The sequence below is a fragment of the uncultured Methylobacterium sp. genome (genome assembly GCF_964244095.1).
Classification (GTDB): domain Bacteria; phylum Pseudomonadota; class Alphaproteobacteria; order Rhizobiales; family Beijerinckiaceae; genus Methylobacterium.
In genome coordinates this window covers 1-53,554 of record NZ_CAXTHR010000007.1, presented here as the reverse complement: position 1 = coordinate 53,554, position 53,554 = coordinate 1, and the positions used below count along the sequence as shown (strand labels likewise).

Genomic DNA, 53,554 nt, shown 5'->3' with positions numbered 1-53,554 from the left:
ATCACGAGCACCCCGTCGTCTGGCCGCAGTCGTCGCAGACCGTGCACGACCCGTTGCGCTTCACGCGGAAGCCGCCGCACGTCGCGTTCTGACAGCACTCGCCGGTGTAGCCCTGCGCGCGGGCGGCGCCTGTCAGAGAGACGCGGTCGGTTGGCGACGGGGCGCGCGCCGCAGCGTTCGGGGCCGGCGTCAGCGCATCCACGCCGCGGTTGAGCACGATGTGCGCGATGGCGGCCCGCTGGCGCTCGGTGAACGCCGTATCCGGGATCACCGTGGCAGTGGTGCCTTCAAGAGCGACGATGGCGAAAGGGGATGTGAGGTCGGCCATCGTCACGCCGCCTCGCTGTTCGGGATGTCGCCGGAAAAGGTGTCGGCGTCGCGCGCGTCGGCGTCGTCGAGCAGCCGGTCGAGGTCGGCGCGGATCTCGCTAAGCGCATCGACCTGATGGGGCTTCAGGCGTTCGATCCACGTCGCATACGCATCGCGCCCGAGGCGTGCCTTGTCGCGGGCAACGTCGAACAGCGTGGGCTTCGGCGTCCCCGGCGGGGCAGTTGGCCCCTTCTCCGGCTCCGGACCGCGATCCGCCGGCAATGGCTTCACCGTGAACGGCTTGCGGCTGCCCTTCTTGTCCGTGAGTGCCCTCGTCACGGCGTTGGTGATGTCGGACATGTGGCTGATGCGGATACCGCCGACGTCCACGCCGCCGAACCGGACGCTGTCGTCCCGGTAGAGCGTCATCCGCCGACCGACGTAGGCATTCCCGTCGTTGCCCCAGACGTAGACCAGCATGCGCCGCATCGACAGGCCGGGCTTGTAGGGCTTGCCGTTGTCGCCTTCGTAGTGGATCGCGATGGGCTGCTCGGGGCCGTTCGTCTTCGCGACCCGCGAAACCTTGATGGTGCGCGGGCCGCCGATCAGGTCGTCGGCGTTGAGCTGGTCGCTCTTGGGCGCGATGGTCTGGGAAAGGTCCGTCACAGGATGATCTCCCGGTTGATGCGCTTGGTCGGGATGGCCTTCGACGTGGCCACGGCGTCGAAGTAGGCGGCCTTGGCCTTGGTCAGGCGATCCTCGAAGTCGCCCGCGGCTGACAGGATCGCGGCCTGCACCACGTCGTCCGGGTAGGTGCGGATCACCGCCATCGGCAGCCCGCCCGAATACGAGACGAGGTCGCACCACGCCCGCTCCGAGACGAGCAGTCCGGTCTGAATCTGGATCAGGAAGTCGGCCGGGATCGTGCCCGCGGCCACGTGGACGATGAACGTCTCGACCTGGAATTTCTGGCGCCGCGACTTGACCTCGACGAGGCCGTCGCTGCCGGCGAGGGCGTCCGGCGAGTAGCCGAGCGTGAAGCCCCACTTGTCGTTGGTGACGAACCCGACGGCCTCGGTCGGCGCGTAGTGCTTGGCGTACAGGATGAGGGCTTCGACCTCGTCCTCTTGCCCGCGCAGCATGTCGTCGCCGATGTAGCGCGGCTCGACGTAGCGGGTGACGCGCTGGGCAAGCAGCTCGTAGAGGTGCGCGCGCTCCCTCTCGTTCCGGGCCGCCTTCAAGGTCGGCGTGAGGATCAGCCCCATCTCGCTCGCGGTGAGCATCCCGCAACGCGCCGCGATCCACTCGTCGGTGCCCTGGTAGAGGTCCGTGTGGAGGCGGACCGAGGAGGGCGGCGCCGACGCGCGGCCCTCGGCGTGATCGATGATCTGCACGGCGGTCACTCCGCTGCGATGGGATGGGCGACGGAAGCCGACCCGCACGCCGCGTTGATGGCAGCCGCGATGGCGTCGGCGAGGGCGTGGTCGGTGGCGGCGGACCCGGTCGGGATCAGCACCGCGAACAGCCTGCCATCGGCATCGGCGAGTCCGCGCAGGACGCCCTCGCCCGAGCGGATCGGCGGGCGAATGCCGTGGGCAGAGAGCCCTTTACGGCAGAGAGCCGCCGCGTCCTGAAGGTGTCCGATGACGCTCCGCGGACGCCTCTCCCCGTAGAGATCGTCGGCCAAGGCGGCGCCGCGCCGATGCGCCTGCGCCATGACACTTCGATCCGTGACGGCCTCGATCTGCTGTCGCAGCGCCGCAATGAACGCACTTTCGGACCGGTCCTGTGGCGGGCCGATGCGCAGGTCGCCGAAATCGCCGCGGTCGAGGGCGTGGAGGAAATCCGCAATGGCGGACCGAGCCCCATCGTCACAGATCGGGACGGCGGCTAAGTGGCCGTAGGTGGCGCAGGTCGCGTTCATGCCGCCACCTGCGCGCGGTCGAGGCGGGACAGCGCCGCGTCGAGGAGGTTGGCAACGGCGCGGGCGGTGCGCGCCAGGGCCTCGATGTCGGCGGGATCGGCGGCGGCGAGCGTGGTGCGGATGGCAGCGTGCGAGAGCTCGGTCGCCGCGACGTAGGCCGAGCCGAGGTCGCGCTTGCACGCAGCGGCCGCACCGACGAACTGCCCGTAGGCGATGGAGCGCGCGACGTGATCGTCGGCGGTTGGGGTGGGATTGACGGACATCACGCGGCAGCCTTCTGCGGGAGGAGAGCGGGCTCGAACTCGGTCCAGACGTGCCCGTGGCTCTCGACGCGGACGGGGTGCAGGGCGATCGCCGGCACGTTGTCGATCGACCAGAAGGCGCGGTCCCGGGCGATCTCGAAGCGCACCGCATTCATGTCCTCGCGAACCCGGTCGAACCGGGTCAGCAGGCACCACGCGCGGGAAACGAAGCGGGTGTCGGCCTCGATGCGGCGGCGGATGGCGCGGTGGCCGCGGGCCCGGCCGAGGACGACGCGGAACTTGATCCTGCCGTCCCGGTACAGGTTCGGCAGTTCGCGGCGGAGCGGGTGGGCATCCATCGCCTCAGCCCTCCGCCGAGAGCGAGGGACCGGCACCACCCCAGAGGTTGTTGCCGATCGCCCAGCCGATGCAGCCGGCGAGGATGGGGCTGATCAGGGTGAGGATTTCGAGGGCGGCCATGTCAGGCGGCCTTCGCAGAAGCGAGCACGACAACCGAAGCGGCGTGCTGGGCGGATTGGCTGAAAGCAAACTCGCTAGCGTCACCGACGCTGCGAAAGTTCATGCCGATATTGCTGCCAGCGCGATTGCCGTCAGCATACTCACGGAACAGCGTGACGGAAAAGTTTCCGTTGCCCTGGCGAAGAATGCCGAGGACGGACTTGACCGGCGTCAGGCTGTTGCTGCGGCCGAGTAGGTTGTTGAGGAGATTGCTGGACATCAGGGCGTCTCCATCGCGGCCCGGTTGGGGGCGGCTTCGATGGAGAGAATATCCAAATTTCTTGGATGCGCAAGCGCGTTGTCCAATTATTTTGGATATGTTTGGTTGCGACGATATCAGGGGCCGAACTTTTTGACTCCGCGATCAGTTGAGAACATTATAGGAACATCGGCTAAACGGGGAAGGGCGAATGACAAAAATAGACCCAGCCCTGGAGCGCCAGTTGAAGCGGCAAGCTCTGCAACTGGCGGCGCAACTCCCCGACGACCCGGACCTTGCGGCGCAGGTGCTCGCCTATGCACACGAATTGATTGAGGACTTCGTGAGGGTTCGACCGAAAGCAAGGACGCGGCGCGGGCCGGTGACGGCTACAGGCGGTCCGCTCAGGCTTGTTTCATTCGGAGATGGAGACGCCTAGGAAGCGCGCTTTCGCCTTGACCCAAGCAGGGTCGGCTCCGCCGCAATCGCGGCCATGCGCTCGACGAGATAGAGCGGCATCATGGACACGGTGCCGTCGTAGATCCAATCTGTCGTGATGCCGAATTTTTGCTTCAAGCGCAGGGCGTCGTCCGGTTTCGGACGGCTCAATCCGGTCTCGTAGTTATTCCACTGCGAATGCGTGAAGCCATACAGCTCCGCAAAGGCGCGCTGGTTGTCCATCTCGTGAACGGCCAGCCGCAGCAAGCGAAGGCGCTCGCCACACTCGGGATAGGCGGGCTCTTTCGGATCGGCTGACATCGTAGCCAAATTTACCTGAATGCCCAGCTCGCTCCATCGAAGCCTTTTGGGCCTTGAACTATCCAAAAGTTTTGGATATGAGGGGTTCATGGACCTGCTTCAGACTACAGGCGAAGTGATCGACGCGCTCGGCGGGACGGCCGCGGTCGCCCGGAGGATGGGTCGAAGAATGACCGTCGTCTCGAATTGGCGGACAGGCGGCAACTTCCCGGCAAACACGTATCTGACGTTCACTGCGGCGCTGGCTGACATTGGCAAGGAAGCGCCGGCGCGTCTTTGGGGGATGGTCGGCGCCGAGGTGGCGGCATGATCCTCCCCGCTACCGACATCGAACGCGACAGCCACCGCCGGGATGGCGAGGGCCGCGTGATGGCGTTTGGCTCCACATGGTGGCGCGAGGGCCGCCGCATCCACGTCGCCAGTTCATTCGGTAACATCGCCCTCGTCCCCCTCTCCGTAGATCGAGCGATCGCAGTCGATCACATGCTCGCGGACGTTCTTCAGCGTATCGCCGAGCGTCGCGATCACGATGCTGATGATCTTCGCTATCTGATCCTCGGACAGGGCGTCAGGATTGCCGGCGGCCCACCACGTATCCGTCTCGAAGTCCAAGTTCTTCAGGCGATGAAGCGCGCGCTCGTGGAGGTTTCCGAGCTGCATCAGCGCGATGTCTTTGTCGGGGCTGATAAGGCGTTTCAGCGTGATCTCGGTCTCGAAGCGCAGCTTCTCGACCAAGGCGTCCGTGAACTGGTCAAGCTGCCGTCTGGGGTCGTCGTCGTTCATGGCGTCGTGCCCTTTCGTGAGCGTGCGGCTATCCTCGAACGCGCCGAACGCCGCCGTCGCGCGGTCGAAACGGCGCTTGGCGCCGCCGCCCAACCCGGCGAGGCCGCGTGATGCGCCGCCCCCGCGCATGGTTGGGCTCAGTTTGTCGGGCCTTCGGGCTTGGCCGGTCCTGTCGCCATCAGTTCCATGCTGTTGATGGTGTCGCGCAAGGATTGGAAGGCCAACGAGTTGCCGCGGAGATGGGCAACGACGACGCGCCGTTGCTTGACCCCGCCCTTTCCATCCTCGTCCTGCAACAGGACGGAGAGCGTCACGCGTCCAAACCCTGGCATCACGCCGAAGGTCGGTACTTCATCGAACACAAGGACGGGTGCATCAGCGGCTCTCTCAAGTTCGATCCACGGCAGTCGGGCGTCGTCCGGCTCAATCATTCACGAAGCTCCATCGGTGGTGTCGCAATCCCGATGGTAGACCGCACGGGCGGAGCGTCACAGACCCTCGATCGCTCCGCCCGTGCGTGTGTCCTTCGGGGGAAGTCCCGCATAACCCGCCGCCCCTCCCCCGCCTCGTCCTTCGCGCGCGGCCTCGTGCTGGCGGTGCCGCTCGCGCTGCTGCTGTGGCTCGCGCTGGCCCTGATCGTGGTCGGCGGCGGGATGATCGTGGCGGCGTTCTTGGACTTGCCGCCGATGCCGTGGGCGACGATCCGATGAGCGCCGCGCTACCCCTTTCCGAGATCGGCAGCACTCACGGCCTGGCCGGACGGCTGCCGAGGGACGCCCGGCCGTCGCCGCTCCCCTGCGTCGTGCCGGGCGTCCCGACCCGATCACCGCGTATCCCGGCCTCCGACCAGCGTCAGGAGGGTCAGCCGGCCCATCCGGTGGCGGCCCCCTCCGACCTGGGGCTCGCGATGCAGCCGTTCGACCTGACGCAGTGCGCCTACGCGCTCGAAACCCTGTTGCCGGGCCTTGGCGAGGAAGACGTTCGCCGGCAGCGGCTGGCGAACCTGCTCTCGCTGGCCGATCCCGGATCGACCGTCGCCGTCAGCACCGCCGTCGAAGCCTGTCGTCTGCATGTGGCGCTCCAGACCTTGGCCGCGCTCGGCGACTTCCTGGCGCGCGCGGCGATCTACCAAGGCGAGGTGCTGACCGTGCTCCAACATTTGGAGCGTGGCGATTCTGTTCGCATCGTGTTCACCGCGAATTCGAGCGACGCGGTTACTGAATTCGTGGGCGGCGGCGAAGTCGTCGCGCTGGCACGCATCGCGAGGTCTGCCTGAGATGGCCTGCTCCCTCGCGCTCCTCTTCGGCGCCTTGTCGGGGCTCGGCCTTGCGCATGCCGGGCTGTCCGGCTCGGCGCGCGCCCTTGCGATCGGCCTCGCCGACGCGGTGCTCGCCGTCGGCTTCGCGGCAAGCGGGGCACTCCCATGGTGAGCCTCGCCCTTTCCCATCGTGCCGGACTGAGCCGGCCGATCGCGCGCCCGACCTTCCTGACCTGTCGGCGGGCGCGCGCCTCCCTTCTGGACCTTCCCGCCGGGCATCCGGATCAGGCGCGCCAACGCCTGCCGGCCCCGTCGGGTCGTGTCTTCGTCTCGCGCGATCGCCTGAGCTTCCCGGCCATCGATCGCGCCCGTGTCGTCACCGCGTGTCTCTTCCCTCTCCTGCATGCCGCGGCCTCCGTTGCTGTGATCTCCACAGACCACAGAGGATTTCGCGGATGCGCGAAAATATCAGGGCGGCCGAGCCCATGATGACGGCAGACCAGGCCCGCGAGGAAGTTCGCTCGCCGCTCGACTTGCTGGTCGAGCACCATGTCGCGCGCGGCGCGCCGCGGATGCGCGCCTACGGCCGCGTCGGCTCGCTGATTGGCCGCTCGCCGGCCTGGGTCCAGCGCGTCCTCGGGCGCCGGCCGGACGCGGCGATCGGGCTGCACGACGCCCTCAACATCAAGGCCGCCTACGCGCGGCTCTGCACCAGCATCGAGGCCGCCGCGGACACGACGGCGACCCGCAACAGCCTGCTCCGGGAGGAGATCCATGCGGCTCTTCAAGTCGATTTGGCGGCTCGTCCTCGAACGCCGGGAGGGGCGCCGGCTGCGGGCGCAGCTTCGCGCCGTGCAGGACGGCCGGCCCCATCCGCACTGGTCCGTCCGGATGCTGCGGCGCGTGTGCCGCCATCGGTCGCGGCGGACGTGAACGACCTGCCGCTGTGGCGGGCGCTGAACGAGGGAGAGTGACGACGATGTACGGGGAAGATCAGTTGAAGGCCCATGCGTCGAGGGCCTATGCCTCATCGGCGCAGGCCATTGGGCCGCGAGAGGCGAACTCGGTCGCTGATGCGATCATCGCGGTCGCCGGCGCCCGCACCAGCCTCGCGGGTCTCGCCGAGATGGCCGAGGGGCTCCTGGCGAAGGTCGCTGGCCCGATACCGCCTCGCAACGCTCCCTCGACGGGTGAGGGCTCCTTGGGCGGCCCGCGCGGTGTGGTCGATCAACTCCACTACGAGATCCGCGGCATGACCGATCTGCTGACGCGGGTCGAGTTCGCGCTTCGAGACATCGACGCCCGCATCGGCTGACGCGCCACCTCCGGGCGGCGCGCGGCGTCGCCCGGCTCACCCTCCAGGAGCCGCCATGTCCAACGATCAGCACCAGGGCCTCCCCGTCGCCGGGTACGTGCCGCAGAGCGCCGACAAGGTGGCGCTCGTGAACCAGAACAAGGTCATCGAGGAATACGTGCTGCGCCAGCTCGACAAGCTGGCGGCCCTGCCGGCCGGCACGGTCGATCCACGCTGGTTCGCCACCGCTCGCACGGACATCGAGAAGGGCTTTATGGCCCTCAACCGATCGGTCTTCCAGCCGACTCGTGTGACCCTTCCCGAAGACGCGGCGGCCTGACCGATGACCGCGTTCGCCCCAAACTACGAGACCCGGAAGCGCGTCGAGGCGCACCCGATCGCGTCCGTCGGCGCGAAGGCGGTGCTGGTCGAGTTGCCGAACGGCGACACGCGGTCGGTCGCTGTGCCGCCGGGCTTCTCGGCGCGCCCGCCCGCCGTCGGCGACATGCTCGTCCGCTACGCCGACGGGTACCTCTCGCACTGCCCGGCCGACGTGTTCCTGCGGGACGCGACGGCGATCGCGCCCGAGCGCGTGGCCGTGGTCGAGGAGCCGCGCGTGCCGCGGTTCCCGCTCGGCGGCCGGCCGCATCCCTGATCTCGAAACGAGAACCGCCCGGCCTGCGGGGAAGCAGGGAGCCGGGCGGGGCTTAGATTTTGGTCTCTTCTGGAGCGAGCAATGGAAGCCACAGACCTTTTCCGTAATCAAGAGGCTTTACCCCTCGAATCCGCTGTAGAAGCGCCTGTCTTCGCGGTTTGGAGCGGGCCGCGTCGCGTTATCCTCGGCGTCGATCCCGGCGCGTCCGGTGCGATCGCTTTCTTCCGGCCCGACGTGCCGGCGGAGATCGAGGTCTATGACGTTCCGATCGCCGACAAGCAGATCGACGCTGCGGCGCTCGCGCGGCTCGTGAGGCTTTCGGGCGCAACCGAGGCGATCGTCGAACGCGTCTCGGCGATGCCGAAGCAGGGCGTGTCCTCGACGTTCAAGTTCGGGATGGCCTACGGCGCCGTGCTCGCCGCCGTCGGCGTCCTGGGCCTGCCCCTGCGCCAGGAGACCCCCGGCCGGTGGAAGGGGCACTTCCGGCTCGACTCCGACAAGGAGAAGGCGCGCGGCCTCGCGATCCGGACATGGCCGACCTCGCCGAATTTCGGCCGGAAGAAAGATCACGGCCGGGCCGAAGCCGCCCTGCTCGCGCGGTTCGCCGCCGAGGTGGTCCGATGATCGGATTCGCCTCGATCCGCATGGGCGTTACACGGGAGCGCGTCGCGTTCTGGCTGGCCGCTGGCTCCGGCTTGGTGCTCGCCGATGGCACCTATCGCCTGGACAAGCCGTCGGGCTTCGGCAGCCGCCCGGGTCCGGCGCCCGCCCCCGTACCGGAGAAGCTCGCTCGCGAGGCGATCGCCGCCGGCGCGCCGCTGCGCGTGGTTGGCGACCTGTTCGGGAGGTCGGCATGAGCCTCGGGCGCTACCACGATCTCATCGCGGCCAAGCGTGTGGCCTTCGAGCCTCGTGGGTTCACCGACGTCGGCGACGGCGACCTGATCGACTCACTCTTCGACCACCAAAAGCACGGCGTGTCGTTCGCGCTGCGCGCCGGGTGCGCTGCTGCGTTCTACGACACAGGACTCGGCAAGACTGCGCTGGCACTGGCGTGGGGCGATGCGATCGTTCGCCGGACCAACCGGCCCGTGCTGATGCTGGCGCCGCTCGCGGTCGCGCAGCAGCACGTCGGCGAGGCCCATCGCCTCGGCGTCGACGCCGCCCTCTCGCGCTTCGGCATCGCACCGGACCGGCCCCGGATCGCGATCACGAACTACGAACGTCTCGAGCGATTCGATCCCGGCGACTATGCCGGCGTAATCCTCGACGAAAGCTCCATCCTGAAAAGCTTCACGGGCGCCACGAAGCGCAAGCTGGTGGAGGCATTCTCGCAGACGCCCTACCGCCTGCCGTGCTCGGCGACCCCTGCACCGAACGATCACACCGAGCTCGGACAGCACGCCGAGTTCCTCGGCGTCATGCGGCCGCCCGAGATGCTGTCGCGGTGGTTCATCGCCGACCAGGTCAACGCCGGGCGCTACCGGCTCAAGAAGCCGGCCGTCCGATCCTTCTGGGACTGGACGGCCTCGTGGGCGCGTTGCGTCGCGAGGCCGTCGGACCTCGGGTTCTCCGATGTCGGCTTCGAAATGCCGGAGCTTCAGATCCGTCGCCACATCGTCCAGGCCGATCGGGGCATCGACGCGGGCCACGAGCGCGACGGCCAAGCCCGGCTCTTCCGGATCCCGAACACCTCGGCGACTTCGGTGCATCGCGAAAAGCGCCTCACGAAAGACGATCGGGCTGCCCGCGTCGCGGAGATCGTCCGCGCGGAGCCGGGCGAGGCGTGGATCGTCTGGGTCGAGACCGACTACGACGCCGACGCCGTGCGCGAGGTCCTGCCCGAGGCGATCGAGGTCCGCGGGTCGCTGTCGATCGACGTGAAGGAGGAGCGGCTTGCCGCGTTCTCCTCGGGCGGCACCCGCATCCTGATCACCAAACCCTCAATCGCAGGCTACGGCCTGAACTGGCAGCACTGCGCCCGTATGGCCTTCATGGGCCTCTCGTTCTCCTACGAGAGCTTCTACCAGGCGGTGCGCCGGTGCTGGCGCTTCCGGCAACTCCGCGACGTGCACGCTCACGTCATCTGCGCCGACACGGAAGCCGCGATCTGGGACGTCGTCGCCCGCAAATCCGGCGACCACGCGGCGATGAAGGTCGAGATGTCCGCCGCCATGGCACGCGCGGCCCAGGCCCATCGTGTCCTCGAATCCTATCGTCCTGATCAGGGAGCCCGCCTGCCGGCGTGGATGCTGCCATGAACGTGTTTGCCTCTCATCACGGCCGGCGGTTCGCCGCCTACCACGTCGATACCGTCGAATTCACGGCGGACATGCCGGACGATTGCATCGATCTGTCTGTGTATTCGCCGCCATTTTCGAAGCTATATATCTACAACAACAGCGAGCGCGACATGGGCAATGTCGCCTCGAACGATGAATTCCAGGCGAACTACAGAGAACTCGTGCGCGAGCTTTTCCGGGTGACGAAACCGGGTCGGAACACGGCGATTCACGTCAAGGATCTGGTCTACTACTCGAATTCCTCCGAGCGCGGCGATCGCGGCCTCTACGACTTTACCGGCGACTGCATCCGCACCCACGTCGCGGAGGGATGGAGCTTCCACCGCCGCATCACGATCGACCGTTGCCCGGTCCGCGAGATGCAGAAAACCAAATCCGACCGGCTGCTCTACAAGAACTTCCGCACCGACGCGGCACGGACCGGCGGCGGGATGCCGGAGTACATCCTCGTCTTCCGGAAGTGGGCACCGGGCATGGAAGCCGTGCCGCCGGTGCTGCACGATCCGGCGCTGCACCCGCTCGAATCGTGGCAGGACCTCGCCCAGCCGATCTGGATGACAGACGGAGTCTGGCGCGACACCGACGAGACCGATGTCCTCAACGTGCGTGTTGCACGCGACGAGGAGGCGGAGAAGCATCTCTGCCCGATGCCGCTCGACCTGACGGAGCGCCTGGTCCGGCAGTATTCGAATCCCGATGAGACGGTCTATTCGCCCTTCATGGGGATCGGCTCGGAGGGTTACGCCGGCCTGCGCCACGGCCGGCGCTTTATCGGGACCGAGTTGAAGGAGAGCTACTTCCGGCAGGCCGTGAAATACCTTGGCGAGGCGGAGCGGTTGGGCGCCGATGGCGATATGCTCGCTGCGCTCCAGGCAGCGGAATAGGCCGCCATGGGCCAGCCCTCTTCTGACTGGATTGCAGAGCAGGATCGCGCCGACCGCGATCTCGTCGTCCGCTACACTCGGCTCGACGACGTGCTGCGGCGCGAAGGCGCGCGGCTGCGCGATGCCGAGGTGAGCGCCGACCTGCTCGACCGCATCCCGACCGCCAGCAGCTCGGGCAAGCGGCAAGAGATCGCCGATCGCCGGCAGCTCATGGCGATCGCTTCGCACGTCCTCGCCAACCTCGATCGCGCGTACCTGCTTGAACGGCCGGCGCGCCGCGAGCGTCGTCAGGGAGGCGGTCGATGAGCTGGTCGCCTCAGCAGGATACGGCGCTGTGCGCCATCGCGGCATGGTTCCGCGATTCGGACGATCAGGTATTCTACCTCGGCGGCTACGCCGGAACCGGCAAGACGACGATCGCGAAAGAGGCAGCGTCGGGCTGCGAGGGCGAGGCGATCTTCGCGGCGTTCACCGGCAAGGCGGCGCTGGTGCTGCAGTCGAAGGGTTGCCGCGGCGCGCAGACGATCCATTCGCTGATCTACTCGGCCTACGAGCACGACGTGGTCGACGAGAAGACCGGTGAGGTGTTGCGGGTCGAGTGGCGCTACGGCCTGAACCCGCTGTCCGAAGCCTCGACGGCCGGCCTGATCGTGGTCGACGAGTGCTCGATGGTCGGCGACCGGCTCGGAGAGGACCTGCTGTCGTTCGGGACGAAGGTGCTGGTGCTCGGCGACCCGGCGCAGTTGCCGCCGGTGCGCGGCGAGGGCTACTTCACCCGCGTCGAGCCCGATTTCATGCTGACGGAGATCCACCGGCAAGCGGCCGACAACCCGATCATCCGCATGTCGATGGAGGTACGCGAAGGCCGGCGCCTGCAGCACGGCGCCTACGGCGACAGCCGCGTCATCGATCTGCGCGGCCTGGGGCAGCGCATGGTGATCGGCGCCGACCAGGTGCTCGTCGGCCGCAACGTCAGCCGCCGCACGGTGAACGCTAAGGTGCGCAGGATTCAGGGTCGCGATCCGCGAACGCCGGAGCCCGGCGACCGCCTCGTCTGTCTGAAGAACAACAAAGACAAGGCCCTGCTGAACGGCGGGCTGTGGAGCGTGCGGGCGATCCAGCGCGGCGAGGGCGACTTCTTCTCGCTTCACGTCGATTCGCTCGACGTATCCGGCCTCGAAGCGCGGGTGGTGGTGCATCGGCTGTTCTTCGACGGGTCGCCCGAGGACATTCCGTGGACGGTCCGGAAGGGCACCGACGAGTTCACCTACGGCTACGCGCTGACCGTGCACAAGGCGCAAGGGTCGCAGTGGGACGACGTGCTGCTGATCGACGAGAGCGCGACGTTCCGGCAGGACCGGGCGCGCCATCTCTACACCGGACTCACGCGGGCCGCGCAGCGCATCACGGTGGCGGCATGAGCATCGCCGAGGATTTCGCCGAATGCTCCCGCCTGAGGCAGGTGGAGCTCGACTGGTTCCGAGGGCGCGGCGTCTCCGGATTTCAGTTGCTCGGTTACCGGATCTGCCCGCTCGCCATAGGTCCGGCTGCGTTCGCACTCACCTACCGCCACCGCAATCCGATCGATTTCGGATTCGAGGTTCGCCGCGCCCGCGTGCAGTTCTTACCGCGCAACCGGTTCATCTTCGGTTGGGACGGCCAGTCGGAGGTCGAGGACACAGTCGCGGCGCTGGTGATCCCGGCTTTCGACGACGGTGTGCTGATCGACCTCGCGGCGTGGCACCCGAAGACCGGTCGGCTGGCCTCTTTGGAGCATCGGGCAGGCTGGCTAGCGGGGCCCGAGCCGGTCGGGGACGATCCGCTCCTCGTGTTCCCGGATCCGCTGTCGTGGCTCGCCGCCTGCCGGGCCGGCGTCGTGGTCGTGCACGAGGGTCTCGCACGCCCGTTTCTGCTGCGGCAGCCCACCCTCCAGGCCGCGGACCTCGCTCAGGGCGAGGCCCTGCGGACGATGCTCGCGAAGGTGCGGCTGCCGCGCATCCTGGTCCCCGCATTCCCGCACGAGAGAGCCGCCGCCTGATGACCGCGGTCGTCGATCTCCAGAAAGCCAGGAAGCGGGCCAAGCGCACCCAAGTGGACGTCGAGGCCGGCGGCTACAGCCACGAGGTGATGAACGGCGAGTTCGCGTTCCTGCTCGTCGGCTCGAAGGCGGTGGTCATCCGCGAAAACCCGGACGCGCCGATTGAGCAGCGGGTGCGCTTGCTGACGCTTGATGCATTCCGGCAGTGGTCGCTGAACCGGATGACGGAGGTGTTCGACCCGTCCGCCAGGGAAGTGAAGACGGTCACCTGGGCCAAGCGATGGCTTAGCAGCCTCGACCGACGCCAATTCGACGGCGTCGAGTTCCATCCGGATGCGAACCCGGATCCCGGCCAGGCCGGCGGCACGCCGGGGTACTACAACCTCTGGCGGGGCTGGGGCTGCGAGCCGCGTCGCGGCGGCTCCTATGCCGTGTTCCGCGACCACCTGATGACCAACATCTGCAACGGCGACCAGGACCTCTACCGCTGGGTGTTCGGGTTCTTCGCGCACATGGTCCAGCGTCCGCGTGAGCGGCTCGGCGTAGCCCTCGTGCTGCGCGGGAAGCAGGGAGCGGGAAAGACGAAGCCCGGCGAGGTGTTCGGGTCGCTGATCCCGTCGCACTACTTCCTCGTGGACTCCGCCCGCTACCTGACCGGGACCTTCAACGCCCACATGGCATCGTGCCTGCTGCTGCAGGCGGACGAAGCGGTCTGGGCCGGCGACAAGCAAGCGGAGGGACGGCTGAAGGGCCTTGTCACCTCGACCGAGCAGATGGTCGAATCGAAGGGTATCGATCCGATCCGGCTCCGCAACTTCGTGCGAGTCGTGATGACCTCGAACGAGGATTGGGTGGTCCCTGCCGGCAAGGAGGAGCGGCGGTTCTGCGTGCTCGATGTCTCCGATCGCGTCATGCAGAACAGCGAGTACTTCGGCGAGATGGACCGCCAGCTCGACGACGGCGGCCGCGAGGCGTTGCTGGCCGATCTCCTGGCCTTCCCGCTCGATAGCGTCGACCTGCGCCACATTCCGAAAACCGGGGCTCTCCTCGAGCAGAAGATCCACTCGCTCGACGCGATCGACGCGTGGTGGCTCGACCGCCTCATGGCTGGTGCCCCGACGCGCAAGGTCGAGGAGTGGCCGGATCATATTTGGACGACGCTGGTTCGCGACGACTACCTCGAAGCATCTGATCGGCGTGGCGTGCGTCGCAAAAGCACAGAAACAGAATTCGGCGCAAGGCTGAAGAAGCTCGTTCCGATGATCCAGCGCCAGAAACGGGCTTGGACTACGCCGGATGGCGACCGCCGGGTATGGTGTTACGTGCTACCGACCCTGAAGGACTGTCGCATATCTTTCGAGAGAGCTGTCGCACAAACCATCGACTGGGGCGATCCCGACGACTTGCCCGACCTGGACGACGGTTAAGCCGCCCCACCTGCCCCACCTCGCTTTGAAGGTGGGGCGCACATAAGTCACTGAAAACAAAGGCTGCGCCCCACCTGCCCCACCTGCCCCACCTGCCCCACCTCGCGCGCGCGTGTGAAAAAGCGGATTCGCGTTCCGACCGGTCTTTCGTAGCCCCGCCTGATGCTGAAAAATACTCTAACTCTTAAAAAAGGTGGGGCAGGTGGGGCAGGTGGGGCAACAGACGTGATTTCAAAGACTTATGGCGCCCCACCTTGAATGCTGAGGTGGGGCAGGTGGGGCGGACGACATTTTGAACCGCCGGACGAGGCCGGCATGCGTGACGAACCCAGCGACGCCGGCGCCGCGCGCACCGGCCTACCCACCGCGCTACAGCCATCGCCAGGTCGTCGCGTGGGTGATCTCCGGTCTCACGGACAAGCCGCCGATGCCGGGCTTGGGCGAGGCGCCGGCGGACGTGCGGATGCGGCGGCTGGTGGAGCGGCACGTGCCGGAACGGGAGCACCGCGAGCAGCTCAAGGCATGGTGCCGCTCGCAGGGTGATGAGGCTTCGTTCCGCGAGGTGTGCCGGCTCCGAGGCTGGACCCGGACCACGGCGCAGCGGCACGTCGACCTCGCGCTCGCGCAGATCTTTCTCGTGATGAGCGCGGGTGAGGCTGAACCGTAAGGTGCGCGTGGCGGAATGAATACAATCGGGCTTGACGACTGTGCCAATCTGGGCCGACCCCAAAGCATCGGCCCGGCAACGAAGCCGCGCCACAGGGGATCGCAACCGTGACCGCGTCGGCAAACCAGTCGTCCAGCACCGTCCTTCCGAGCATCTCCGCCCAGCGCATCCGCAAGGAGAAGCCGGGCCGCCAGCGCGATCCGCGCGGCGACCGCTACAACCGCGCCGCCGCCTACATGCCGGGCGTCGGGCTCGCCTCCGCACCGCAGGCGTTCGGGGTCGGCTCACCGATCGGCCAACCCGGCAAGCGAGTGGTGGTGAGCCGCAGCGCCGGGCATGCGACGGTCGCCGTCGACGATCCCTACGAGCCCGGCAAGCGCGTCCAGGCGACCGTCAACCGCCGCGTCGATCTCCTCGAGGACGAGCGGTCACACGGGCGCATCTCGGTCTCGCAATACGAGATCGGACGGCAGGTACAGGCCGTGTTCGAGAAGGCGAGCGGCGCACGGTCCGGTTCTGGCGTCTGGGGGGTGCTGTCCGGCCATGAGGTTCCCCGCGACACGCACGGGCTCTCGTCTCAGGAGGTCAGCACCATCCGCGCGATCACGGATGCTCAGGCGCTCAAGAACCTGATGACCCGCATCGAGCGCGCGATCGGACCGGTGCCGACCCGGATGCTGCGCGAGCTACTCGGCGGCGCCGGCACGTTCAAGGGTTACGCCGAGGCGCGCGGCATGGCCGGCGACCGAAAGGCATCGCAGGTCGCCGACCGATTCCGCTTCCTCCTGGAGGCCCTGGACGAGACCTTCGCGGCCCGCGGCCTTCTCGTCCGCGACAAGGACGGTGAGGCGCTGATCCGCGCCGAGACCGGGGTACGCACCGGCGAAGAGACCGATGACCGCGGGCGCGTCGTACCGGCCGGGCACGGGTACCGCTGGGGGCGGCAGATCACGGATTGACCCGACGGCCGATCCGCTGCAAGATATCAAAGTCCGAGAGACACGCCCGCAGCCGCAAGGCCCGCGGGCTTTTTCATGTCCGGACACACGATTACCGCGAACCCTCTCAACAGCTTAGGCGTTTTCCTCGGAGACGCGGACGCGGTTCCATGCCATGATCGGTCCTCGATGAGCGCGATCCAGATCGCCAACGAGATGCGTGCCGCCGCCCGCGACTTCGGGCGGCGCACCCGTTTCGGCGACCAGTCCGAATATCTCGAGGCCAAGGACGACCACTGCCGTCGCATGGATCGGCTGCTCGCCGACCTCGTGCGCGCCATCGGCACGCCGCCGCTCCTGTCGATCCAGCCCGGAATGCGCCGCCTCGGCACCCGATCGGTGCAGGTGGTGATCCGGGATCGTGCGTCGCCGAAGCGTGTCGCGGCGCGGGGCTGAATTTACGGAATCGGCCCGCGGATATGCGGGCCTTCATGTGCGGTCCGATCGGCCCTCGGCCACGATGAGCCGGGGCGCACGATAATCGCCCTTCTCATGCATCCAAACGGGATTTTTCGGCATGGCCGGAGGCGCAGTTATCGTGCGTCCGGCGACGGGCGCGGCGACCCTTTCCGACGCCCTCGATGAGGCGGCGGCCGGGTTCGCCGCAGCCTCGAAATCCGCCTCCACCCGCCGGGCCTATGCCACGGACTGGCGCGACTTCCTCGGCTGGTGTGCCGAGCGCGGCGACGCCACGCTTCCGGCTTCGGGCCGCACCGTCGGCCGCTACCTGACCCATCTCGCGGGCCTCGGCCGGTCGGTCTCCACGATCGATCGCCGCGCCGCCGCCATCGCCGCCGTGCACCGCGCCGCCGGCCACACCGCACCGACGGCGCTCGAAGAAGTCCGGTCGATCCTGACCGGCATCCGCAACACCCTCGGGCGCCGCCCCGACAAGAAGCAGGCCCTCACTGCCGACCTGGTGGCGAAGGTCGTGAAGCGCATCCGCGGGCAGGAACTCGGGAGCCACCGTGACCGCGCGCTGATCCTGCTGTGCTTCGGCGCGGCGCTCCGCCGGTCGGAACTCGTCGCCCTCGACGTCACCGATCTCGAACCGCACCGCCGCGGCCTCCTCGTCCGCATCGGCCGGAGCAAGACGGACCAGCAGGGCATGGGCCGCTCGGTCGCGATCCTCGACGGCAAGCTGAAGATCCCCGCGGCGGTCGCGGCGTGGCTCGAAGTCTCGGGCATCGCGGACGGCCCGGTCTTCCGCGGCGCCGACCGCGGACGGCTCTCCGCCGATCGCCTCACCGCCGGGCAGTTCGCCCGCATCCTGAAATCGCGCTGCGCGGCGGCCGGGCTCGATCCGGAAGCCTTCAGCGGCCACTCGCCCCGGCGCGGGTTCGCGACGTCGGCCGGTGACGACGGGGCCGACCTCCGGCTGACGGCCAAGCACATGCGCCACGCGAAGCTCGAAACGACCCTCGGCTACATGGAAGACGGCGAGCTGTTCCGCGAGAACGCCGGTCGGAGCTTCCTGTGAGCCCCGCGACCACCGCCCGCCTGCTCGCCGGGATCGAGGTCCGGCGAGGGCGCCCGACGGCGGCGCAGTGGGTCGCGGTCCTGGCGCTGCTCGCCAACGCGACCCGAGTGTCCGGCCACACGCTGCACGTCGACTTCATCCCGGGCGGCTCGGCCCGGATCACCGAATACCCGCTCCGAAAGGCCACCGCGTGAAGCGATACGTCGCCCTCCTGCGTGAGCTGCTCGCGCCTGCGCCGGTCGAGCCCGTCGACGACGCGCCGATCGTCCACCGCGGCGAGGCCGAGATGTTCGCCGGTTGTGCGCATCTCGGCGAGGACCGCGACCCGCCCGCGAAGCTCTCGGCCGCCGAGGTCGAGCGCATGTGCGGACGCCCGCTGCGGGTGGTCGGCTGATGACGGACACAGAATACGACCGCCTGCCCGGCATCCTTCGCCGAATCGTCGACGCCGATCGCAGCGATGTCGCTTGGCGGGGCGCGATCCGCAAGCCCGTCGTGAAGTTCAATGTCGCGAGGGTGATGCATCGCCGCTTGAAGCATCGCCGCGCCCTATCTGCCGAAGCCGAGCGCCTTTACGGCCACAAGCTCGCCGGAACCGGCCCGGCAACCGCCTGATGTCGCGCGCCGCCTACTGCACCGACTTCCCAGCGGGCCGCCATGGGCCAGATGTCGGTCGTTCAGCCGCCCGTCCGCAAGGTGTTCGTGGTAGTGCCCGACAACGGCAGCGACGGCCTCGGTCAGCCGATCGCCGCCTTCCGCACCAAGGTGCGCGCCGATCAGGCGATGGAGCTGCCCCACCACGCAGACCGCTCGTTCAAGCTGGTCGAAGTCGAGCTGCAGGACGCCTGACATGACCGACACCACGCCCGACCAGGCGCCCAAGGGCGAGACCAACCAGACCGTCGAGTACTGGCTGGACGTCATCGCCCGGTATGACCGCGCCCTCGGTCCGTGGGAGACGCGGGTCAAGAAGATCTGGGACGTCTACACCGAGAAGCGCGGCGCCGGCTCGAAGAAGCGGCGCATGTCGCTGCTCTGGTCGAACATCGCCACGCTTCAGCCCGCGGTCTACTCGCGCCTGCCGCAGCCGAGCGTCTCGCGGCGGTTCAAGGACACCGATCCGGTCGGGCGCATCGCCTCCGAGCTGATGGAGCGCGCGCTGCACGTGACCTTCGAGGACGCGGACCTCGACGCCTGCCTCTGCCTTGTGCGCGACGACTTCCTGATCGGCGCCCGCGGCACGGCCTGGGTCCGCTACGATGCCGAATTCGAGCCGATCATCGGCCCAGACGGCCAGCCCATCATGGACGCGGACGGGCAGCCGGCCGAGCGCATCGCCGAAGAGCGCGTGCCGATCGATTACGTGCACTGGCGCGATTTCGGCCACACGCCGGCGCGCTACTGGCAGGAGGTCACGGCGGTCTGGCGGAAGACGTACCTGACGAAGACCGAGCTGGAGGGCCGGTTCGGACCCGAGATGGCGGCCAAGGTCGGTCTCGACCACCTACTGCACCGACTTCGTGGCAATGCCGATCCTGGTGCTGCTGCTCGCGGCCACCGGCGGTGCCACGTTCGCCGGCATCGCCCTCGGCCTCGCCGTCTGGACGCTCGCCGAATACGTGATCCACCGCTACCTTTTCCACGCGCTGCCGCTCTTCCGCGACGCGCACGACCTGCACCACGCCAAGCCGCACGCACGGACCGGCGTCACCTCCTGGCACTCGCTCGGGATCTTCGGTGTCCTGGCGCTGGTGCTTTCGGCCGGCGTGCTGGCCGGAATCGCGCTGGGCTACCTCGCCTACATCACGGCCCACCACGCCGTGCACCATTGGACGATCCGGCCGGGCCATCCGCTCTACGGGCTGAAGCTGCGCCACACGATGCACCACCGCGGCATCGAGGCGAACTTCGGCGTCACCACCACGCTCTGGGACCGCGTGTTCCGGACCTACCGAGCGAGACGCTGATGTTCCGTGCCTGGGTCCGCAGGTTGGCGCGCGCGCTGGCCGCTTACGAGGACGCGCACCGCCGGCTCCATCCGAAGCCGAAGCGCGACGAACAGTGGATCGAGCTCGACTGATGGCGATCACCGACAAGCAGCGGCGATTCGTCGAAGAGTACCTCGTCGACCTGAACGCCACGCAGGCCGCGATCCGGGCCGGCTACAGCGAGGACACGGCCCGGCAGCAGGGCCACCGCCTGTTGACGGATGCTGACATTTCGGACGCCGTCGCGGAGGCGCAGGCCGCCCGCGCCGCCCGCGTCCAGGTCACGGCCGACCAGGTCCTGCGCGAGCTCGTGGACATCGCCACGACCGACGCGAACGAGCTGATCGAGCACCGCATCGGCTGCTGCCGGTTCTGCTGGGGCCGCGACTTCCGGTACCAGCGCACGCGCAACGAACTGGAGCGCGCCGAGGCCGCGCACGCCGCGGAGAACGAGGAAGCAATCCGGAAGGGCGCCGAGACGACGCTGTTCGACCCCGAGGGCGGGGACGGCTACCACGCCCACCGGCCGCCGAACCCGGACTGCCCGGAATGCTTCGGCGACGGGGTCGGGCGCGCGCTGTTCAAGGACACCGCGCGGGCCTCGCCGGCGGCCCGCCGCCTCTACGCCGGCGTGAAGCTCACGAAAGACGGCATGGAGATGAAGCTCCATCCGAAGCTCGACGCGCTGGACCGCCTCTTCAAGCACCTCGGGATGAGCGCGGCCGAGCGGGTTGAGCTCACGGGCAAGGACGGCGCCGGGCTCGTCGTGGAGATCGTCCGTTTTGGCGAGAATCCGGCTTCCGAGTAACTGGCAGCCGCGCCCGTACCAGTTGCCGTTCTGGCGCTACCTCGAGAACGGGGGCAAGCGCGCGATCGGCGTCTGGCACCGGCGCGCGGGCAAGGACGACGTCCTGCTGAACTGGACGGCGATCGCCGCGCATCAGCGCGCCGGCACGTACTGGCACATGCTCCCGGAGGCGTCGCAGGCGCGCAAGGCGATCTGGGAGGCGGTCAACCCGCACACCGGCATCCGGCGCATCGACCAGGCGTTTCCGAAGGAACTGCGGGCCTCCACCCGCGAGAACGAGATGTTCATCAAGTTCCGGAACGGCTCGACCTGGCAGGTCGTCGGCTCCGACAACTTCAACTCGCTGGTCGGTTCCCCGCCGATCGGCGTCGTGTTCTCCGAATTCGCCCTCGCCAACCCGTCGGCCTGGGCGTTCATGCGGCCGATCCTGGCGGAGAACGGCGGCTGGGCGGCGTTCATCTCCACGCCGCGCGGGCGCAACCACTTCGCCAAAATGTTCGAGGGCGCGCGGGCCGATCCGGCCTGGTTCGCCGAGCGGCTGTCGGCGTTCGACACGGGCGCCATCAAGCCGGAGGTCCTGGCGAGCGAGCTGCGCGAGTACAAGCGCGACTACGGCGACGACGACGGCGCGAACCTCTTCGCGCAGGAATACGAGGTCAGCTTCGACGCCGCGATCGTCGGCGCCTACTACGCCCGCGACCTGGTCCGCGCCGACGCGGACGGCCGGATCACCGACCTGCCCGTGGACCAGGCCTACCCGGTGCACACGGCCTGGGACATCGGCGTGTCCGACTCCACGGTGATCTGGTTCTTCCAGGTCATCGCCGGCCGGCCGCACGTCGTCGACTACTACGCGAACAACGGGTACGGCGCCGAGCACTACGTCGATCTGGTGCTGGCCAAGCCTTACCGGCGCGGCTTCGCGTACCTGCCCCATGACATCAAGGTCCGGGAGTTCGGGTCGGGGCGCACGCGATTCGAGACCGTGACGCAGATGGGCCTGACGCCCCGCCTCGTCGCCGACCACACGCTGAACGACGGCATCAACGCCGCACGGCAGACGCTGCGCACCGCGGTGTTCGACCGGAGCCGGTGCAACGACGGCATCGAGGCGCTGCGGAACTACCGGAAGAAGTGGGACGAGGTCCGGCGCTGCTACAGCGACAGCCCGCTGCACGACTGGGCGTCGCACCCGGCCGACGGGTTGCGGTACCTCGCGATGTCCTGGCGCGCCGCCGCGGATGAGGCGGCGCCGGACCGGATCATCGTCGATTCGCCGCGCGGTCCCTATGCCGCCGAGCCGCCGATCACCTACGCCGGCCCGGCCATCAACACCGTCACCATCGACGAGCTCTGGGCCACGCAGGCGCCGGACGACATGAGGATCTGAGCATGCAGCACGAGTTGGGACGAGCCGAACTGAGCGCGAGTGACCTGTACCGGCGCATGCTGAATCAGACCTCCGCGCCAAGCGCGATCCAGCGGGCCGCCATGGGCCAGATGTCGGTCGTTCAGCCGCCCGTCCGCAAGGTGTTCGTGGTAGTGCCCGACAACGGCAGCGACGGCCTCGGTCAGCCGATCGCCGCCTTCCGCACCAAGGTGCGCGCCGATCAGGCGATGGAGCTGCCCCACCACGCAGACCGCTCGTTCAAGCTGGTCGAAGTCGAGCTGCAGGACGCCTGACATGACCGACACCACGCCCGACCAGGCGCCCAAGGGCGAGACCAACCAGACCGTCGAGTACTGGCTGGACGTCATCGCCCGGTATGACCGCGCCCTCGGTCCGTGGGAGACGCGGGTCAAGAAGATCTGGGACGTCTACACCGAGAAGCGCGGCGCCGGCTCGAAGAAGCGGCGCATGTCGCTGCTCTGGTCGAACATCGCCACGCTTCAGCCCGCGGTCTACTCGCGCCTGCCGCAGCCGAGCGTCTCGCGGCGGTTCAAGGACACCGATCCGGTCGGGCGCATCGCCTCCGAGCTGATGGAGCGCGCGCTGCACGTGACCTTCGAGGACGCGGACCTCGACGCCTGCCTCTGCCTTGTGCGCGACGACTTCCTGATCGGCGCCCGCGGCACGGCCTGGGTCCGCTACGATGCCGAATTCGAGCCGATCATCGGCCCAGACGGCCAGCCCATCATGGACGCGGACGGGCAGCCGGCCGAGCGCATCGCCGAAGAGCGCGTGCCGATCGATTACGTGCACTGGCGCGATTTCGGCCACACGCCGGCGCGCTACTGGCAGGAGGTCACGGCGGTCTGGCGGAAGACGTACCTGACGAAGACCGAGCTGGAGGGCCGGTTCGGACCCGAGATGGCGGCCAAGGTCGGTCTCGACCACAGCCGGAGCGACGGCGGACAGTTCGTCGCCGAAGGCGCACGGAAGGCTACCGTCTACGAGATCTGGGACAAGGCCACGCGCAAGGTCTACTTCATCGCCAAGGCGTGCCGGGAGCCCCTTGAGGTCGCCGAGCCGTACCTGACGCTCCGCGGCTTCTGGCCCTGCCCGAAGCCTGCGTTCGGCACGCTGGAGGACGGCTCGCTCGTCCCGGTCCCGGACTACATCTACTACCAGGACCAGTGCGAGGAGATCGACGATCTCACGGCCCGCATCGGCAAGCTGACGGACCAGCTCAAGCTCGTGGGCTTCTATCCGAAGGGGGACGATTCGAGCGGCTCGCTTCAGATCGAGAAGGCGCTGCGCCCCGGGGTCGAGAACGTCATGCTGGCGATCCCGTCCTGGGCGGCCTTCACGGAGAAAGGCGGCGCGGCGCAGGTGCAGTGGCTGCCGGTCAAGGAGGTCGTGGCCGTCCTCCAGGGCTGCATCCAGCTGCGCAAGGAGCTGAAGGACAACCTCTACGAGGTCACCGGCATCTCGGACATCATGCGCGGCGAGAGCGAGGCGAGCGAGACGGCCAAGGCTCAGGGCCTGAAGGCGCAGTTTGGCTCGGCCCGCGTGAAGGACCGCCAGAAGGTCATCGCGCAGTTCGTGCGGGACATCGCGCGCATCGCCGGGGAGATCATCGCCGACCGCTTCCAGCCCGAGACGCTGATGGCGATGGCGAACATGCCGCTGCCGACGGACGCCGACGTGCAGATGCAGATGATAGCGCAGATGCCGCCGCCCGCGCCGATGATGGGGCACAACGGCGGCCCGCCGATGCAGCCGCCGCCCGGCCCCCCCATGATGCCACCCGGCGCGCCGCCGCAGGGTACGCCGATGCAGCCGGGAGCAATGTAGATGGCCGCCGGACCGATCCCGGGCGCTCCGATGCCGGGTGCGCCCTCTCTACCCATGCCCGGACCCGGCGCAATGCCGCCGGGAGCCCCGCCTGCGCCCGGCGGCCCGCCGCCCGGTGCGATGGCGCCGCCCGGCGGTCCGATGCCGCCACAGGGCCCGCCTGGGCCGATGCCGATGCCGGCCCCGCCCCCGAGACCGCCGGTGACCATCGACGCGGTGATGAACCTGCTGCGCGACGACCGGATGCGCGGCTTCCGGATCGACGTCGAGACGGACCAGATCGTCGAGGGCGACGAACAGGCAGAGAAGCAGCGCCGCATGGAGTTCGTGACCGCGATCGGCGGCCTCCTCGGCAACGCGATGAAGCTGGAGGCCAACCCCGCCGCGGCCGCCCTGATGCCGGCGGTCGGCGAGACCATCATGTTCGCGGTCCGCGGCTTCCGCGCCGGGCGCCAGCTCGAGGAGGTGTTCGAGACCGCGCTGGAGAAGGCCGCGATGCTGATCGCGCAGCCGAAGCCGCCGCAGGCCGACCCGAAGATGCAGATCCAGATGCAGTCGGAGCAGATCAAGCTCCAGGGCGTGCGCGAGAAGACGGCCGCCGAGGTGCAGAAGGCGCAGCTCGGCATCCAACAGGCGCAGGTCGAACAGCAGGACGACTTCGCGCGGCTCGACATGGAGCGGCAGCGGATGATGGCCGATCATGCCCGCGAGACGCAGGCCGCGGCCCGCGACGACGCCTACGCCCATGCCCAGCATGTGCGCGAGATGCAGGCGCTGGAGGCCGAGGCGGCCGCCCTCCAGCGCGAGGCCCCCATGACGCCCGCGGCGCCGCAGGGCCCGTTCGGCGCGTAACCATAGGACGGACCCATGGCCAACAACCAGCCCTTCACCGCGGGCCGGACGGCATCGCTCGCCGTCACCGCCGCGTCGGCCAGCGTCGCCCTCGCGAGCGGGACCGGCATCAGCCAGCGCCTCTACAACGCCGGCACCGCGACCGCCTTCGTCCGCTTCGGCGACGTGACCGTGACCGCCACCACGGGCGACATGCCGATCCCGCCCGGCACCATCGAAATCCAGACGGTGCCGCCGGGCAGCTTCATGGCCGCGATCACCGCGACCGGCACGGCCACGGTCTACGCGACCAACGGCGAAGGCTGTTAGGTGCCGCGATGATCAAGGCGCTCGGAGGCGGCGTCTCGGCGATCCTGCCGGACACGTACAGCATCGACACGTTGCCGGACCCGGCCTCGAACATCGACATGTACGCGCGCGTCACGGACCTGTTCGGCGGCACGCGGGATCTGGTGCTGGCGGCCCAGACCGGCTCGGCCTCCTACTGGAAGCCGGTCCGCCCTGTCTTCGCCGCCACGGTCCCCGTGTCCGCCGACATGACGCTGGTGTCGCTCAAGGCGCCGAGCGTGATGTTCCTGACGGGGGCGGTCGGCGTCGGTGTCACCCGCACGATCACGCTGTCGACAGCCCTGGCCTATCCTGGCGCCGCCTTCGAGGTCCGCAACGACATGACGGGCCTCGGCTCCCTGAAGCTCGCCGGCCTGTCGGTCGGCGGCCTCCTGTCCCTCGTCTTCGGCACCACGCAGCGGTTCTTCTACGACGCGGCGTCGGGCTGGAAGCAATTCTCCTGAGGACCCGATGCCCCGCGAAACCTTCGTCTTCCGTGACGGCGCCTGCATCCCGAAGCATCTCGCCCGGCCCCTGCGCCCGGCCGCGCCCGCCTCCGGGCTCGCGCGGCCCTACGTCGTCTCGGACGGCTGCGAGTTCGTCTCGATGGCCTCGGGCCGGGTCGTGACCTCGAAGGCGGCCTACCGCGCCGACCTGCGCGCCCGCGGCCTCGTCGAGGTCGGCAACGAGCGGATGAGCACCGCGCCACCTCCCCCGCCCAGGATCGGCGGCACGGGGCACGACATCCGGCGCGCGATCTCGGAACTGAGGGCCTGATTCTCGCGCGATGGGGCTATCCGTCGGGCGAAGCATCGCGTATCACCACCTTGCCAGCAGAGCGCCACGCGCCGCCGGCCGTCCCTGACATCGTAGCGCCGACCACCCTGGAGCCTCCGGCTGCCGGGCGTCGTCGCGCGTCGTGACCCAGCCAATCGGACATCGACCGGCCCTGGCGCAACCGCAGAGACACCATGAACGACGGCCTGAACTCGGGCGCCGATGGCGCTGGCGAGGGCGACGACCTGCGCTCGCAGCTCGTCGCGGCGTTCCGCGACACGGACGGCGGCGAGGTCCCCGCCGGTGCAACCGCCCCGGCCGAGCCCGCCGCCCCGGTCGCGCCCGAGGCTCCCGAGTCCGCGGCGGCTGCCGCCGAACGTGCCCGCGATCCGCAGGGCCGATTCGCGTCGAAGGCCGATGAGGCCGCGCCGGCCACCGTCGCGCCCGCCGCCGGCGCCCCCGAGGCCGCGCCGGCCGCCGCCGTCGCGACCAGCGAGGCAGCCGCCGTGCGTCCGCCGCCCGGCTGGTCACCCGCCGCCAAGGCCGCCTTCGAGACCCTGCCCGAGGCCGTTAGGGAATCGGTCGCCAAGCGCGAAGCCGAGGTGAACCAGGGGTTCGCCAAGCTCGCCGAGTTCAAGGGGCTGGACGAGTTCGCGGCCATCGCCAAATCCAACGGCCTGACCGCGGGCGAGCTCGCCGGTCGCTATCAGGCCGCCGAGAAGAAGCTGGCCTCCAACTTCGTCGGCGGCGTGCACGAGCTCTGCGGCCAGTTCCGCACCCACCCCATCGCGCTCGCGGCCGGCCTCGTCGGCATGAACCCGCAGGCTTTCGTCGCCGCGCTCCAGGCCGCCCGCGGCCAGGGTGGCGCCCCGAATTCCCCGCCCGCCGGCGCGCCCCCCGCGCAGCCGCAGGTGCACCCCGAAGTTGTCCGCCTCTCTCAGACCGTCAACGGTCTGGTCGGCGAGCGCGTCGCCCATCAACGGGCACAGGCCGCCTCCGTCGTGGAGGCTTTTTTCGCCGATCCCCAGCATCCCTACGCCGCCAACCTCGAAGCCGAAATTCTGGACCTCGTCAGCCGGGACCGGGATGCGCCGCGAGACCCGCAGGGTGCCCTGAAACGCGCCTACGAGCGTGCCGTCTACCTCAACCCCGAAACGCGCCAGGTCGTCATCAACGGCGAGGTCGAGGCGCGGGCGAAGGCAGAGGCGGCCAAGGCGGCGGAGGCCGCCAAGCGGCAGTCCGGCGCCGCGGCGAACGCACGCTCGGGAATGCGCTCCCTCACCGGCTCACCCGTGACCGGCGCCGCCGTCACGAATGGGCCTGCCCCCACCCTGCGCGATGAGCTCCAGCGAGCCTTCGGGGGCAATCGCGCATAGTCGATAGGAGGACGCGATGCCGTCTCCGAACCTCAGCGAAATCGTCACCACGACCCTGCGCAATAGGTCGGGCAAGCTCGCCGACAACGTCACCAAGAACAACGCGCTCCTGATGCGCCTGAACAAGAAGGGCAAGGTCAAGCCGGTCACCGGCGGCCGAACCATCGTTCAGGAGATCATGTACGCCGAGAACTCGACCGTGAAGCGGTACGCCGGCTACGACCTGCTCAACGTCCAGCCGTCCGACGTCATGACGGCGGCCGAGTTCGATTACAAGCAAGTCGCGGTGGCCGTCTCGATCTCCGGCCTGGAGGAACTCCAGAACCGCGGCGAGAACGAGCTGATCGACCTCCTCGAGCAGCGCATCGAGAACGCGGAAGCGTCCCTGATGAACGCCATCGCCCTCGACTGCTACTCCGACGGCACGGCCGACGGCGGCAAGCAGATCGGCGGCCTCCAGCTGCTCGTCTCGACCTCGCCCACCACCGGTGTCGTCGGCGGCATCAACCGCGCGAACTGGGCCTTCTGGCGGAATCAGAAGTTCTCCGGCGTCAACGACGGCGGTGCGGCTGTCACGCCGGCCAACATCCAGTCGTACATGAATCGCTTGTACCTGCTCTGCTCGCGCGGTCGGGAGCATCCCGATCTGATCCCGGCGGACAACGACTTCTTCCGCTACTACTGGGAGAGCCTGCAGGCGATCCAGCGCATCACCAACACCGAACTCGGCGAGGCCGGCTTCGACAACCTGAAGTACATGGGCGCCGACGTGGTCCCGGACGGCGGTTACGGCGGCGGTGCGCCGGCCAAGTCCATGTTCTTTCTGAACACCTCGAACCTGTTCTTCCGCCCGCACTCCGACCGGAACTTCGCTCCGATCGGCGGCGAGCGGGTGAACCCGAACCAGGACGCCATGGTGAAGCTCGTCGGCTGGGCGGGCAACATGACCATGAACAACGCCTTCCTCCAGGGCGTGCTCACGGCCTGATCGGCGCCCTGCCGATCAACCCTTCCACCCGATCCGAACTCCTTTGCGAAAGGCCGCCCGTCGAGGCGGCCTTTCGCGTTGAAAGGCTTCCCCCACCATGACTGTCGCCTCCTTCTCGAACGAGGTGCTCGGCGCGAACATCCGCTCCGTCGACACCGCCTCCGTCGCCGGCTCGGGCACGCCCGCGCCGCAGTTCAAGCTCGGCTGGGTCACCACCGGCGATGCCGGTTCCGAGTTCGTCTACGTCGCGATCACGCTCACCGCCGGCCAGACCCTGACCGATGGTCAGCTCGTCCAGTACGACAACAACTACACCGCCTCGCTGGTGACCACCGCCAACGCGATCCGCGGTGCCAGCGTCGGCGTCGTCCGCGTCTCGCCCGCCTTCGTGGCTCCGGCCGCCGGCACCTTCTACGTCTGGGCCCAGCGTTGCGGCATCGCGCCGGTGGCCGCCGCCGCGACCGCCGTCGGCAACACCCTCGCGGAGACCACCGCCACGGCGGGCACCGCCGGCGCTCCGGCGTCGCCCACCGTCGGCTCGAAGCTGATCTCCGGCCTCTACTTCGCCGCGACCAGCCAGACCTTCGCGGGCACGGCGGCCGTGGGCTCGACGCTGATCACCGGCGTCAACCTGTCGACCCTGACCACCGGCCTGTTCGTCGGCCAGGCGGTGAGCGGTACCGGCATTCCCGGCGGCGCCACCATCGCGGCGATCTATGCGGGCCAGGGCAACAGCTTCCCGCTCGGCGGCACCCCGCCCGTCTCGCCCGGGTCGCCGACCAACGCGACGATCGTCCTGTCGGCCGCCGCCACCGCGGCCGGCACCCCGACGATCACCGCGACCGGCATCCTCGAGGCGTATGTGAACTGGCCCTACCTCGACAAGACGAACTGATCGACCCGAGGGGCGCCCTGACCGGCGCCCCTTTCCCGTTCCTCCCCGAGACGTTTCGACATGGCTGACGAGAATCCCGGCATCCTCGCGATGTTCTTCACCGACGCGGTGCGCATGAACTTCGCCTCCGAGCAGGCGGGGCGCGACATCTTCGAGGACCGCGAGCACGTGAAGATCGTGATCGCGGGCGACAAGCACTCCGAGGTGGTGCGCGAGGCGACCGACGTCGACCGCGAGCGATTCCACGAGGTGTACCGGCGCTTCCGGGCCAAGGCGAGCGAGCGCGAGCAGATCGTCGGCACGATCCTCGACGCCGCGCCCTTCCTCTCCCCGTCGCAGCGCAAGGAGATGGAGAGCCTCAACATCTTCACGGTCGAACAGCTCGCCGCCCTCTCCGACACCGCCAAGCAGAAGATCGGCATGGGCGCGAACGAGATGGTCGCCAAGGCGCAGGCGTTCCTGAAAGTCGCCGCGGACACCGGCCACGCCACCGCGCTCGCGGCGCAGGCCGAGCGTCAGAACGACGAGATCGCGGCGCTCAAGGAGCAGATCCGCGAGCTCGCCTCGAAGCTGGAGGCCGCCGTGAAGCCCGCGGCCAGCCCGGCCGGCGCGCCGGCCCGCCGCTAAGGCTCGGCCCGTGTCCCTCCTGACGATCGCTCAGTCGGCCGCGCGTCGGGTCGGTATCGGCCGGCCGGCGCTCGTGGCTGCCGCGTCCGACGACCTGACGCTGCAGTTGTTCGACCTCGCGCAGGAGGGCGTCGAGGAGATCGGCAAGCGGCACGGCTGGCGGCAGACGCGCATGCCCACGACCTTCGTCACGGTCGCGGCGCAGGTCCAGCCGAGCGCGCTGCCGGCCGACTACGATCGGATGGCGCCGGGACAGACGTTCTGGAACCAGAGCCAGCGCCTGCCCGTCGTCGGGCCGGCCTCGGCCGAGGACTGGGCGCGCATCACGGCGCTCGCGCTCGTGTCGGGCCCGAACCTCGTCTACCGCCTCGCCGGCACCGGCCTCATGCTCTACCCGGCGCCGGCGGCCGGGCAGACGATCGCCTTCGAGTACGTCTCGATGAACCGGGTACGCGCCGCCGACGGCACCGCGAAGCCGACCTTCACCGCCGATACCGACACGGTCCTCTTCCCCGAGCACCTCGTCACCAAGGACCTCGTCTGGCGCTGGAAGGCGGCGAAGGGCCTCGACTACGCCGAGGACATGGCGACCTTCGAGCGCGCCTTCGAGCGCGAGGCCGCGGCGGATCGCGGCGAGATCGAGGTGACGACGGCGTCGGGCGGCCTCGACATGCTGCCGGACACCTTCTGGCCCGGCACGATCTCGGTCGTCTGATGCGGAAAGCCGTCCGCCCCGCGACGCGTCGCGCCGTCTCGGCGCCGGTCTCGATCCCGGCGCCGGTGAAGGGCTGGATGACATCCGAGTCGCTGGCGAGCATGAAGCCGGACAGCGCGGTCCTCCTCGACAACTGGTATCCCGAGACGGATTCCGTGCGGCCGCGCGGCGGCTCGGCCCTGTTCGCCTCCGGTCTCGGGCCGGCGCCCGTCGAGACGCTGATGACGTTCCGCGGCGGCGACACGGAGCGCGTCTTCGCCGCCTGCGGGCCCTCCATCTTCGATGTGAGCACCGGCGCCCCGGCGACGATCCCGATCACCGGTTTCCGCTCGGCGCGCTGGCAGCACCTCAACTTCCCGGTCTCCGGTGGGCCGCAGTTGCTCGCCTTCAACGGCATCGACGTGCCCCTGCGCTTCGACGGCACGACCTGGGGCCCGCTCATCTTCACGCTGGCGCCGGTCGGCGGCATCGGCCCGTCCGCGCCGTTCGACGCGACGCAGCTCATCGGCGCCTGCGCCTACGCCGACCGCCTGTTCCTGATCGCGAAGGGCGGCACCACGATCTATTACCCGCTGCTGCCGGACAGCTTCGGCGGCGACCTCGGGACGCTCGCGGTCGGCGGCGACCTCGCCCGGGGCGGCGCACTCATCGCGATCTCGCGCTGGACGCACGACGCCGGCCAGGGTCCGCAGGACACCCTCGTCGCGGTCTCGGACCAGGGCGAGGTCGTCGTCTACCAGGGCACGAACCCATCGAACACCGCGACTTGGGCGCAGATCGGCAAGTTCGACATCGCCGCGGCGGTCGGGCGCCGCGGGCTGGTCAAGCTCGGCGGCGACCTCGGCATCCTCACCATGGATGGGCTTCAGCCCATGTCGAAGGTGATGACGCTCGACCGCAGCCTCGACGACAAGGTGGCGCTGTCGGCCAACATCCGCTCGGCGATCAAGGACGCGACCGCCCGCTACGGCTCGCTCTTCGGGTGGCAGGTCCACGCCCACCGCGAGAAGGGCTACCTGCTGATCAACGTGCCGAAGGCGCAGAACACGGTCGCGGACCAGCTTGTCATGAACATCGCGACCGGGGCGTGGTCGCGCTTCACCGGCCTCAATGCGGTCTGCTGGGCCTCCTTCGGCGGCAAGCTCCTGTTCGGCGCCGCCAACGGCCGCGTGATCCAGGCTGACACCGGTTTCGGCGACCTCGGCCAGCCGACCGCCTACCCGCTGATCTCGGCCTTCACCGCGATCAAGGGCCGGGGCTCGCTCAAGCAGTCGAAGCTCATGCGAGCCGTGATCATGTCGAACGTGCCGGTCTCGCTCGCCGTCGGCGTCTGCACCGACTACGTGCTCGCGCTGCCCGGCGCCGCGCCCAACGCGCAGGACAGCGGGGCCGCCCGCTGGGACAGCGCGCGGTGGAACGTCTCGCGCTGGGGCTCGGCGCAGTTCGGCGCCCCGCAGCAAGCCTGGGCGGCTGCGCCCGGCATCGGCAACGCCTTCGCCCCGGCCGCCTACCTCACGCTCGACGGGACGACGCCCGCCGGCGCAGACATCCGCCTCGTCGCCTTCGACCTCCTCCTCGAAGTCGGCGGGCTGCTGTGATCCTGGTCACGGACGGCGAGCGGGTCGCGCACTGGGTCGCGGCCCGCTGCGACGTGGGCCAGTTCCAGGCGCCGTATGCCGCCTTCGGCTGGGCGGACGCCGAGGGCCACGTCCTCGGCGGCGTGGTGCTCAACAACTGGAACGGCGCCAACGTCGAGCTCTCGCTGGCCGGCCGCGGCGCCGTCACGCGGCAGGCTTTCCGCGACGTCGCTCGGTACGTCTTCGGACAGCTCGGGTGCCGCCGGATCACGATGCACACGAAGGCGCGCAACCTCCGCCTGATCAGCCAAGCCGAGCGCAACGGCTTCGCGCGCGAGGGCATGCGCAGGGCCTTCTTCCCCGACGACGACGCAGTGGCCCTGGTGCTGCTGCGCGATCACTGCAGGTGGTGACATGGTCTCGCAGCCTTCGGCGCCGAACCCCTACACGACCGCGGCCGCGCAGGGATCGATGAACCGCGAGACGGCGATCGCGCAGCAGGGCCTCAACTCGACCAACCAGTACACGCCCGACGGATCGCTGACCTACAACCAGGTCGGCTCGTGGTCGGACGGCACGCCGCACTGGTCGGTGACGCAGACGCTGTCGCCGGCCAATCGCGACCTCTACGACACGAACCAGAACACGCAGCTCAACCTGGCGGCGATCGGCAATCAGCAGGTCGGGCAGATCGGCGGCCTGCTCCGGACCCCCTTCGACATGTCTCAGGGGGCGATCGACGGTCAGACGGCGGGGATGCCGGGACTGCCGCAGTATCGGCAGGGCGCCACGGCCGGAGCGCAGCCGCAGTCGTGGGGCGCGAGTTCGGGGTGGGGCGACCTCGTCGGCTCGAACATCAACGCCATGAACGACGTCGCCGGCTATGCCGGCGCGGCGGTGCCGAACGCGAACGATTTTCAGGCGCGCTACACCGGCGCGCCGGGGCAGGTACAATCCCAGAACACGAGCGCGCCCGATCAGTTGGCGCAGGCGCGCTACACCCAAGCGCCGGACCAGATCGCCTCGCAGCGCACCTATGCCCCTGCTCCGACCTCCGCGCGCTACACACAGGCGCCCGGGGAGGTCGGAACGCAGCTTACGCAGGCCCCGGGTCAGATCGATGCCGGTTCCTTCGACGATCCGAGCCCGTCGCGGGTCCAGCCTTGGTACGATAGCGCGCCGTCACAGCAGGTCGCGGTGCGCCACATCGGCAACAACGACCAGTTGCAGGATCAGCTCTATGGCGCGGCCTTCCAGCGGTACCAGCCTCAGCTCGATCGTCAACGGCAGAACATGGAGGCCGATCTTGCCAACCGTGGCTTGCGGCCCGGCTCGACCGGCTATGACAACGCGGTCACCGACAACAACAATGCCGTGAACGATCTGCGTTCGCAGACCTTCCTCAACGGGCAAAACCAGGCGTTTCAGCAGTCGGCCGCGCGAGCTCAGAATGATTTCGGGCAGGAACTGCAGGGTCAGAATCAGTTCTATAACTTGCAGCATCAGGCCAATCAGGCGAATTTTGCTCAAGATTTGTCCAGCAACAATCAGTTTTTCAATCAGTCCGACACTGCCAACCAGCACGCATTTCAGAACCGCATGTCTTCGCAGGGTCAGGATTTCCAGCAGAACCTTGCCGCGAACTCGCAGAATTTCGGGCAGAACCTGTCTGCTTCGGGGCAGGCATTCCAGCAGGCTATGGGGGCGAACGCCCAGAACTTCGGCCAGGATTTCCAGAGTTCGCAGGCTGGTTTTCAGAACGCTCTTGCGGCGAATGGTCAAAACTTCGGCCAGGATTTCCAAAGCTCGCAGGCTGGTTTTCAGAACTCCTTGGCCGCAAACAATCAGAACTTCGGCCAGGATTTCCAGAACAACCAGACCGGTTTCCAGGATCGTCTTTCCGCCAACGGGCAGAACTTCACCCAGGACCTGCAAGGCCAGGGACAGGCGTTCCAGCAGCAGCTCGGCGCGAACCAGGCCAACTTCGGCCAGGACGCGACCCGCTCTAACCAGCTCTACGCGCAGGGCCTGCAAAGCGCGCAGTTCCAGAACCAGTCGGTCAACGACCGTTTCTCGCGGCTCTCCGGCGCGGCGTCCGCCAACCTCGGCGCGCAGAACCAAGACTTCACGCAAGGAATGCAGGGGCAGCAGAACGGCTTCAACCAGAGCATGGCGCTGGCGCAGTTCGGCTCGGCGCAGGACCAGTATTCGTATCAGGTGCAGATGGCGCAGCGGCAGCAGGCCCTGAACGAACTCCTGCAAAACCGCACCGAACCGATGAACGAGATCGCGTCGCTCATGGGCGGTTCGCAGGTGTCGCGGCCGACCTGGACGGCGACGCCGACGTCGTCGATCCAGCCCGCGAACCTCGAAGGGCTGGTGCAGTCGAACTATGCGCAACAGACCTCGCAGTACAACGCGGCGCTCGGCGGTCTGGCGGGCCTCGGCGGTACTGCGGCGCGCGGGTTGTTCGGTCTCTCGGACGAGCGCGCGAAGCTCGACATTCGGCAGATCGCTCGCCTGCCGAACGGCCTTGGCGTCTACGCCTACCGCTTCGCGGACGGGCGCGCCGAAATCGGCCTCCTCGCTCAGGAGGTCGTGATGCTCGACCCCTCCGCGATCATGCATCGTGACGATGGCCTGATGGCTGTGGACTACGCCCGCGCTCTGGAGGCTGCTTGATGTCCGCCGGCTTCCTCAACCCGATGGCGGGTCTCGGCGGCAACATGCCGGCGGACCCGACCGGCGACCTGATCGCCCGCCAGAAGCTCGCCGAGCTGCTCGCGGGCGGCAAGGGGCGGTACAACGACACGTCGCCCAAGCAGCACCCGTATCAGGCGCTCGCGCAGGTCGCGGACGGTGCATTCGAGGGCCTGTCGGCGCGCCAGCAACTCGCCGCGGCACTCGCGGGGCAGGCGCAGGCGAACAGCCTGCTCGGCGCGATGCCGACCGGCGCGACGCCGCCCGCAGGTCCGGTCGGTCCCGCGCCGGCTGGCAGCGGCCCGCCGCCGACCGCCGGCAGGGCCGGAGCCGCCGCGCGCGCGCCGGGCGAACTCGCCGCCCTCTTCGATGCGAAGGAGAAGCAGTACGGGCTGCCGGCCGGCTACCTGCACGGCACGGCCAGCATCGAGACCGGTGGTAGGTTCAACGCTGACGCCCACAACGCGAGCGGCGCGGACGGCATCTTCCAGTTCATCCCCTCGACGGCGTCGGCCTACGGCGTGAACACCCGCGATGTCGCATCCTCGACCGATGGCGCGGCGCGGTACGCCCGCGACAACGCCGATCGGTTCCGCGCCGCCATGGGTCGCGAGCCGACCGCCGGCGAGCTCTACCTCATGCATCAGCAGGGCGAGGGCGGCGGCCTCGCTCTGCTCCAGAACCCGGACAGGCCGGCGGGGTCCCTGACCTCGGCCAAGAACATCGCGGCCAACGGCGGCGACCCCAACGCACCGGCCAGCGCCTTCATCGCGAAATGGGGCAGTCGGTTCGGTGGCGGCGCCCCCCAGCCCGGCGCGCAGGCGGCCGGCGCCCCCGTAGCGGACCTTCCCGTCGTCGACGCCAACGAGACGGCCGCGCCCGGTGCGGACCTGCCTCGCACGCCGGATGGCTTCGCGATCCCGCCTGCGCCGGGCGACGCGCCGCCGGACGATCTCCGCGCGCAACTCCAGGCGGCGTTCGACGCCAAGCGCGCCGGCGGCGACGGCCCCGACACGGTCTTCACGTCATTCCTGACGGACCCCAGAGACCCGAACGGCGGCTACGGCATCGCGCCGGAGGTTCGCGCGACCGCACCGGCCGGCGACCCGTCCGGCCCGCGCCCCGGCGACGCGGCGCCCATGCCGCAACCCGGCCCGTTGCCCAACCCGGACATCGCCGCCCTCATGGCGCCCCGGCCGATGGGCGCGCCGCAGGGGTTCACGCCGCCGGCCGGCATGCCGGCGCCAGGCGCAGGCGCTGCGACCATGAACGTGCCGCTCCCGCCCCAGAGGCCGAGCGACGAGGCCCTGGCGGTACCCGCGCCGCAGGTGGGCGAACTTGGGCCCTCCGCCGCGCCAGCACCCCCTGCACGCCCGGAGGCCGGCCCGCGCGCGCGGCTCGCGCAAGTCCTCACCCAACCGCGCACCGACGCGCCGGACCCGCAATCGGCGCCCGGCCAGCCGTCGCGCGAGGGGATCGTGCAGTCGCTGATGGGCGGCGTGCAGGATGGTCTCGACCGCGTGTTCGGCGGCCCGGAGACGCAGGCACGGCTCGACGCACAGGGCGGCACGCGGGAGCGGCTGGCGCAGGCCCTGAGCAGTTCGCCCGGCGGCTCTGCACCGCAGGCCGGCGGCAACGCGCGCGCCCGCCTCGCCGAGGCGCTGTCGCCCCCGCCTCCCGCGCCGACCGCCTACACGTCGCTTCCGGCCGGCGGCGTGCCGGCGCCCGGCCCCGGCGGCGCCGCGCCGGGTCCGCAGCCCGCCCCTGCCCCGGCCGAAACGGCGGCACCGCAGGCGCCCGTCCAGGTCGCGCAGGCCGGCGCCACGTCGTCGACGCAGCAACAGCAGGTCGCCTGGGCGCAGCGCGTCATGGCGGCCAGCGCCAGCAACCCGGCGGTGGCGAAGCTGGTCCCGCTCGCGCAGGACGTGCTGAAGCGCAGCCTGGAGGGCAATTACGGGCAGGCCGAACAGGACGGCCGCGTGATGAACATCGCGCCGAACGGGCAGCGGTCGGTCGTCTACGACAAGTCGAAGGACGATCAGGACCGGTTCGGCACCTTCACCGATTCCGCGACCGGCGTGACCTACCAGTATAAAAAGGGATCGAACGAGCCGCCGATGCCTCTCAGCCCCGGCGGCGCGCGCGGCGCGCGCGTCACCAGTCTCGTCGATCCGGCAGAGCGCGCGGCTGCCGGTGTGCCCGCCGACTTCAAGGGCGCAGTCCAGCAGGACGCGACGGGCAGGCTCCTCTACCCGAGTCCCGGCGGCGTGAACGTCACCAACAACCTCGGCCCGAAGGCGAACGAGGCCCTCGACGGCACGATCATCAAAAAAATCGAGGAGAGCCAGTCGAAGGCAGAGGGCGCGGTCGGCACCATCAAAGCGATCAACCGGCAGAAGGAGGCGCTCGACAAGGGCCTCGTGTCGGGCTGGGGGGCGAACTGGCAGACGCAGGCCCGCGCGGCCGCCGCGAAGCTGCTCGGCCTGCCGGATGAGGCGCTCACCAGTTCCGAGGTGTTCGATGCCGCCTCGACGCAGAAGAGCGCCGAGCTCGCCAAGGCCATTTCTCAGGCCGGCCACACGACGAACATGGACCTGCAACTCGGCAAGACGATCGCTGGCGGCAACCGCGAGACGACCGAGAAGGCGATTCGCGCCATTGTCGAGGCGCAGGAGCGGCTCGCCCTCGATACCATCGAGGAGCACAACCGGAAGGTCGACAAGTTCGGGAAGATCAACCCGGCCGTCGCCGACCGCGCGGCCTGGTTCAGGATGGAGGCGCCGGAGGTCTACCGGTACGGGCAGGATCGAGCGCGGGCGGGCGGCGGCACCGCTCCGGCAAGTGCGGCGCCCTCGCCGGCCGTGCCCGGGCTCTCCCGCGCCGATCTTGAGGCGGAAGCGCGTCGTCGGGGGCTGATCCGATGAGCGGTGGCGTGGCTGCACTCTCCGATGAGGACCTGCTGCGCCAGCTCGGCGGCGCGATGCCGTCCGCGCCGCCGCCGGTGACGCAGATGTCGGATGCCGATCTGCTGGCCGCCCTCAAGGGCCCGCCGGCCGAGACGAAGCCCGCGTCCGACCCGTCCCTGCTCTCGCGGGTCGCCTCCGGCCTCACGGACGTACCGCAGAGCGTCGCGACCGGCCTGGTGCGTGGTGCAGCGGGCATCGCCGCCCTGCCGAACCTCGGCCTCGACCTCACCGAGCGCGGCATGGATTGGGTCATCCGGCAGGGCGCGCATGCGGCCGGCCTGACGACGAACAGCGACCGCGGCGGCGACCGCCGCAAGGGCGTCTCGGACGGGTTTCCGACGCAAGAGACCATCCTGAAGCCGGTGCAGCCGATCCTGCACGAGCCGACCACCCTCGCCGGCGAGTATGCGCGGACGCTGGGCGAGTTCGTGCCCGGCGCCGGAACCTCGCCCGCCCGGCTGCTGGCCCTGGCGGCGGCGCCCGCGGCGTTGAGCGAGACGGCCGGGCAGGTGACCAAAGGCAGCGCCGTCGAGCCCTACGCCCGCGCCGTGGCCGGGATCGGCGGCACGGCCGGCGCCGGGCTCCTGTCCGGCCCGGCCTACTACGAGCGCATGGCGGCGCGCGCGGCGCGCGGCGCGACGCCGGAGCAGTTCGATCAGGCCGCCGAGCTCGCGCGGAACTCGCCCTTCCCGCTGATGGCGAGCGAGGCGATCCAGGCCGCGACCGGCGGCGCGACGCAGATGGGCCGCGTCCAGCGGCTCGCCGAGAGCACCGAGGGCGGTGCGCACGTCCTCGACCCGATCATGGCGCAGCGCCCCGGCCAGATGCAGGCGGCGACCGATGCGGCCCTGAACGGCATCGCGCCGCGCAACCCCTACCCGACGCAGCTCGGCCTCGACGTCCAGGCCGCGGCCCGCGGCGCGGTGAACGCCACGCCGGAAGGCCAGGCGCTCCGCGGCGCTGTGGAAGCGGCCGGCCCCCGCGTCACGCCCGGCCAGGCCGGCGCGGTGATCCAGCCGGAGCTGCGCGCGACCCGCGACGGGCACGAGGCGGTGCGTCAGCTCCAGGGCGACCGCGACTACCGCGCCGCCCGCGCGGCCCCAGAGAACGTCGGCGTCGAGCGGATGATCGACGTGGAGCGCCCGGGCGATCCGCGCGTGACCTACCCGGCGCACGGCCGCCCGCAGTTCACCGACGCCGCGCCGCGCCCGCTCGATCCGCCGACCCGCGGCATCGCTGCGGCCGAGCCGGCCGGCGCCGAGAGCCTGGCGCGCTTCATCGCTCGGAACGGCGGCCTCGACCTGACCGGGGACCTGCGGTCTCAGGACTTCCATCGATTCGTCATCCCCGGTGCCGGCACGGTGGCGCGCGAGGGCGGCAAGTCCCTCGACGGGTTCTGGCGCGTCAAGCTGATGGAGTCCGGCTATCTGCGGCCGGACGCCGACGGCGGCATGGCGCGGGACATCCGCGACGAACTGATGCGCAAGCTCACGAACGAGCGTCGCGGCGTCCCGTCCTACCCGATCGGCGCCGAGCGCGCCGCGGCGGCCGAGCGCGCACGGCCGTCGCAGATGGCGGACGACTACGCCCACGCGAAGAGCCTGGCCGAGAGCCGCCTGGACGAGGACCTCTCCCGCGTCGGCGTGGCGCCCGAGAGCGTCCATCCGGATATCCGCGACCGGGTCGTCGGCGCGCTGATGCGCGGCGAGCATGTCGATCCGCTCGACGCTTACGAGCGCACCGTCGGCGCGATGAAGGGCCCGCTCGACCCCTACGTGAAGAGCACCACCGTCCGCGAGCAGATCCCGGACGTGCGGTTCGGGCAGGTCAACCCGCAGAACGCCATCGCCGCGATCGACGATCTTCAGCGCACCGCCAAGGGCGACGTCAGCGGCGCGCTCGGCGGCGTCCGGCGCAACCTGCACGGTCCCGACGGCCAGACCGACATGACGGTGGCCGGCAACCTGCGCACCCGCGAGCGCCTCGACCAGGACATCGCCGCCGCGCAGGAGGTCAACGACGGCACGAAGGTGCGCGACCTGACCATCGCCCGGAACGCGATCGACGCCGAACTGAAGCGCGTGCCCGAGGTGGCGACCGCCGACCGGAACTTCGCCGCGAACTCGGTGCCGCTCGAACCCTTCTCCGGGCAGAACCCGCTCGGCCGGATCACGGCGCGCGACGACCTCACCGGCCGGATGCAGATGCCGGCCGAACAGGTGCCGGGCACGCTCGCGACGCCGGGCGCCGCGCGCGAGTTCGGGCAGGTCGCGCGGCCCGGCGCGCGCTCGGCCTTCGACGACTACCTGACCACCCGCATGCTCGATGGCGCGGCCGGCGACTACCACGTCGCGCCGGACCGTCTGCGCGCCGGCATGCGGGACGGCGCCGACCTGCTGGCAGAAGCACCCACGGTCCGCGACCGGCTCGCCCGCGTGCTCTCGGCGCGGGAAGGGCTCGCACCCGTCGAGGCGGCGCCGATCGGACGGATGGCGGCGAGCGGCACGCCGCGCGAGCAACTGGCGACGATCCTGGCGCGCGACGCGAGCCCGGCGGAGACGCAAAGCGCCGTGCGTGCGCTCGCGAGCGAGAACCAGGGCGTGGCCCGCAGCCTCGTGCGCGAAGGCGCCGGGCAGATGGCGGACCGCACCGTGCACAAGCCCGACAGCCTCGGGAAGCCGGACCAATTCGGAGGGGCGCGCTTCGCCAGGCAGTACGCCCAGCCGGGCGAGGGCATGAACCTGCGCGCCGCGATCGATGCGGCTGCCGGCGGCCCGACCTCGGACTACATCGCCCGCGTCGTCGATGCGCTTCAGGCGACCGGCTGGCGCGAGCGCATCGGGTCGCGGACGGCCTTCAACGTCGAGGACCTGAAGGAGATGAAGCACGGCGGCACGGTCGGCGCGCTGATGAAGCTCGGCTCGAAGCCGATGGGCGAGGCGCACGACCGCGTGTCGAAGTTCCTGCTCGGCCGCTCCTCGGAAGGGCTGGCGCGCCTGCTCGCGTCCGGTCCGGAGGGCGTGCGCCGCATCCAGGAGCTTCAGGGCGGCGGCAGCCGGGCGGCGCTGATCGCGGCGCTGGCCGCCGCCCGCATCGAGCAGGAGCCGATCGCCGCCCGGCGGTGAGGCTCAGTAGCAGTTCGTCTGCACCTGATTGCCGAAGCGGGTCGAGGTGCAGTTGACGTTCCTGCTGGCTGCCGCCCGCTGTCCGGCCGCGAAGGAATCGCCTGCATCGCCGAGCGCATCTCCGATGGCTGCGAGGCGAGCGCGTGTCTCGGCCTGCTTCGTCAGCATTTCCTGCCGCATGGTGAGGCGGCACTGCGCGTAGGTCGGCGTGCCCGGCTGCGCGCCGATGCTTCGACAGTAGGCATCGTCCTTCGGGCCTGCCTCGGCGAGGTCTTTTTCCTGCACCGCCTGCGTGATGCACCCGCCCAGCGCGAAGCACATCGCGCTCACCAGAATCACCGCCCGCATCGCTTCCTCCCCGAAGCGTAGCAGGTAGCCACAACCTCAAATTCCCGTCCAGGGCTCGCCGCGCGCGGGCCTTTTTGCGTTGGAGCCGCCATGCCCCGCGACAACACCGGTACCTACGCCGCGCCCGCCGGAACGACCGCCATCCCCGGCGCGGTCATCACGGCGGACGAGTTCAACAACTTCGTGACCGACATCGGGGCCGAAGTGACGGCGAGCGCGCGCGAGAGCGAGATGCGCGACCTCGGCGCCGTCGCCACGACGGCCGGCACGGGCGCGGCCTACACGCTACAGCTCACCACCCCATGGCCTGCCCTCTTCGACGGCATGGTGGTGGCATTCCGAGCCCATGCTGCGAACACGGGTCCGTGCACGCTCTGGGTCAACGGGATCACCACCACGGGCTCGGTCGGCGGACCCTCGACTGCTGCGCCGTTGCGCGCGCAGACCGGTGTCGAGCTCTCAACGGCGGATCTCGCCGCGAAGGGCGTGTTCGCCACAGTCTACAAGGGCGCCTCGTTCCAGGCCTCACCGACCGGCACCCTCACGGCGAACTCGAACCAAGTGACGAGCCTGTCGTCGACGGTGGGTCTCGCGGTCGGGCAGTCCTTCGGAGCAGGCATCCCTGGCGTACCCGCCTCGACGACGATCACCGGCATCACGGGCTCGACCGTAACCCTGTCCGCACCGTTCGCCGGTACGACGACTGTGGGCGCCGCGCTCACGATCGCCGGGCCGGAATGGCTCATCGTGAACGGCTCGCTCGCCGCGACCGCGACGAAGCTCGCTTCGGCCTCGTCCCTCGTCCCCGTCGAACTCTACGCGAACGCCCTGGCAAGCCCGAACGACCTTACCGCTGCGACTTGGAACACGATCGCCAACGCCACCGCCATCGCTAACGCGGCGGTGGCGCCGGACGGAACCGGAACCGCCTCGCAGGTGACGGCCACGGGCACCAACGGTGGCCGCCAGCAGGCCGTCGTCACGACGGCTGAGACGTGGATGCTGTTCGGCTACCTCAAGCGCGCCGCCGTCACGTTCCAGGGAACCCTGACCAACACCTCGGCCGTCATCTCGAACGTTTCGAGCATCGCCGGGCTAGCGGTCGGACAGCGAATCGATTGTATCGCCACCGGCTTCCCGACCGGAGCGACCATCACGGCCGTCTCCGGCACGAACGTCACGATCTCCGCGAACTACACAGGCACGACATCCAGCGCCTACTCGTTCGCCACGGGCGGCGCCGGCATCGTGCAAGTGACGGCAGACGGTATCAGCTTCATCGCCGTCTCGCTCTCGGCGACGGAGTGGACCCGGTTCGAAACCACGGCGGTCTGTGTGTCCGGCACCAGCAACCCGGGCCTTCGCATCGTCACGCAAGGCGATGCCGTCCAGGCATGGGGGTTCGGCTTCGACAAGGCGTCCTACACCGTCCAGGCAAGCGACCGTGGCAAGCTCCTCGGCTGCTCCGGCGCGAAGACGCTGATCCTACTGCCGGCGAGCACGGGCAACGGCTTCGCGTTCTACCTTGCAAACCGGACCGCCCCCGGCCTCGCGACGCAGGCAAGGATTTCGGTGAGCCGCGCGGGAACAGATACGGTCGACGGCCTCACGGCGTACGTGTCCTACCCCGGCGAGGTTCGCCAGTTCTTTGCGGATGGCGCAACGAAATGGGCGTCCACGCTCCTGCGGGCGGGCGCCTACACCTTCCTCGCGTCGGACAACTTCGTCTGGCCGCCGGGGATCGCGAGCCTCATCGCGGACGGCGTTGCGCCAGGCGGCGGCGGCGGCCGGCCGAATGGTTTCGGGAATGGTGGCGCGGGCGGCGGCGGTGGTGGCGCGCGGTACAGCCGTCTCTTGACGCTGCGGGCGCCCGGGACCGTGACGCCCGCACTGATCGGCGCGCGCGGTCTCGGCGCGCTCACCAACAACACGGCCGGGACCGACGCCGGCAACATCACGTTCGCCGACTTTTTCCTTGAGGGCGGCAAAGGGGGGACAACCTTGGGCGGCGGGAACGGCGGCTCGGTCCAGGCGCCCGGCAACGTAGTGACCAACGGAACCGGGTGGCAGGCAGGCGGGTCCACCGCTGAGAACGGCGGGGCCGCAGGGGGTAGCGGAGCTGGCGGACCGAGTAACACGCCAGGCAATTCATCGATTCTTGGAGGACCTGGTGGAGGCGCTGGCGGCGCGAACAACACCTTCAACGGCGCGGCAGGCGGTACCAGCGGCTCAGCGGCGCCCGGGGGCGGAGGGGCTGCAGGAGTTACCGGCACGCCGCAGGCTGCGAACGGCGACGATGGCGCCGATGGTGCCAACGGCACCCCTGGCACGGGCGGCGGCGGCGGCGGCGGTAGCGATACCTACGGCGGCCGCGGCGGCACCGGCGGAAACCCCGGCGCGGGCGGCGGCGGTGGTGGCGCGGGCATCACCTATGGCGGACGCGGCGGCAACGGCGGCCGCGGCGAGCTCCGCATCTCTATGGCGTCTTGAAGGAGAAAAGCGATGGCGCGCACAGCCCTCATCACCGCGTCGAGTCTCGTCGCCGACGTCATCGAGGCCGGACAGAGCTTCGTGTTGGTCGGCTTCACACAGGTGTCGAGCGAGACGGCAGAGATCGGGGATGCTTACGATCCCGCGACGGGCACGTTCTCGCCCCCCGGTATCCCACTCGCCACTCTCCGGGCCGAGGCCTCCGCCCAGGTCATGGCAACCCGCGCCGCCCGGATCGTCGGCGGCTTCACGTTCCAGGGCGTGCGCTACCAGACCCGCGACGACGACCGCGAGAACATCGCGGGCGCCGCGCAGCTCGCGTTCATGGCGCTCGTCGCCGGTGCGAAGGCGGGCGATCTCTTCTGGGACGGGTCCGTCGATCCGGTAACGGGCGCGCCCGTGCCCTTCGCCTGGATCGCCGAGGACAACGGCACCGTCACGATGGACGCCCCGACGATGGTCGCCTTCGGCAAGGCGGCGGCCGCGTTCAAGCAGGGCTGCATCTTCGCGGCGTTCACGCTGAAGGGCGCGATCGAGCGGGCGCCCGACGCCGCGGCGCTGGCGGCGATCGACCTCACGCAGGGGTGGCCGGCCTAGACTTGCGCCCGACGGCCGATCGGTGAGAGAACACCAGGGCCGGAGGTGCGTTGGCGCCGAGGCAATCCCCACGCTCACCGCTTCTCTTCGAGCATCTGGTTCGCGACGAGCCACTGCCGAAGGATGACGCGGATCGCCTCGGACCGGTTCGGGATCGCTTCGCCGTCGACGACGCGATCGAGGGCCGCGGTCATCTCGGAATCAAGACGGACCGTAACGCCCGGGGTCTTTCCCGTCGGCGCAGGTCCACGTCGTTTCGGGGTCGCAGCCATTGACATAAACCGTGCATTACACACTTAATCCAGTCGGGCAATGCCCTTGGAGCAAGTCGATGCGCGCGGTGGTGTTCGGGCTGATCGGGGCGGTGCTGATCGTCGGGAGCGCGCAGGCGGCGAGTTGTCCGATCACGCGGGCGACCGTGACCATCAAGGACACCGGCGTCGGGTATGGCGGCGTCGTCCGGGTCGAGCGGCCCGATCTGGTCGGGAAGAATTTCGCGGTGACCCGGTACGCCTCGCGTCGCAAGGCGCATTTCAGCAAGCCCATCGGAGCGAACAAGCTCCTCGGCTACGAGGGCTACGAGCTGAAGGGCACGGCCGGCACGCTGCACGTCATGCGCGACCACGTCGACGGCGTGCCGGCCGTGACGCCGGTGAGCTGGGTGAGCGGCGCCAAGTCGAATTACGGGACGATCCGGTGGGGCGGCGGCCCTGCCGAACGCGTCGAGGTCGGCCAGGACTTGGATTACTTCCTGGACGGCCCGTTGTCGGCGCTGACCGCCGAAGTCACCGCCTGCCGCTAATCTGAAATCCGAAGTTCAGCCTGAGACGAGCGCCCCACGAGGGCGCTTTTCTGCGTTGGGGAGCAGGAATGCCCACAGATCGCGACTACCTCATCGCTACGGTGATGGGCGAGAACAACCGCGGCACGGTGCAGAGCCAGCAAGGCGTCCTCGACACGATCTTGAACCGCCAGGCCGATCCGACGCAGTACGGCGCGCGGCGCGGCGCGAGCATCCAGGACATCGTGACCGCCAGGACGGGCGGCGGCGGCTATCAGTACGATGCATGGCGCCCGGAGCTCAACGGGCGCCCGAACGGCCAGTACGCGCTCTCGAACAGTTCGCTCAACGGTGGCCAGGGCCTGAGCGGGGACGCCCTTCGGCAGTATCAGCAGGCTTCCCAGGTCGTTGATCGGTTCCTGACCTACGGAGAAGGTCGAGGGGTCACGCAAGGCGCGACCTTCTATCAAACCCCAGACGCGCCCAATCCCTGGCAGCAGCGCGCGCTCTGGGGTCCCTACGGCAACATCACGGTCGGCGACCACATCTACTCCGGGCCCAAGCTGGTCAAGGACGCCGCAGAGTACCAGCGACAGAATCCCAACCTCTCGACCTCGCAGCAAGCCCCGGCCCCCGGAACCGATGGCTTCGGCACGATCATCGACTATTCCGGCTTCGAGGCGCCCAACGGCAACTTCGGCACCGCCGGCGGTGTGATCGAGACGGGCGGCGGCACCGGTTTCAGCGGCACCGACGTGTCGCAGGGCGGCGGCTACGTCGGCGACGGCGGGGTCACCCAGGGCGGTGCGAGCGGCGGGTTCGTCCCCAACCGCCCCGTCGACGGCTTCGGCCAGGGCACCAACGTGGCCAGCGGCCTCGGGGCGGGCAACGGCGCCTTCGGTGACGGCATCGACCCGGTCATCAACACCCTCTACCGGAACGCGCTCGGCCGCGACGCGGACGCCAGCGGCTCGCGGTCCTACGCCGCCGCGCTGCAAGCCGGCACGCTCGATCTGAACGGCATCCAGCAGGGCCTGCTGGCTTCGCCCGAGGGCCAGGCGCGGCTGCAGAACACCGCCGTCGACGTGCCGACCTACGGCGCGACCGACAGCGACTACGCCCGCGTGCTGGACCGGTTCGCGGACGCGCCGGGGCGCAGCTATTTCGACGCGCAGGTCCAGGCCGGCACGCCGCGCGACCAGATCGTGGCGGCGCTCGCGCGGTTCGGCGCCGGGCCGGCCGTCGGGACGCAGCCCGGCGGCGGCATCTCCGGCACGCTGAACACCGCGACGCCGGTCTCGCCCATCGACCAGATCTACCAGGCCACCCTGCACCGTGGGGCCGACGCGCCGGGGCTCGACTACTACGACGCCCAGCTGCGCGCCGGCACGATGGACCTCAACGCGATCCAGGCGGCGCTCCAGGCCAGCCCGGAGGCGCAGACGTTGGGGGCGCCGTCCGCCTCCCGCACCTACAGCACGGCGGACACCGTCTACGCGCGCGACCTCGGGCGGCTCGCCGATCCCGTCGGGCAACAGGGCTTCGACGCGCAGATCACGGCGGGCACCGGCCTGAACGCGATCGAGGCGCAAATTCTGGCCTCGCCGGAGGCGCAGACCCGCGGCGCGCCGCCGGCGGTCACGGCCTGGTCGCCGATCCAGGACATCTACGCGCGGGACACCGGGCGCCTCGGCGAGGCCGCGGGGGTGGACGGCTGGACCCGGCAGCTCGCCGCCGGCCAGAGCCTGCCGCAGATCGAGGCCGCCATCCGTGCGGCTCCGGAGGCGCAGGGCTACCTTCAGCAGCATCCGACCGAGGCGGCGACCTACTCGCCGCTCGACACGCTCTACGCCCGAGACCTCGGCCGCGCGCCGGATGCGTGGGCGCTCCAGAACTACCAGAACGTCGGCGCGCAGGGGTTCAGCGGGATCGAGGCGCAGGTCTACGGCAGCCCGGAATCCTCGGCCTATCGCAGCACGCTCTCCCCGGACATGGCCGCGCTGATCCAGGCGCCGGCCCCGACGCCGATGCAGGGCGGTGGGGGGATTTCCGGGACGCTGAACACCGGCAGTGAAGTCGGCACGCAAGTGCCCGGCGCCGCGACCGCGGCCTGGAGCGGCCACTTCGATCCGAACGCCTACAGGGCCGCGAACGCCGATGTCGCGGCTTCGGGCATGGACGCCCTGACCCACTACCTGACCTACGGCTACAACGAGGGCCGCGCCCTCGACGCGCAGGGCGACCGGATCACCCAGGGCTTCGACCCGAGCGCCTACCTGCAGGCGAACCCCGACGTCGCCGCGGCCCATGTCGACCCGCTCCGGCACTACCTCGAGAACGGAGCATCCGAGGGCCGGTCCCTGCCGACCGGGAGCAACCCGTACTCGTTCAGCGGCGCGAGCGTGGGCCAGGGCGCGGGGGCGACGGGTAGCGCCTCGTTCGGCGGCCGCTTCGACCCCGGCGCCTACCTCGGGGCGAACCCCGACGTGGCGGCCTCCGGCATGGATGCCCTCACCCATTATCAGACCTACGGGTTCAACGAGGGCCGGGCGATCGACGGGGCGGGCGACCGGATCAACCGCGCGTTCGATCCCACGGCGTACCTGGCTCAGAACCAGGACGTGGCCGCGGCGCACGTCGATCCGCTGGCGCACTATCTCAACTACGGTGCGGCCGAGGGCCGGGCGCTCCCGACCGGCTCGAACCCCTACCAGTTCTCGGCCTTCAACGCGGCGCAGGGGCTGGGGCCGACCGGCAACGGCGGCTTCGGGCTCGGCGGCATCACGTCCTCGGGCGGGCCGCCTGCAACCCCGGCCGGCGGCGCCCCGAGCTTCGGGGCCGGGCTCGATGTCAGCGGCGGCGTCCAGAACGGAGCGTTCGGGATCGGCGGCATCACCTCCGGCGGCACCTCGGGGGCGACCCCGATCACGCCCTACGGGTTCTCGGGCGCGAATGTCGGCGGCGGGCTCGGGGCCACGCCGCAGTCGTTCGGGAGCCTCTACCCGGCTGGCGGGGCGACGCAGGCCCCCTCTGCCGGAGGCGGGATCGGCGACCCCTACGGGTTCTCGACGATGAACGCGGGCGGGTTCGACGCGAACGCCAAGGGCGATCCGGGCGGCGAGGACTTCGGCGGCGGGTCCGGGATGGGGCCGGTCTCGTTCGGCTCCGACCCCGTCGGCGAGCTCGCCTACCTCAACACGCAGCAGAACCAGATCAACCAGCAGGTCGCCGCCGGCCGCGATCCGGTCCTGAACAACCCCAACCTCTACAACGTGAACCTGGGCAACCTCGGCAACGGCATCCAGAGCCACACCCCGCCGGTCACGGCGGCCCCGGTCCCGTTCGCGACGAACAACGCGAACATGGCGGGCGCGCTCGGCTACGTGCCCTACACCCCGCCGCCGCTCATCAACACGATCCCGACGAACTTCGGGACGTTCGGCGGGACGTTCTTCTGAGGCCCTGACGCCTCTCCCGCCCTCCACCGTCCGCCGCCTTCGGGCGGCTTTTTTGTGCCCGGAGCATCCCGACATGGACCTGTCCCCCATCGGACGCGCGGCCCTCAGGGCGCGCGAAGGCGAGCGGCTGACCGCCTACAAGGATTCGGTCGGCGTCTGGACGATCGGCGTCGGCGTCACGACGGCGTCGGGGCTGATCGCCGTGACGCCCGGCCTGACGATCACGCAAGCGCAGTCCGACGCGCTGTTCGCGCGCGCCGTCGAGAAATACGTCGATCCGGTCCGCCAGGCGCTCGCCAAGCCGGTGCCGCAGGAGTTCTTCGACGCCTGCTGCTCGCTCGCCTACAACATCGGGCCGGTCGGCTTCGCGCACTCGTCCGTGGCGCGGCTCGCCAACGCGGGCGACCTGCAGGCGGCGATCGAGGCGTTCCTGATGTGGAACAAGCCGGCCGTCGTCATCCCGCGACGGCAGGGCGAGCGCGACCAAGCCGCGACGCCCTACGCCAAGGCGCTGCCGCGGGCGCGACGCGGCGATTACGCACCGGTGAAGGTGCCGGCCGGGCCGCCCCCGGCCGCGCCTCCGAAGGCGGCCGATCCCCTCGCTCCGATGCCGCCCAAGCCCGCCCTCACCGGCGGGCTTTCTTCTGCGCCAAGCCCCGCGCCCGCACCGGGGCTCTTCGCGCGCCTGCTCTCCACCCTCCGCACCAACATGGCGAAAGGAGCCTGACCATGGGCGCTCTCTTCACGATCATTCCGATGCTGCTGCAGTTCCTCGGCCCGGCGCTGGCAAAGGTCATCCCCGACGCCGGCCAGCGCGCGCAGGTCCAGGCCGATTTCCAGAAGGCGGTGCTGGAGAACCAGGCGGCGCTGAACAACGCCATGGCCGACGTCATGAAGGCCGATGCCGGCTCCGAATCGTGGATGGCGCGCAACGCCCGTCCCGTCGTCGTCTTCTGGTCCATCGGGCTGATCACGTGGCTCGGCGTACTCGCGCCGATGGCCGGCCTTCAGCGCGAGGCGATCCAGGCGCTGGCCGGTGTGCCGTCCGAGCTCTGGAACCTCACCTCCGTCGGCATCGGCGCCTTCATGCTCGCGCGCACCGTCGACAAGGTCGCCCCCGCGTTCGCGAAGAAGTAGCCGCACCTTCCCTCCCCCCTCTGCGGGGGAGGGAGCCACCCCGCGCGACCGGAATGCCGGTGCGCCACCGCGCCCATGGGGGCTCGCATCATGGACGCATCGTTCCTGGCCTCCGGGCCGATCACTTGGCCAGGGCTGCTCGCCTTCGCGGCCGTCCTGTTCGGGCTCGGCAAGGCCGTCGATTGGGGCCTCGCGAAGCTGAAGGCCGGCACCGACAAGGCGGTGAGCCCGCTCACCGTCGACATGGCCGCCGTCAAGATCCAGATCGCGAGCCAGAACGACCTGCTCAACGCCTTCAAGGTCGAGGTCGCGCGGACCTACGTGACCGGCGACGTGATCACGCGCCTCGAGCGGCGCATCGACGACATGGTGTCATCGGTGCGCGAGGAGATGCGCGAGACGCGCGAAGCGATGATGCAGGCGTTCCTGGATGGGCGACCGCCGCGGCGGTGATCCGCCCGGCACCTGCGGCGGGGTTTTTCATGTCTGCTCTACCGCACCGGTCGGCCTGTCCGTACGCTCCATGCCTTCGCTCGCATCCAGGCCGACGTCAGAGCCTCGATGGCTTCGCGCCGGGTCTCTACCTCTCCGGAGAACGGTCCCATCCCAGGCTCCGCGCGAAATAGATGGATGCCCGTCGCGCTCCAGAGCCAAGTGTCTTGGTCGGACCTGCCGTAGCGATGCCGCATGATGCGGCCGACCTCGACGGCGCCTTCGTGGGCGAGGAAATCATAGCGCGTGTCGGCGAAGGTGCGGCGCCACGTGAGGGCGGGCGGATCGCCACCATCGCTCACCGCAGCTTCACCCATGCGTTCGCCAGCGCCAGCACGAAGAACCCCGCCCCGATGAGATAAAGCGGCAGGCGGCGGCGAGCGGTGCCGGGCAGCTTGGTCACCTTGACGTGTTCATGCCGGCCATCAAGCCTGAGACCGGTATTTCCGGGCTCCACATGAGCCCGATGGCATTCGTTTCAGGATGCAGCGTGCGTGGATCGATGAGGCGAGGTTCGATGCTATCGGCTCGCTTTATCCAGACACGCGCGTGACGATAGGGAGACATGTTCACGTTCCACTGGGACCCACCAGTCCACGGGAACCATACTCGATCGTATTCTGGCGCCATCGATATCTCCTATTGCAACCGCTCCGGCCCCGTCATGAGCCCAAGGCGCAGGGCCAGGGCGATCAGGTCACCGTCGGTCATCTCGACGTCGTCGACGAGCCACAGCCCGAGATCGTCGCCGGTCAGCTCGACATGCCGGCCCGTGGCGCGGAGGGTCTCGATCGCTTCGTGGAAAGGGTTGTCGGTCGGCATAGTGCAGCGCAATACGGAGCTTTGTTGGGGAGTTTCAGGGGGCGAACCATCCGGAATTTCCGGATAGTTGAACTAAATCATTGATATTGTTGGTGGGCGGTGACGGGCTCGAACCGCCGACCCTCTCCGTGTAAAGGAGACGCTCTACCGACTGAGCTAACCGCCCGCGCCCGCTTGGTACGGCAAGCCGCAGCGCGGATGCAAGGGTCGCGGATGCGCGGGTCGGAGCCGGCTCAATGCCCGGCGGCGAGGAGCCGTGCCAGGGCCGGTGCGAGGCCGACGCTCTCCGTCGTCGCCGCGGCCCCACGGACGACCGGCCCTGCCGCGGCGGCGATCGCCGCGCGGGTCCCGGCCTCGACCGAGCAGAGGATGCGGCACGCCAGCATCGGCCGAATCCGCTCGGCGAGGCCCGCGAGGCCGGCGCCGCCCAGGATCACCGTGTCGGCGCCGTCGTCCGTCGCGCAGGCGCGGCAGGCCGCGATCAGGGCACCGAGGGCCGCGTCGGGATCGCGGGCGATCGCGCCGCCGGTCGCCGTCGTCGTGCGGATGCCAGCGAGATGCGCGGACAAGCCCAACATCGTCACGAGTTCCGCGAGCATCGGCCGCCACGCCGTGCCGCCGGTGACGATGGAGAAGCGCCCGCGGCCCGCGGCTTCGCGGCAGGCCGCCTCGGCCATGCCGACCACCGGCACGGCCGCGACCTCGCGGAGCGCCAGGAGGCCGGGATCGCCGAAGCAGGCGAGGTAGACCGCATCGCACCCGGAACCGTATTCGGCCAACGCGTCGAGCGCCGCGTGCCCGGCGATCGCCGCCGCCGCCCGGCTCGCGATGTAGCGGGCGCCGAAGCGGCCGGTCGCCGGCACGATCTCCACGGACGGCCCGGCGATCCGGCGCACGTGTTCCGCCACGCGGTCGGTCACGCTCGCGGTGGTGTTGGGGTTGATCAGCAGGATGCGCATGGCCAAGCGGTCTCCCCGCTTCGCCATGCAAGTCGGACGCCCTGAGCATTTTCCAGCGAGGTGGATGCCGGCTCGCGTGAAGAAAAAGCGACCACACAGAGGCTTGGAGCATTGTCCGTGATTCAAGGATCATGGAAAATGCTCTCGTCAAGCGAAAGGCCCCGGAGCGGATGCGCCGGGGCCTCGTCGTCGGTCGTACAGTGAAGCGGTCAGTGCGCGACGAAGGCCGCACCCTCGTCCTCCGCCCGCGCGGGCTTGGCCACGGGCAGCGGCTCCTCCCACTCGATCGGCGTCGGCTGGCGCACCAGGGCGTGCTTCAGCACCTGCTCCATCATCGCGACCGGGATGATCTCCATCCCGTTCTTCACGCTGTCGGGCACCTCGGCGATGTCCTTGGCGTTCTCCTCGGGGATCAGCACCGTCTTGATGCCGCCGCGGAGCGCGGCGAGCAGCTTCTCCTTCAGGCCGCCGATCGGCAGCACGCGGCCGCGTAGCGTGACCTCACCGGTCATGGCGATGTCGCGGCGCACGGGAATGCCGGTCAGCGTCGAGACGATGGCGGTGGCCATCGCGATGCCGGCCGACGGCCCGTCCTTCGGAGTCGCGCCCTCGGGTACGTGGACGTGGATGTCCCGGCGCTCGAACAGCGGCGGCTCCAGGCCGAAATCAATCGCCCGCGAGCGCACGTAGCTTGCCGCCGCCGAGATCGATTCCTTCATCACATCGCGCAGATTGCCGGTCACCGTCATCTTGCCCTTGCCCGGCATCATGACGCCCTCGATCGTCAGCAGCTCGCCGCCGACCTCGGTCCAGGCCAGCCCCGTGACCACGCCGACCTGGTCGTCCGCATCGATCTCGCCGTAGCGGAACTTCGGCGGACCGAGGAAGACCTGGAGCCGCTCGACGTCGACCTGAACGGTCTTCACCTTGGTAATCAGGATCTCCTTCACCGCCTTGCGGATCAGGTTCGACAGCTCGCGCTCAAGGTTGCGCACGCCCGCCTCCCGCGTGTAGCGACGAACCAGCATCAGGAGCGATTCGTCGTCGATCGCCCACTCCTTCTTATCCAGGCCGTGCTTCTTGAGCGCGTTCTGGATCAGGTGTTTGCGCGCGATCTCGACCTTCTCCTCCTCGGTGTATCCGGCGATACGGATCACCTCCATGCGGTCCATCAGCGGGCCGGGGATGTTGAGGGTGTTGGCGGTGGTGACGAACATCACGTGCGACAGGTCGTAATCGACCTCCAGGTAGTGGTCGTTGAACGTGCTGTTCTGCTCAGGGTCCAGAACCTCCAGCAGCGCCGCGGACGGATCACCGCGAAAATCCATGCCCATCTTGTCGATCTCGTCGAGCAGGATAAGCGGGTTCGAGGTCTTGGCCTTGCGCATCGACTGGACGATCTTGCCGGGCATCGAGCCGATATAGGTTCGGCGGTGCCCACGGATCTCGGCCTCGTCGCGCACGCCGCCGAGCGACATCCGCACGAATTCGCGACCGGTCGCCTTGGCGATCGACTTGCCGAGCGAAGTCTTGCCGACGCCCGGAGGGCCGACGAGGCAGAGGATCGGGCCGGTGAGCTTGTTCGCGCGCTGCTGCACGGCGAGGTACTCGACGATGCGCTCCTTGACCTTGTCGAGACCGAAATGGTCGTCGTCGAGCATCATCTGGGCGCCCAACAGGTCCTTCTTGATCTTCGACCGCTTGTTCCAAGGAATGCCGAGCATCCAGTCGAGGTAGTTGCGCACCACCGTGGCCTCGGCCGACATCGGCGAC

66 protein-coding genes and 1 tRNA gene (1 of these 67 cut by a window edge) are annotated in these 53,554 nt (G+C 69.5%); 50 read left to right on the top strand and 17 right to left on the bottom strand.

The features are described 5' to 3' along the window. The 9 genes from ACFE86_RS02530 to ACFE86_RS02490 all read right to left on the bottom strand — a co-directional run. On the bottom strand, nucleotides 1-2 hold a 2-nt sliver of the coding sequence (locus ACFE86_RS02530) for a hypothetical protein (RefSeq protein WP_375453762.1). It extends 187 nt beyond the left edge of the window; just 2 of its 189 coding nucleotides fall inside the window; the start codon is cut by the window's left edge — 2 of its three bases fall inside, at nucleotides 1-2; its stop codon lies beyond the left edge, outside the window. Continuing rightward, nucleotides 2-334 carry a hypothetical protein gene (locus ACFE86_RS02525; protein WP_375453761.1) on the bottom strand — a complete coding sequence of 111 codons (333 nt, stop codon included), beginning with the start codon at nucleotides 332-334 and terminating at the stop codon, nucleotides 2-4. Before ACFE86_RS02525 ends, ACFE86_RS02530 begins: the two co-directional genes overlap by 1 nt. After that, complete coding sequence (locus tag ACFE86_RS02520; protein ID WP_375453760.1) at nucleotides 331-975, bottom strand: hypothetical protein; 645 nt, start codon at nucleotides 973-975, stop codon at nucleotides 331-333. Before ACFE86_RS02520 ends, ACFE86_RS02525 begins: the two co-directional genes overlap by 4 nt. Next, nucleotides 972-1,703 carry a YqaJ viral recombinase family protein gene (locus ACFE86_RS02515; RefSeq protein WP_375453759.1) on the bottom strand — a complete coding sequence of 244 codons (732 nt, stop codon included), beginning with the start codon at nucleotides 1,701-1,703 and terminating at the stop codon, nucleotides 972-974. The genes ACFE86_RS02520 and ACFE86_RS02515 overlap by 4 nt, the downstream gene beginning before the upstream one ends. Nucleotides 1,704-1,708: 5 nt before the next feature. After that, nucleotides 1,709-2,233, bottom strand: coding sequence for a hypothetical protein (locus ACFE86_RS02510; protein ID WP_375453758.1), 525 nt, complete (start codon nucleotides 2,231-2,233; stop codon nucleotides 1,709-1,711). Further along, nucleotides 2,230-2,496 carry a hypothetical protein gene (locus ACFE86_RS02505; protein WP_375453757.1) on the bottom strand — a complete coding sequence of 89 codons (267 nt, stop codon included), beginning with the start codon at nucleotides 2,494-2,496 and terminating at the stop codon, nucleotides 2,230-2,232. Before ACFE86_RS02505 ends, ACFE86_RS02510 begins: the two co-directional genes overlap by 4 nt. Then, complete coding sequence (locus tag ACFE86_RS02500; RefSeq protein ID WP_375453756.1) at nucleotides 2,496-2,834, bottom strand: hypothetical protein; 339 nt, start codon at nucleotides 2,832-2,834, stop codon at nucleotides 2,496-2,498. The genes ACFE86_RS02505 and ACFE86_RS02500 overlap by 1 nt, the downstream gene beginning before the upstream one ends. Nucleotides 2,835-2,956: 122 nt before the next feature. Continuing rightward, a complete protein-coding gene (locus tag ACFE86_RS02495) occupies nucleotides 2,957-3,214 on the bottom strand; it encodes a hypothetical protein (protein ID WP_375453755.1) in 258 nt (85 codons plus the stop codon). A 414-nt stretch (nucleotides 3,215-3,628) separates the two neighbouring features. Further along, nucleotides 3,629-3,952 (bottom strand): helix-turn-helix transcriptional regulator, encoded by a 324-nt coding sequence (locus ACFE86_RS02490; protein ID WP_375453754.1) that lies wholly within the window; start codon nucleotides 3,950-3,952, stop codon nucleotides 3,629-3,631. A gap of 88 nt (nucleotides 3,953-4,040) precedes the next feature. Between ACFE86_RS02490 and ACFE86_RS02485 the strand changes: the two genes are divergently transcribed. After that, on the top strand, nucleotides 4,041-4,262 hold the full coding sequence (locus ACFE86_RS02485) for a hypothetical protein (protein WP_375453753.1): 222 nt from the start codon (nucleotides 4,041-4,043) through the stop codon (nucleotides 4,260-4,262). A 113-nt stretch (nucleotides 4,263-4,375) separates the two neighbouring features. Here the strand turns inward: ACFE86_RS02485 and ACFE86_RS02480 are convergent, their stop codons facing one another. Beyond that, complete coding sequence (locus tag ACFE86_RS02480) at nucleotides 4,376-4,864, bottom strand: hypothetical protein (protein WP_375453752.1); 489 nt, start codon at nucleotides 4,862-4,864, stop codon at nucleotides 4,376-4,378. Between the two features lie 110 nt (nucleotides 4,865-4,974). On the opposite strand from ACFE86_RS02480, the gene ACFE86_RS02475 reads away from it, so the two are divergent. From ACFE86_RS02475 to ACFE86_RS02365, 23 genes are all read left to right on the top strand, one after another. Beyond that, nucleotides 4,975-5,445, top strand: a complete 471-nt coding sequence (locus tag ACFE86_RS02475) for a hypothetical protein (protein ID WP_375453751.1) — start codon at nucleotides 4,975-4,977, stop codon at nucleotides 5,443-5,445. Beyond that, nucleotides 5,427-6,011 (top strand): hypothetical protein, encoded by a 585-nt coding sequence (locus ACFE86_RS02470; RefSeq protein WP_375453750.1) that lies wholly within the window; start codon nucleotides 5,427-5,429, stop codon nucleotides 6,009-6,011. The genes ACFE86_RS02475 and ACFE86_RS02470 overlap by 19 nt, the downstream gene beginning before the upstream one ends. A gap of 1 nt (nucleotide 6,012) precedes the next feature. Beyond that, the gene (locus tag ACFE86_RS02465) at nucleotides 6,013-6,165 is read left to right on the top strand and encodes a hypothetical protein (RefSeq protein ID WP_375453749.1); all 153 of its coding nucleotides are present in this window, start codon (nucleotides 6,013-6,015) and stop codon (nucleotides 6,163-6,165) included. Between the two features lie 316 nt (nucleotides 6,166-6,481). Beyond that, on the top strand, nucleotides 6,482-6,967 hold the full coding sequence (locus tag ACFE86_RS02460) for a hypothetical protein (RefSeq protein WP_375453748.1): 486 nt from the start codon (nucleotides 6,482-6,484) through the stop codon (nucleotides 6,965-6,967). Then, entirely contained in the window at nucleotides 6,964-7,308 is a 345-nt protein-coding gene (locus tag ACFE86_RS02455; RefSeq protein WP_375453747.1) for a hypothetical protein, read from the top strand. Before ACFE86_RS02460 ends, ACFE86_RS02455 begins: the two co-directional genes overlap by 4 nt. Nucleotides 7,309-7,363: 55 nt before the next feature. Next, nucleotides 7,364-7,627 carry a hypothetical protein gene (locus ACFE86_RS02450; protein ID WP_375453746.1) on the top strand — a complete coding sequence of 88 codons (264 nt, stop codon included), beginning with the start codon at nucleotides 7,364-7,366 and terminating at the stop codon, nucleotides 7,625-7,627. Between the two features lie 3 nt (nucleotides 7,628-7,630). After that, on the top strand, nucleotides 7,631-7,942 hold the full coding sequence (locus tag ACFE86_RS02445; RefSeq protein ID WP_375453745.1) for a hypothetical protein: 312 nt from the start codon (nucleotides 7,631-7,633) through the stop codon (nucleotides 7,940-7,942). A gap of 234 nt (nucleotides 7,943-8,176) precedes the next feature. Further along, complete coding sequence (locus ACFE86_RS02440; protein WP_375453744.1) at nucleotides 8,177-8,566, top strand: hypothetical protein; 390 nt, start codon at nucleotides 8,177-8,179, stop codon at nucleotides 8,564-8,566. Further along, nucleotides 8,563-8,799, top strand: coding sequence for a hypothetical protein (locus ACFE86_RS02435; protein WP_375453743.1), 237 nt, complete (start codon nucleotides 8,563-8,565; stop codon nucleotides 8,797-8,799). Before ACFE86_RS02440 ends, ACFE86_RS02435 begins: the two co-directional genes overlap by 4 nt. Continuing rightward, nucleotides 8,796-10,202, top strand: a complete 1,407-nt coding sequence (locus ACFE86_RS02430; RefSeq protein ID WP_375453742.1) for a helicase-related protein — start codon at nucleotides 8,796-8,798, stop codon at nucleotides 10,200-10,202. The genes ACFE86_RS02435 and ACFE86_RS02430 overlap by 4 nt, the downstream gene beginning before the upstream one ends. Further along, the gene (locus ACFE86_RS02425) at nucleotides 10,199-11,128 is read left to right on the top strand and encodes a DNA-methyltransferase (RefSeq protein WP_375453741.1); all 930 of its coding nucleotides are present in this window, start codon (nucleotides 10,199-10,201) and stop codon (nucleotides 11,126-11,128) included. Before ACFE86_RS02430 ends, ACFE86_RS02425 begins: the two co-directional genes overlap by 4 nt. Nucleotides 11,129-11,134: 6 nt before the next feature. Next, entirely contained in the window at nucleotides 11,135-11,434 is a 300-nt protein-coding gene (locus tag ACFE86_RS02420) for a hypothetical protein (RefSeq protein ID WP_375453740.1), read from the top strand. Continuing rightward, a complete protein-coding gene (locus tag ACFE86_RS02415) occupies nucleotides 11,431-12,549 on the top strand; it encodes an ATP-dependent RecD-like DNA helicase (RefSeq protein WP_375453739.1) in 1,119 nt (372 codons plus the stop codon). Before ACFE86_RS02420 ends, ACFE86_RS02415 begins: the two co-directional genes overlap by 4 nt. Beyond that, nucleotides 12,546-13,166 (top strand): hypothetical protein, encoded by a 621-nt coding sequence (locus ACFE86_RS02410; RefSeq protein WP_375453738.1) that lies wholly within the window; start codon nucleotides 12,546-12,548, stop codon nucleotides 13,164-13,166. The genes ACFE86_RS02415 and ACFE86_RS02410 overlap by 4 nt, the downstream gene beginning before the upstream one ends. Continuing rightward, nucleotides 13,166-14,593, top strand: coding sequence for a primase-helicase family protein (locus tag ACFE86_RS02405; protein ID WP_375453737.1), 1,428 nt, complete (start codon nucleotides 13,166-13,168; stop codon nucleotides 14,591-14,593). Before ACFE86_RS02410 ends, ACFE86_RS02405 begins: the two co-directional genes overlap by 1 nt. Before the next feature lie 319 nt (nucleotides 14,594-14,912). After that, nucleotides 14,913-15,260 carry a hypothetical protein gene (locus ACFE86_RS02400; protein WP_375453736.1) on the top strand — a complete coding sequence of 116 codons (348 nt, stop codon included), beginning with the start codon at nucleotides 14,913-14,915 and terminating at the stop codon, nucleotides 15,258-15,260. A gap of 107 nt (nucleotides 15,261-15,367) precedes the next feature. Then, nucleotides 15,368-16,219, top strand: a complete 852-nt coding sequence (locus ACFE86_RS02395) for a hypothetical protein (RefSeq protein ID WP_375453735.1) — start codon at nucleotides 15,368-15,370, stop codon at nucleotides 16,217-16,219. A gap of 168 nt (nucleotides 16,220-16,387) precedes the next feature. Beyond that, the gene (locus ACFE86_RS02390; protein ID WP_375453734.1) at nucleotides 16,388-16,654 is read left to right on the top strand and encodes a hypothetical protein; all 267 of its coding nucleotides are present in this window, start codon (nucleotides 16,388-16,390) and stop codon (nucleotides 16,652-16,654) included. 142 nt (nucleotides 16,655-16,796) lie between these two features. Beyond that, nucleotides 16,797-17,738 carry a site-specific integrase gene (locus ACFE86_RS02385; RefSeq protein WP_375453733.1) on the top strand — a complete coding sequence of 314 codons (942 nt, stop codon included), beginning with the start codon at nucleotides 16,797-16,799 and terminating at the stop codon, nucleotides 17,736-17,738. Next, a complete protein-coding gene (locus tag ACFE86_RS02380) occupies nucleotides 17,735-17,932 on the top strand; it encodes a hypothetical protein (protein WP_375453732.1) in 198 nt (65 codons plus the stop codon). Before ACFE86_RS02385 ends, ACFE86_RS02380 begins: the two co-directional genes overlap by 4 nt. Then, entirely contained in the window at nucleotides 17,929-18,132 is a 204-nt protein-coding gene (locus ACFE86_RS02375) for a hypothetical protein (RefSeq protein WP_375453731.1), read from the top strand. Before ACFE86_RS02380 ends, ACFE86_RS02375 begins: the two co-directional genes overlap by 4 nt. Continuing rightward, a complete protein-coding gene (locus ACFE86_RS02370) occupies nucleotides 18,132-18,353 on the top strand; it encodes a hypothetical protein (protein ID WP_375453730.1) in 222 nt (73 codons plus the stop codon). Before ACFE86_RS02375 ends, ACFE86_RS02370 begins: the two co-directional genes overlap by 1 nt. A gap of 42 nt (nucleotides 18,354-18,395) precedes the next feature. Next, entirely contained in the window at nucleotides 18,396-18,587 is a 192-nt protein-coding gene (locus ACFE86_RS02365) for a hypothetical protein (RefSeq protein WP_375453729.1), read from the top strand. On the opposite strand, the gene ACFE86_RS02360 is transcribed toward ACFE86_RS02365, so the two are convergent. Beyond that, nucleotides 18,553-19,242 carry a hypothetical protein gene (locus tag ACFE86_RS02360; RefSeq protein ID WP_375453728.1) on the bottom strand — a complete coding sequence of 230 codons (690 nt, stop codon included), beginning with the start codon at nucleotides 19,240-19,242 and terminating at the stop codon, nucleotides 18,553-18,555. The genes ACFE86_RS02365 and ACFE86_RS02360 overlap by 35 nt on opposite strands. Nucleotides 19,243-19,264: 22 nt before the next feature. Here ACFE86_RS02360 and ACFE86_RS02355 point away from each other — a divergent pair, with 22 nt between their 5' ends. From ACFE86_RS02355 to ACFE86_RS02265, 19 genes are all read left to right on the top strand, one after another. Further along, nucleotides 19,265-19,705, top strand: a complete 441-nt coding sequence (locus ACFE86_RS02355) for a sterol desaturase family protein (RefSeq protein WP_375453771.1) — start codon at nucleotides 19,265-19,267, stop codon at nucleotides 19,703-19,705. A 112-nt stretch (nucleotides 19,706-19,817) separates the two neighbouring features. Beyond that, on the top strand, nucleotides 19,818-20,534 hold the full coding sequence (locus tag ACFE86_RS02350; RefSeq protein ID WP_375453727.1) for a terminase small subunit: 717 nt from the start codon (nucleotides 19,818-19,820) through the stop codon (nucleotides 20,532-20,534). Next, nucleotides 20,509-21,924 (top strand): hypothetical protein, encoded by a 1,416-nt coding sequence (locus ACFE86_RS02345; protein WP_375453726.1) that lies wholly within the window; start codon nucleotides 20,509-20,511, stop codon nucleotides 21,922-21,924. The genes ACFE86_RS02350 and ACFE86_RS02345 overlap by 26 nt, the downstream gene beginning before the upstream one ends. Nucleotides 21,925-21,926: 2 nt before the next feature. Further along, a complete protein-coding gene (locus ACFE86_RS02340; RefSeq protein ID WP_375453725.1) occupies nucleotides 21,927-22,217 on the top strand; it encodes a hypothetical protein in 291 nt (96 codons plus the stop codon). A gap of 1 nt (nucleotide 22,218) precedes the next feature. Further along, nucleotides 22,219-23,772 carry a hypothetical protein gene (locus tag ACFE86_RS02335; RefSeq protein WP_375453724.1) on the top strand — a complete coding sequence of 518 codons (1,554 nt, stop codon included), beginning with the start codon at nucleotides 22,219-22,221 and terminating at the stop codon, nucleotides 23,770-23,772. 201 nt (nucleotides 23,773-23,973) lie between these two features. Then, nucleotides 23,974-24,624 carry a hypothetical protein gene (locus ACFE86_RS02330; RefSeq protein ID WP_375453723.1) on the top strand — a complete coding sequence of 217 codons (651 nt, stop codon included), beginning with the start codon at nucleotides 23,974-23,976 and terminating at the stop codon, nucleotides 24,622-24,624. 15 nt (nucleotides 24,625-24,639) lie between these two features. After that, on the top strand, nucleotides 24,640-24,933 hold the full coding sequence (locus tag ACFE86_RS02325; protein ID WP_375453722.1) for a hypothetical protein: 294 nt from the start codon (nucleotides 24,640-24,642) through the stop codon (nucleotides 24,931-24,933). A gap of 8 nt (nucleotides 24,934-24,941) precedes the next feature. After that, nucleotides 24,942-25,415, top strand: coding sequence for a hypothetical protein (locus ACFE86_RS02320; protein ID WP_375453721.1), 474 nt, complete (start codon nucleotides 24,942-24,944; stop codon nucleotides 25,413-25,415). A 7-nt stretch (nucleotides 25,416-25,422) separates the two neighbouring features. Further along, entirely contained in the window at nucleotides 25,423-25,728 is a 306-nt protein-coding gene (locus tag ACFE86_RS02315; RefSeq protein ID WP_375453720.1) for a hypothetical protein, read from the top strand. 194 nt (nucleotides 25,729-25,922) lie between these two features. Next, nucleotides 25,923-27,104 (top strand): hypothetical protein, encoded by a 1,182-nt coding sequence (locus tag ACFE86_RS02310; RefSeq protein ID WP_375453719.1) that lies wholly within the window; start codon nucleotides 25,923-25,925, stop codon nucleotides 27,102-27,104. 16 nt (nucleotides 27,105-27,120) lie between these two features. After that, nucleotides 27,121-28,092, top strand: a complete 972-nt coding sequence (locus ACFE86_RS02305) for a phage major capsid protein (RefSeq protein WP_375453718.1) — start codon at nucleotides 27,121-27,123, stop codon at nucleotides 28,090-28,092. A 97-nt stretch (nucleotides 28,093-28,189) separates the two neighbouring features. Beyond that, complete coding sequence (locus ACFE86_RS02300; RefSeq protein ID WP_375453717.1) at nucleotides 28,190-28,987, top strand: hypothetical protein; 798 nt, start codon at nucleotides 28,190-28,192, stop codon at nucleotides 28,985-28,987. Nucleotides 28,988-29,047: 60 nt separating this feature from the next. After that, entirely contained in the window at nucleotides 29,048-29,614 is a 567-nt protein-coding gene (locus tag ACFE86_RS02295) for a hypothetical protein (protein ID WP_375453716.1), read from the top strand. A 10-nt stretch (nucleotides 29,615-29,624) separates the two neighbouring features. Next, on the top strand, nucleotides 29,625-30,329 hold the full coding sequence (locus tag ACFE86_RS02290; RefSeq protein ID WP_375453715.1) for a hypothetical protein: 705 nt from the start codon (nucleotides 29,625-29,627) through the stop codon (nucleotides 30,327-30,329). Continuing rightward, complete coding sequence (locus ACFE86_RS02285) at nucleotides 30,329-31,927, top strand: hypothetical protein (RefSeq protein ID WP_375453714.1); 1,599 nt, start codon at nucleotides 30,329-30,331, stop codon at nucleotides 31,925-31,927. The genes ACFE86_RS02290 and ACFE86_RS02285 overlap by 1 nt, the downstream gene beginning before the upstream one ends. Continuing rightward, the gene (locus tag ACFE86_RS02280) at nucleotides 31,924-32,319 is read left to right on the top strand and encodes a GNAT family N-acetyltransferase (protein ID WP_375453713.1); all 396 of its coding nucleotides are present in this window, start codon (nucleotides 31,924-31,926) and stop codon (nucleotides 32,317-32,319) included. Before ACFE86_RS02285 ends, ACFE86_RS02280 begins: the two co-directional genes overlap by 4 nt. A 1-nt stretch (nucleotide 32,320) precedes the next feature. Continuing rightward, the gene (locus ACFE86_RS02275) at nucleotides 32,321-34,588 is read left to right on the top strand and encodes a hypothetical protein (RefSeq protein ID WP_375453712.1); all 2,268 of its coding nucleotides are present in this window, start codon (nucleotides 32,321-32,323) and stop codon (nucleotides 34,586-34,588) included. Continuing rightward, nucleotides 34,588-37,530, top strand: a complete 2,943-nt coding sequence (locus tag ACFE86_RS02270) for a transglycosylase SLT domain-containing protein (protein ID WP_375453711.1) — start codon at nucleotides 34,588-34,590, stop codon at nucleotides 37,528-37,530. The genes ACFE86_RS02275 and ACFE86_RS02270 overlap by 1 nt, the downstream gene beginning before the upstream one ends. A gap of 8 nt (nucleotides 37,531-37,538) precedes the next feature. Beyond that, nucleotides 37,539-40,697, top strand: a complete 3,159-nt coding sequence (locus tag ACFE86_RS02265; RefSeq protein WP_375453710.1) for a hypothetical protein — start codon at nucleotides 37,539-37,541, stop codon at nucleotides 40,695-40,697. A 3-nt stretch (nucleotides 40,698-40,700) separates the two neighbouring features. Here ACFE86_RS02265 and ACFE86_RS02260 read toward each other — a convergent pair whose 3' ends face one another. After that, entirely contained in the window at nucleotides 40,701-41,045 is a 345-nt protein-coding gene (locus ACFE86_RS02260) for a hypothetical protein (RefSeq protein ID WP_375453709.1), read from the bottom strand. 90 nt (nucleotides 41,046-41,135) lie between these two features. On the opposite strand from ACFE86_RS02260, the gene ACFE86_RS02255 reads away from it, so the two are divergent. Beyond that, on the top strand, nucleotides 41,136-43,535 hold the full coding sequence (locus tag ACFE86_RS02255; protein ID WP_375453708.1) for a hypothetical protein: 2,400 nt from the start codon (nucleotides 41,136-41,138) through the stop codon (nucleotides 43,533-43,535). 12 nt (nucleotides 43,536-43,547) lie between these two features. Then, nucleotides 43,548-44,132, top strand: coding sequence for a DUF4376 domain-containing protein (locus ACFE86_RS02250; RefSeq protein ID WP_375453707.1), 585 nt, complete (start codon nucleotides 43,548-43,550; stop codon nucleotides 44,130-44,132). Between the two features lie 74 nt (nucleotides 44,133-44,206). On the opposite strand, the gene ACFE86_RS02245 is transcribed toward ACFE86_RS02250, so the two are convergent. Continuing rightward, the gene (locus tag ACFE86_RS02245) at nucleotides 44,207-44,404 is read right to left on the bottom strand and encodes a ribbon-helix-helix domain-containing protein (RefSeq protein WP_375453706.1); all 198 of its coding nucleotides are present in this window, start codon (nucleotides 44,402-44,404) and stop codon (nucleotides 44,207-44,209) included. Nucleotides 44,405-44,463: 59 nt separating this feature from the next. On the opposite strand from ACFE86_RS02245, the gene ACFE86_RS02240 reads away from it, so the two are divergent. The 5 genes from ACFE86_RS02240 to ACFE86_RS02220 all read left to right on the top strand — a co-directional run bounded on the left by ACFE86_RS02240 (nucleotide 44,464) and on the right by ACFE86_RS02220 (nucleotide 49,961). Next, nucleotides 44,464-44,934, top strand: coding sequence for a hypothetical protein (locus ACFE86_RS02240; protein ID WP_375453705.1), 471 nt, complete (start codon nucleotides 44,464-44,466; stop codon nucleotides 44,932-44,934). A gap of 68 nt (nucleotides 44,935-45,002) precedes the next feature. After that, a complete protein-coding gene (locus ACFE86_RS02235) occupies nucleotides 45,003-48,371 on the top strand; it encodes a DUF4214 domain-containing protein (protein WP_375453704.1) in 3,369 nt (1,122 codons plus the stop codon). 73 nt (nucleotides 48,372-48,444) lie between these two features. Continuing rightward, complete coding sequence (locus ACFE86_RS02230) at nucleotides 48,445-49,098, top strand: lysozyme (protein WP_375453703.1); 654 nt, start codon at nucleotides 48,445-48,447, stop codon at nucleotides 49,096-49,098. Between the two features lie 2 nt (nucleotides 49,099-49,100). Continuing rightward, complete coding sequence (locus ACFE86_RS02225) at nucleotides 49,101-49,508, top strand: 3TM-type holin (RefSeq protein WP_375453702.1); 408 nt, start codon at nucleotides 49,101-49,103, stop codon at nucleotides 49,506-49,508. A gap of 90 nt (nucleotides 49,509-49,598) precedes the next feature. Further along, the gene (locus tag ACFE86_RS02220; protein WP_375453701.1) at nucleotides 49,599-49,961 is read left to right on the top strand and encodes a hypothetical protein; all 363 of its coding nucleotides are present in this window, start codon (nucleotides 49,599-49,601) and stop codon (nucleotides 49,959-49,961) included. 678 nt (nucleotides 49,962-50,639) lie between these two features. Here the strand turns inward: ACFE86_RS02220 and ACFE86_RS02215 are convergent. The 4 genes from ACFE86_RS02215 to lon all read right to left on the bottom strand — a co-directional run. Further along, complete coding sequence (locus ACFE86_RS02215; protein WP_375453700.1) at nucleotides 50,640-50,822, bottom strand: hypothetical protein; 183 nt, start codon at nucleotides 50,820-50,822, stop codon at nucleotides 50,640-50,642. Between the two features lie 90 nt (nucleotides 50,823-50,912). Then, nucleotides 50,913-50,988: transfer RNA gene (locus tag ACFE86_RS02210), tRNA-Val, on the bottom strand. A gap of 67 nt (nucleotides 50,989-51,055) precedes the next feature. Then, the gene (locus ACFE86_RS02205) at nucleotides 51,056-51,781 is read right to left on the bottom strand and encodes an aspartate/glutamate racemase family protein (RefSeq protein WP_375453770.1); all 726 of its coding nucleotides are present in this window, start codon (nucleotides 51,779-51,781) and stop codon (nucleotides 51,056-51,058) included. A 209-nt stretch (nucleotides 51,782-51,990) separates the two neighbouring features. Continuing rightward, nucleotides 51,991-53,554, bottom strand: a 1,564-nt coding sequence (gene lon / locus ACFE86_RS02200) for an endopeptidase La (protein WP_375453699.1), incomplete at its 5' end; no start/stop codon positions are given.

Bases quoted from the DNA above. Each gene is read 5' to 3' on its own strand.
- ACFE86_RS02485 (WP_375453753.1), top strand. From the start codon at position 4,041: ATGGACCTGCTTCAGACTACAGGCGAAGTGATCGACGCGCTCGGCGGG.
- ACFE86_RS02370 (WP_375453730.1), top strand. From the start codon at position 18,132: ATGACGGACACAGAATACGACCGCCTGCCCGGCATCCTTCGCCGAATC.
- ACFE86_RS02215 (WP_375453700.1), bottom strand. From the start codon at position 50,822: ATGCCGACCGACAACCCTTTCCACGAAGCGATCGAGACCCTCCGCGCC.
- ACFE86_RS02335 (WP_375453724.1), top strand. From the start codon at position 22,219: ATGACCGACACCACGCCCGACCAGGCGCCCAAGGGCGAGACCAACCAG.
- ACFE86_RS02305 (WP_375453718.1), top strand. From the start codon at position 27,121: ATGCCGTCTCCGAACCTCAGCGAAATCGTCACCACGACCCTGCGCAAT.
- ACFE86_RS02205 (WP_375453770.1), bottom strand. From the start codon at position 51,781: ATGCGCATCCTGCTGATCAACCCCAACACCACCGCGAGCGTGACCGAC.
- ACFE86_RS02260 (WP_375453709.1), bottom strand. From the start codon at position 41,045: ATGCGGGCGGTGATTCTGGTGAGCGCGATGTGCTTCGCGCTGGGCGGG.
- ACFE86_RS02495 (WP_375453755.1), bottom strand. From the start codon at position 3,214: ATGTCCAGCAATCTCCTCAACAACCTACTCGGCCGCAGCAACAGCCTG.
- ACFE86_RS02505 (WP_375453757.1), bottom strand. From the start codon at position 2,496: ATGTCCGTCAATCCCACCCCAACCGCCGACGATCACGTCGCGCGCTCC.
- ACFE86_RS02450 (WP_375453746.1), top strand. From the start codon at position 7,364: ATGTCCAACGATCAGCACCAGGGCCTCCCCGTCGCCGGGTACGTGCCG.
- ACFE86_RS02320 (WP_375453721.1), top strand. From the start codon at position 24,942: ATGATCAAGGCGCTCGGAGGCGGCGTCTCGGCGATCCTGCCGGACACG.
- ACFE86_RS02245 (WP_375453706.1), bottom strand. From the start codon at position 44,404: ATGGCTGCGACCCCGAAACGACGTGGACCTGCGCCGACGGGAAAGACC.
- ACFE86_RS02275 (WP_375453712.1), top strand. From the start codon at position 32,321: ATGGTCTCGCAGCCTTCGGCGCCGAACCCCTACACGACCGCGGCCGCG.
- ACFE86_RS02390 (WP_375453734.1), top strand. From the start codon at position 16,388: ATGAGCGCGATCCAGATCGCCAACGAGATGCGTGCCGCCGCCCGCGAC.
- ACFE86_RS02425 (WP_375453741.1), top strand. From the start codon at position 10,199: ATGAACGTGTTTGCCTCTCATCACGGCCGGCGGTTCGCCGCCTACCAC.
- ACFE86_RS02350 (WP_375453727.1), top strand. From the start codon at position 19,818: ATGGCGATCACCGACAAGCAGCGGCGATTCGTCGAAGAGTACCTCGTC.
- ACFE86_RS02255 (WP_375453708.1), top strand. From the start codon at position 41,136: ATGCCCCGCGACAACACCGGTACCTACGCCGCGCCCGCCGGAACGACC.
- ACFE86_RS02315 (WP_375453720.1), top strand. From the start codon at position 25,423: ATGCCCCGCGAAACCTTCGTCTTCCGTGACGGCGCCTGCATCCCGAAG.
- ACFE86_RS02270 (WP_375453711.1), top strand. From the start codon at position 34,588: ATGTCCGCCGGCTTCCTCAACCCGATGGCGGGTCTCGGCGGCAACATG.
- ACFE86_RS02310 (WP_375453719.1), top strand. From the start codon at position 25,923: ATGAACGACGGCCTGAACTCGGGCGCCGATGGCGCTGGCGAGGGCGAC.
- ACFE86_RS02300 (WP_375453717.1), top strand. From the start codon at position 28,190: ATGACTGTCGCCTCCTTCTCGAACGAGGTGCTCGGCGCGAACATCCGC.
- ACFE86_RS02325 (WP_375453722.1), top strand. From the start codon at position 24,640: ATGGCCAACAACCAGCCCTTCACCGCGGGCCGGACGGCATCGCTCGCC.
- ACFE86_RS02430 (WP_375453742.1), top strand. From the start codon at position 8,796: ATGAGCCTCGGGCGCTACCACGATCTCATCGCGGCCAAGCGTGTGGCC.
- ACFE86_RS02250 (WP_375453707.1), top strand. From the start codon at position 43,548: ATGGCGCGCACAGCCCTCATCACCGCGTCGAGTCTCGTCGCCGACGTC.
- ACFE86_RS02415 (WP_375453739.1), top strand. From the start codon at position 11,431: ATGAGCTGGTCGCCTCAGCAGGATACGGCGCTGTGCGCCATCGCGGCA.
- ACFE86_RS02340 (WP_375453725.1), top strand. From the start codon at position 21,927: ATGCAGCACGAGTTGGGACGAGCCGAACTGAGCGCGAGTGACCTGTAC.
- ACFE86_RS02235 (WP_375453704.1), top strand. From the start codon at position 45,003: ATGCCCACAGATCGCGACTACCTCATCGCTACGGTGATGGGCGAGAAC.
- ACFE86_RS02220 (WP_375453701.1), top strand. From the start codon at position 49,599: ATGGACGCATCGTTCCTGGCCTCCGGGCCGATCACTTGGCCAGGGCTG.
- ACFE86_RS02460 (WP_375453748.1), top strand. From the start codon at position 6,482: ATGACGGCAGACCAGGCCCGCGAGGAAGTTCGCTCGCCGCTCGACTTG.
- ACFE86_RS02225 (WP_375453702.1), top strand. From the start codon at position 49,101: ATGGGCGCTCTCTTCACGATCATTCCGATGCTGCTGCAGTTCCTCGGC.
- ACFE86_RS02365 (WP_375453729.1), top strand. From the start codon at position 18,396: ATGGGCCAGATGTCGGTCGTTCAGCCGCCCGTCCGCAAGGTGTTCGTG.
- ACFE86_RS02420 (WP_375453740.1), top strand. From the start codon at position 11,135: ATGGGCCAGCCCTCTTCTGACTGGATTGCAGAGCAGGATCGCGCCGAC.
- ACFE86_RS02465 (WP_375453749.1), top strand. From the start codon at position 6,013: ATGGCCTGCTCCCTCGCGCTCCTCTTCGGCGCCTTGTCGGGGCTCGGC.
- ACFE86_RS02285 (WP_375453714.1), top strand. From the start codon at position 30,329: ATGCGGAAAGCCGTCCGCCCCGCGACGCGTCGCGCCGTCTCGGCGCCG.
- ACFE86_RS02475 (WP_375453751.1), top strand. From the start codon at position 4,975: ATGGGCAACGACGACGCGCCGTTGCTTGACCCCGCCCTTTCCATCCTC.
- ACFE86_RS02445 (WP_375453745.1), top strand. From the start codon at position 7,631: ATGACCGCGTTCGCCCCAAACTACGAGACCCGGAAGCGCGTCGAGGCG.
- ACFE86_RS02240 (WP_375453705.1), top strand. From the start codon at position 44,464: ATGCGCGCGGTGGTGTTCGGGCTGATCGGGGCGGTGCTGATCGTCGGG.
- ACFE86_RS02435 (WP_375453743.1), top strand. From the start codon at position 8,563: ATGATCGGATTCGCCTCGATCCGCATGGGCGTTACACGGGAGCGCGTC.
- ACFE86_RS02500 (WP_375453756.1), bottom strand. From the start codon at position 2,834: ATGGATGCCCACCCGCTCCGCCGCGAACTGCCGAACCTGTACCGGGAC.
- ACFE86_RS02490 (WP_375453754.1), bottom strand. From the start codon at position 3,952: ATGTCAGCCGATCCGAAAGAGCCCGCCTATCCCGAGTGTGGCGAGCGC.
- ACFE86_RS02355 (WP_375453771.1), top strand. From the start codon at position 19,265: ATGCCGATCCTGGTGCTGCTGCTCGCGGCCACCGGCGGTGCCACGTTC.
- ACFE86_RS02510 (WP_375453758.1), bottom strand. From the start codon at position 2,233: ATGAACGCGACCTGCGCCACCTACGGCCACTTAGCCGCCGTCCCGATC.
- ACFE86_RS02410 (WP_375453738.1), top strand. From the start codon at position 12,546: ATGAGCATCGCCGAGGATTTCGCCGAATGCTCCCGCCTGAGGCAGGTG.
- ACFE86_RS02405 (WP_375453737.1), top strand. From the start codon at position 13,166: ATGACCGCGGTCGTCGATCTCCAGAAAGCCAGGAAGCGGGCCAAGCGC.
- ACFE86_RS02480 (WP_375453752.1), bottom strand. From the start codon at position 4,864: ATGCGCGGGGGCGGCGCATCACGCGGCCTCGCCGGGTTGGGCGGCGGC.
- ACFE86_RS02230 (WP_375453703.1), top strand. From the start codon at position 48,445: ATGGACCTGTCCCCCATCGGACGCGCGGCCCTCAGGGCGCGCGAAGGC.
- ACFE86_RS02295 (WP_375453716.1), top strand. From the start codon at position 29,048: ATGGCTGACGAGAATCCCGGCATCCTCGCGATGTTCTTCACCGACGCG.